Origin of the sequence: Acrocarpospora macrocephala (assembly GCF_009687865.1) — a bacterium.
Lineage (GTDB): Bacteria > Actinomycetota > Actinomycetes > Streptosporangiales > Streptosporangiaceae > Acrocarpospora > Acrocarpospora macrocephala.
Genome location: NZ_BLAE01000023.1, coordinates 97,918 through 155,588 on the forward strand (window position 1 = coordinate 97,918; position 57,671 = coordinate 155,588).

At 69.0% G+C, this 57,671-nt stretch carries 53 protein-coding genes (1 of these 53 running past the window's edge); 16 read left to right on the forward strand and 37 right to left on the reverse strand.

Going from position 1 to position 57,671, the window contains the following annotated elements:
• Window positions 1-51 precede the first annotated feature (51 nt).
• Window positions 52-1,071, reverse strand: a complete 1,020-nt coding sequence (locus tag Amac_RS20990) for a FecCD family ABC transporter permease (protein WP_373869827.1) — start codon at window positions 1,069-1,071, stop codon at window positions 52-54.
• On the reverse strand, window positions 1,072-2,010 hold the full coding sequence (locus Amac_RS20995) for an ABC transporter substrate-binding protein (RefSeq protein ID WP_155356085.1): 939 nt from the start codon (window positions 2,008-2,010) through the stop codon (window positions 1,072-1,074).
• Window positions 2,011-2,286: 276 nt separating this feature from the next.
• Between Amac_RS20995 and Amac_RS21000 the strand changes: the two genes are divergently transcribed.
• The 3 genes from Amac_RS21000 (at window position 2,287) to Amac_RS21010 (ending at window position 5,517) form a co-directional block, all read left to right on the forward strand.
• The gene (locus Amac_RS21000) at window positions 2,287-3,540 is read left to right on the forward strand and encodes a sensor histidine kinase (protein WP_218041203.1); all 1,254 of its coding nucleotides are present in this window, start codon (window positions 2,287-2,289) and stop codon (window positions 3,538-3,540) included.
• Window positions 3,531-4,178, forward strand: coding sequence for a response regulator (locus Amac_RS21005; RefSeq protein WP_155356087.1), 648 nt, complete (start codon window positions 3,531-3,533; stop codon window positions 4,176-4,178). Before Amac_RS21000 ends, Amac_RS21005 begins: the two co-directional genes overlap by 10 nt.
• A gap of 118 nt (window positions 4,179-4,296) precedes the next feature.
• Window positions 4,297-5,517 (forward strand): acyltransferase family protein, encoded by a 1,221-nt coding sequence (locus tag Amac_RS21010; RefSeq protein WP_155356088.1) that lies wholly within the window; start codon window positions 4,297-4,299, stop codon window positions 5,515-5,517.
• Here the strand turns inward: Amac_RS21010 and Amac_RS21015 are convergent.
• Window positions 5,483-6,355 carry a Gfo/Idh/MocA family protein gene (locus Amac_RS21015; RefSeq protein WP_174900200.1) on the reverse strand — a complete coding sequence of 291 codons (873 nt, stop codon included), beginning with the start codon at window positions 6,353-6,355 and terminating at the stop codon, window positions 5,483-5,485. The genes Amac_RS21010 and Amac_RS21015 overlap by 35 nt on opposite strands.
• Before the next feature lie 93 nt (window positions 6,356-6,448).
• Here Amac_RS21015 and Amac_RS21020 point away from each other — a divergent pair, with 93 nt between their 5' ends.
• Window positions 6,449-7,111, forward strand: a complete 663-nt coding sequence (locus Amac_RS21020) for a hypothetical protein (protein WP_155356089.1) — start codon at window positions 6,449-6,451, stop codon at window positions 7,109-7,111.
• Window positions 7,112-7,140: 29 nt separating this feature from the next.
• Complete coding sequence (locus Amac_RS21025) at window positions 7,141-7,746, forward strand: histidine phosphatase family protein (RefSeq protein WP_155356090.1); 606 nt, start codon at window positions 7,141-7,143, stop codon at window positions 7,744-7,746.
• Here Amac_RS21025 and Amac_RS21030 read toward each other — a convergent pair.
• The 3 genes from Amac_RS21030 to Amac_RS21040 form a co-directional block, all read right to left on the reverse strand.
• Window positions 7,739-7,999 carry a hypothetical protein gene (locus Amac_RS21030; protein ID WP_246268530.1) on the reverse strand — a complete coding sequence of 87 codons (261 nt, stop codon included), beginning with the start codon at window positions 7,997-7,999 and terminating at the stop codon, window positions 7,739-7,741. The genes Amac_RS21025 and Amac_RS21030 overlap by 8 nt on opposite strands.
• 110 nt (window positions 8,000-8,109) lie before the next feature.
• The gene (locus Amac_RS21035) at window positions 8,110-8,343 is read right to left on the reverse strand and encodes a DUF397 domain-containing protein (RefSeq protein WP_155347234.1); all 234 of its coding nucleotides are present in this window, start codon (window positions 8,341-8,343) and stop codon (window positions 8,110-8,112) included.
• The gene (locus tag Amac_RS21040; protein WP_218041209.1) at window positions 8,330-9,166 is read right to left on the reverse strand and encodes a Sco1979 family transcriptional regulator; all 837 of its coding nucleotides are present in this window, start codon (window positions 9,164-9,166) and stop codon (window positions 8,330-8,332) included. Before Amac_RS21040 ends, Amac_RS21035 begins: the two co-directional genes overlap by 14 nt.
• A gap of 210 nt (window positions 9,167-9,376) precedes the next feature.
• On the opposite strand from Amac_RS21040, the gene Amac_RS21045 reads away from it, so the two are divergent.
• On the forward strand, window positions 9,377-9,862 hold the full coding sequence (locus Amac_RS21045; RefSeq protein ID WP_155356135.1) for an ATP-binding protein: 486 nt from the start codon (window positions 9,377-9,379) through the stop codon (window positions 9,860-9,862).
• Window positions 9,863-10,154: 292 nt separating this feature from the next.
• Window positions 10,155-12,533, forward strand: a complete 2,379-nt coding sequence (locus Amac_RS21050; protein ID WP_155356093.1) for a helicase-associated domain-containing protein — start codon at window positions 10,155-10,157, stop codon at window positions 12,531-12,533.
• Between the two features lie 250 nt (window positions 12,534-12,783).
• Here Amac_RS21050 and Amac_RS21055 read toward each other — a convergent pair whose 3' ends face one another.
• The 14 genes from Amac_RS21055 to Amac_RS21120 form a co-directional block, all read right to left on the reverse strand.
• Window positions 12,784-15,327: a penicillin acylase family protein gene (locus Amac_RS21055; RefSeq protein WP_155356094.1), complete on the reverse strand. Its 2,544-nt coding sequence runs from the start codon at window positions 15,325-15,327 to the stop codon at window positions 12,784-12,786.
• A gap of 108 nt (window positions 15,328-15,435) precedes the next feature.
• Window positions 15,436-16,038, reverse strand: coding sequence for a TetR/AcrR family transcriptional regulator (locus Amac_RS21060; protein WP_174900201.1), 603 nt, complete (start codon window positions 16,036-16,038; stop codon window positions 15,436-15,438).
• Between the two features lie 18 nt (window positions 16,039-16,056).
• Window positions 16,057-17,307: an ArgE/DapE family deacylase gene (locus Amac_RS21065; protein WP_155356095.1), complete on the reverse strand. Its 1,251-nt coding sequence runs from the start codon at window positions 17,305-17,307 to the stop codon at window positions 16,057-16,059.
• 256 nt (window positions 17,308-17,563) lie between these two features.
• Complete coding sequence (locus Amac_RS21070) at window positions 17,564-18,754, reverse strand: Rv1352/Rv1906c domain-containing protein (RefSeq protein ID WP_155356096.1); 1,191 nt, start codon at window positions 18,752-18,754, stop codon at window positions 17,564-17,566.
• 26 nt (window positions 18,755-18,780) lie between these two features.
• Complete coding sequence (locus Amac_RS21075) at window positions 18,781-19,314, reverse strand: DUF1349 domain-containing protein (RefSeq protein WP_155347240.1); 534 nt, start codon at window positions 19,312-19,314, stop codon at window positions 18,781-18,783.
• 155 nt (window positions 19,315-19,469) lie between these two features.
• Window positions 19,470-20,198, reverse strand: a complete 729-nt coding sequence (locus tag Amac_RS21080; RefSeq protein WP_155356097.1) for an NPCBM/NEW2 domain-containing protein — start codon at window positions 20,196-20,198, stop codon at window positions 19,470-19,472.
• A 198-nt stretch (window positions 20,199-20,396) separates the two neighbouring features.
• Entirely contained in the window at window positions 20,397-21,272 is an 876-nt protein-coding gene (locus Amac_RS21085; protein ID WP_155356098.1) for an LLM class F420-dependent oxidoreductase, read from the reverse strand.
• Between the two features lie 8 nt (window positions 21,273-21,280).
• A complete protein-coding gene (locus Amac_RS21090; protein ID WP_155356099.1) occupies window positions 21,281-21,964 on the reverse strand; it encodes a spherulation-specific family 4 protein in 684 nt (227 codons plus the stop codon).
• Entirely contained in the window at window positions 21,961-22,797 is an 837-nt protein-coding gene (locus tag Amac_RS21095; protein WP_155356100.1) for an NAD-dependent epimerase/dehydratase family protein, read from the reverse strand. Before Amac_RS21095 ends, Amac_RS21090 begins: the two co-directional genes overlap by 4 nt.
• A 1-nt stretch (window position 22,798) precedes the next feature.
• Window positions 22,799-23,512 carry a sugar phosphate nucleotidyltransferase gene (locus tag Amac_RS21100; protein WP_155356101.1) on the reverse strand — a complete coding sequence of 238 codons (714 nt, stop codon included), beginning with the start codon at window positions 23,510-23,512 and terminating at the stop codon, window positions 22,799-22,801.
• 7 nt (window positions 23,513-23,519) lie between these two features.
• On the reverse strand, window positions 23,520-24,491 hold the full coding sequence (locus tag Amac_RS21105) for an SDR family NAD(P)-dependent oxidoreductase (protein WP_281356315.1): 972 nt from the start codon (window positions 24,489-24,491) through the stop codon (window positions 23,520-23,522).
• Window positions 24,492-24,519: 28 nt separating this feature from the next.
• A complete protein-coding gene (locus Amac_RS21110) occupies window positions 24,520-25,791 on the reverse strand; it encodes a hypothetical protein (RefSeq protein WP_155356103.1) in 1,272 nt (423 codons plus the stop codon).
• Window positions 25,788-27,170 (reverse strand): GT4 family glycosyltransferase PelF, encoded by a 1,383-nt coding sequence (pelF, locus tag Amac_RS21115; RefSeq protein ID WP_155356104.1) that lies wholly within the window; start codon window positions 27,168-27,170, stop codon window positions 25,788-25,790. The genes Amac_RS21110 and pelF overlap by 4 nt, the downstream gene beginning before the upstream one ends.
• A gap of 5 nt (window positions 27,171-27,175) precedes the next feature.
• Window positions 27,176-29,173: a hypothetical protein gene (locus Amac_RS21120; protein ID WP_155356105.1), complete on the reverse strand. Its 1,998-nt coding sequence runs from the start codon at window positions 29,171-29,173 to the stop codon at window positions 27,176-27,178.
• Between the two features lie 394 nt (window positions 29,174-29,567).
• Here Amac_RS21120 and Amac_RS21125 point away from each other — a divergent pair, with 394 nt between their 5' ends.
• The gene (locus Amac_RS21125; protein WP_155356106.1) at window positions 29,568-29,888 is read left to right on the forward strand and encodes a GroES family chaperonin; all 321 of its coding nucleotides are present in this window, start codon (window positions 29,568-29,570) and stop codon (window positions 29,886-29,888) included.
• 10 nt (window positions 29,889-29,898) lie between these two features.
• Here the strand turns inward: Amac_RS21125 and Amac_RS21130 are convergent, their stop codons facing one another.
• Window positions 29,899-30,834 carry an acyl-ACP desaturase gene (locus tag Amac_RS21130; protein WP_155356107.1) on the reverse strand — a complete coding sequence of 312 codons (936 nt, stop codon included), beginning with the start codon at window positions 30,832-30,834 and terminating at the stop codon, window positions 29,899-29,901.
• A gap of 181 nt (window positions 30,835-31,015) precedes the next feature.
• Here Amac_RS21130 and Amac_RS21135 point away from each other — a divergent pair, with 181 nt between their 5' ends.
• Entirely contained in the window at window positions 31,016-31,669 is a 654-nt protein-coding gene (locus Amac_RS21135; protein ID WP_155356108.1) for an SHOCT domain-containing protein, read from the forward strand.
• On the opposite strand, the gene kal is transcribed toward Amac_RS21135, so the two are convergent.
• The 4 genes from kal to kdd are packed head-to-tail and all read right to left on the reverse strand — an operon-like array spanning window position 31,656 to window position 35,327.
• On the reverse strand, window positions 31,656-32,030 hold the full coding sequence (gene kal, locus Amac_RS21140; protein WP_155356109.1) for a 3-aminobutyryl-CoA ammonia lyase: 375 nt from the start codon (window positions 32,028-32,030) through the stop codon (window positions 31,656-31,658). The two genes, Amac_RS21135 and kal, sit on opposite strands and share 14 nt — an antisense overlap.
• Window positions 32,027-32,809: a lysine 5,6-aminomutase subunit beta gene (gene kamE, locus Amac_RS21145; RefSeq protein ID WP_246268532.1), complete on the reverse strand. Its 783-nt coding sequence runs from the start codon at window positions 32,807-32,809 to the stop codon at window positions 32,027-32,029. Before kamE ends, kal begins: the two co-directional genes overlap by 4 nt.
• The gene (kamD, locus tag Amac_RS21150) at window positions 32,806-34,335 is read right to left on the reverse strand and encodes a lysine 5,6-aminomutase subunit alpha (RefSeq protein WP_155356110.1); all 1,530 of its coding nucleotides are present in this window, start codon (window positions 34,333-34,335) and stop codon (window positions 32,806-32,808) included. The genes kamE and kamD overlap by 4 nt, the downstream gene beginning before the upstream one ends.
• Window positions 34,332-35,327: an L-erythro-3,5-diaminohexanoate dehydrogenase gene (gene kdd / locus Amac_RS21155; RefSeq protein WP_155356111.1), complete on the reverse strand. Its 996-nt coding sequence runs from the start codon at window positions 35,325-35,327 to the stop codon at window positions 34,332-34,334. The genes kamD and kdd overlap by 4 nt, the downstream gene beginning before the upstream one ends.
• Before the next feature lie 291 nt (window positions 35,328-35,618).
• Here kdd and Amac_RS21160 point away from each other — a divergent pair, with 291 nt between their 5' ends.
• From Amac_RS21160 to Amac_RS21170, 3 genes are all read left to right on the forward strand, one after another.
• Window positions 35,619-36,443: a beta-keto acid cleavage family enzyme gene (locus tag Amac_RS21160; RefSeq protein ID WP_155356112.1), complete on the forward strand. Its 825-nt coding sequence runs from the start codon at window positions 35,619-35,621 to the stop codon at window positions 36,441-36,443.
• A gap of 55 nt (window positions 36,444-36,498) precedes the next feature.
• Window positions 36,499-39,387, forward strand: a complete 2,889-nt coding sequence (locus tag Amac_RS21165) for a hypothetical protein (protein WP_155356113.1) — start codon at window positions 36,499-36,501, stop codon at window positions 39,385-39,387.
• Between the two features lie 68 nt (window positions 39,388-39,455).
• Window positions 39,456-40,949, forward strand: coding sequence for a flavin monoamine oxidase family protein (locus tag Amac_RS21170; RefSeq protein WP_170322581.1), 1,494 nt, complete (start codon window positions 39,456-39,458; stop codon window positions 40,947-40,949).
• On the opposite strand, the gene Amac_RS21175 is transcribed toward Amac_RS21170, so the two are convergent.
• The 10 genes from Amac_RS21175 to Amac_RS21220 all read right to left on the reverse strand — a co-directional run bounded on the left by Amac_RS21175 (window position 40,946) and on the right by Amac_RS21220 (window position 50,558).
• Window positions 40,946-41,224, reverse strand: coding sequence for a hypothetical protein (locus Amac_RS21175; protein ID WP_155356114.1), 279 nt, complete (start codon window positions 41,222-41,224; stop codon window positions 40,946-40,948). The genes Amac_RS21170 and Amac_RS21175 overlap by 4 nt on opposite strands.
• 5 nt (window positions 41,225-41,229) lie before the next feature.
• Window positions 41,230-41,706, reverse strand: a complete 477-nt coding sequence (locus tag Amac_RS21180; RefSeq protein ID WP_246268541.1) for an aromatic-ring-hydroxylating dioxygenase subunit beta — start codon at window positions 41,704-41,706, stop codon at window positions 41,230-41,232.
• 5 nt (window positions 41,707-41,711) lie between these two features.
• Window positions 41,712-43,007 carry an aromatic ring-hydroxylating oxygenase subunit alpha gene (locus Amac_RS21185; RefSeq protein WP_155356116.1) on the reverse strand — a complete coding sequence of 432 codons (1,296 nt, stop codon included), beginning with the start codon at window positions 43,005-43,007 and terminating at the stop codon, window positions 41,712-41,714.
• Between the two features lie 38 nt (window positions 43,008-43,045).
• On the reverse strand, window positions 43,046-44,242 hold the full coding sequence (locus Amac_RS21190) for an NAD(P)/FAD-dependent oxidoreductase (protein ID WP_218041204.1): 1,197 nt from the start codon (window positions 44,240-44,242) through the stop codon (window positions 43,046-43,048).
• Window positions 44,239-44,433, reverse strand: coding sequence for a ferredoxin (locus tag Amac_RS53730; RefSeq protein WP_170322583.1), 195 nt, complete (start codon window positions 44,431-44,433; stop codon window positions 44,239-44,241). The genes Amac_RS21190 and Amac_RS53730 overlap by 4 nt, the downstream gene beginning before the upstream one ends.
• Window positions 44,434-44,446: 13 nt before the next feature.
• Window positions 44,447-46,186: a thiamine pyrophosphate-binding protein gene (locus Amac_RS21200; RefSeq protein ID WP_218041205.1), complete on the reverse strand. Its 1,740-nt coding sequence runs from the start codon at window positions 46,184-46,186 to the stop codon at window positions 44,447-44,449.
• Window positions 46,187-46,213: 27 nt separating this feature from the next.
• Window positions 46,214-47,659, reverse strand: coding sequence for an aldehyde dehydrogenase family protein (locus tag Amac_RS21205; protein ID WP_218041206.1), 1,446 nt, complete (start codon window positions 47,657-47,659; stop codon window positions 46,214-46,216).
• A 135-nt stretch (window positions 47,660-47,794) separates the two neighbouring features.
• Window positions 47,795-48,862, reverse strand: coding sequence for an ABC transporter substrate-binding protein (locus Amac_RS21210; RefSeq protein WP_155356119.1), 1,068 nt, complete (start codon window positions 48,860-48,862; stop codon window positions 47,795-47,797).
• Window positions 48,859-49,713 (reverse strand): ABC transporter permease, encoded by an 855-nt coding sequence (locus Amac_RS21215; RefSeq protein ID WP_155356120.1) that lies wholly within the window; start codon window positions 49,711-49,713, stop codon window positions 48,859-48,861. Before Amac_RS21215 ends, Amac_RS21210 begins: the two co-directional genes overlap by 4 nt.
• A complete protein-coding gene (locus Amac_RS21220; protein WP_170322584.1) occupies window positions 49,710-50,558 on the reverse strand; it encodes an ABC transporter ATP-binding protein in 849 nt (282 codons plus the stop codon). Before Amac_RS21220 ends, Amac_RS21215 begins: the two co-directional genes overlap by 4 nt.
• Before the next feature lie 468 nt (window positions 50,559-51,026).
• Between Amac_RS21220 and Amac_RS21225 the strand changes: the two genes are divergently transcribed.
• Window positions 51,027-52,007 carry a substrate-binding domain-containing protein gene (locus Amac_RS21225; RefSeq protein WP_155356122.1) on the forward strand — a complete coding sequence of 327 codons (981 nt, stop codon included), beginning with the start codon at window positions 51,027-51,029 and terminating at the stop codon, window positions 52,005-52,007.
• Between the two features lie 49 nt (window positions 52,008-52,056).
• Here the strand turns inward: Amac_RS21225 and Amac_RS21230 are convergent, their stop codons facing one another.
• A complete protein-coding gene (locus Amac_RS21230) occupies window positions 52,057-53,010 on the reverse strand; it encodes a VOC family protein (RefSeq protein WP_155356123.1) in 954 nt (317 codons plus the stop codon).
• A 226-nt stretch (window positions 53,011-53,236) separates the two neighbouring features.
• Between Amac_RS21230 and Amac_RS21235 the strand changes: the two genes are divergently transcribed.
• The 3 genes from Amac_RS21235 to Amac_RS21245 all read left to right on the forward strand — a co-directional run bounded on the left by Amac_RS21235 (window position 53,237) and on the right by Amac_RS21245 (window position 56,148).
• On the forward strand, window positions 53,237-54,226 hold the full coding sequence (locus Amac_RS21235; RefSeq protein WP_155356124.1) for an ornithine cyclodeaminase family protein: 990 nt from the start codon (window positions 53,237-53,239) through the stop codon (window positions 54,224-54,226).
• A 55-nt stretch (window positions 54,227-54,281) separates the two neighbouring features.
• Window positions 54,282-55,298 carry a dihydrodipicolinate synthase family protein gene (locus tag Amac_RS21240; protein WP_155356125.1) on the forward strand — a complete coding sequence of 339 codons (1,017 nt, stop codon included), beginning with the start codon at window positions 54,282-54,284 and terminating at the stop codon, window positions 55,296-55,298.
• A 196-nt stretch (window positions 55,299-55,494) separates the two neighbouring features.
• Complete coding sequence (locus Amac_RS21245; protein ID WP_155356126.1) at window positions 55,495-56,148, forward strand: GntR family transcriptional regulator; 654 nt, start codon at window positions 55,495-55,497, stop codon at window positions 56,146-56,148.
• Between the two features lie 26 nt (window positions 56,149-56,174).
• On the opposite strand, the gene Amac_RS21250 is transcribed toward Amac_RS21245, so the two are convergent.
• Window positions 56,175-57,671, reverse strand: part of the annotated coding region (locus Amac_RS21250) for an IS1634 family transposase (RefSeq protein WP_218041207.1) (this coding region is incomplete at its 5' end). 120 nt of the annotated region lie beyond the right edge of the window; 1,497 of its 1,617 annotated nt are in view.

A 57,671-nucleotide genomic window follows, 5' to 3' on the forward strand; every position in this document is an offset into this window, starting at 1 on the left:
CCCCCAGCACCGCCCGCCCCCCGAGCCGCACCCCCAGCCCGCGCACCTCGATCACGTCTCCACCCGCCTGGTCAGCCGCAACACCAGCACGAAGAACGGCGCCCCCACGAAGGCGGTCACCACCCCGATCGGCAACTCGGCCGGCGCCAGCACGGTCCTGGCCACCAGATCCGCGATCACCAGAAATGCCGCCCCGCCCAGCAGCGACAACGGCAGCACGATCCGGTAGGACCACCCGGCCAGCCGCCGCACCACATGCGGCACGACGATCCCCACAAACGCGATCAACCCGCTCACCGCCACCGCGGACGCGGTCGCCAGCGACGCGGCCAGCAGCACGAACAGCCGCACCCGCCGAGCGTGCAGCCCGAGGCTGGTGGCCTCGTCGTCGCCGACCGCCAGCACATCCAGCAGCCGCCCGTGCGCGAGCATGACCACCACCGACACCAGCGCGTACGGCGCGATCATCACCAGTTGCGGCCAGCCGCCCCCGACATCCCCCAGGATCCACGAGTAGACCCGCTGCAACTCCTCGACCTTGAGCTGCTGCACGAACGTCTGGATCGCGGTCAGGAACGAGGTCACGGCCACCCCGGCCAGCACCAGCGTGGCGGTCCCGCCACCCCGCCCGGCGGTGTTCCCCAGCGCGTACGCCAGGAAGACCCCGCCGACCGCCCCGGCGAAGGCGGCGACCGGCACGGCGCCGGAATCCCCCGTCACCACGATCACCAAGGTGACCGTCAGCCCCGCCCCGGCCGCCGCCCCCAGCAGGTACGGATCGGCGAGCGGATTACGGAACACCCCCTGATATCCGGCCCCCGCGATCGCCAGCAGCCCGCCCACCAGCCCTGCGAGCAGCACCCGGGGCACCCGCAGCTCGAACAACACGCCCTGCTCGACCGGCAGCAGCCCCGAGTCGATCGACACGAACGGCAACCGATCGAGCAACGCGTACAGGACGGAACCGGGCGCGAGGCCGGCGGCTCCGACCAGCAGTCCGGCCGCCATGGAGCCCAGCAGCACGACCACGGCCGCGCCGAGGGCCCACAGCCTGAACCTGTGCCGAGTCAATCAGCTCGTGGCCTTCTGCACGGCCTCGCTGATGCTCCTGGCCAGGTCGACGATCCGGGGCCCCCAGCGGGAGGCGATGTCGTCGTCCAGCTCGACGACCTGCTCGTCCTTGATCGCGGACAGCCCCGACCAGCCAGGACGTTTGGCCAGCGTGCCCGCGTTCTGCCCGCAGCACTTGGTGTCCGCCAGGAAGATCAGGTCGGGGTCGGCCTTGGCGACGAACTCGGCGGAGAGTTTGGGGTAACCGCCCGCCGCGTCCGGAGCCGCGTCCGCGATGTTCTCCAGGCCGAACAGCCCGTAGATCTGCCCGATGAAGGTGAGCGAAGTCGTCGAATAGGGCACGACGTCGAGCTCGTGATAGTAGCTGAGCCCCTTGCCCTTCGGCGCGGCCGTGACCAGCTGCTCCAGCTGGTTCTTCATCGAGGACACCAGCTCGGTCGCCTGGCGCGCGTTCCCGGTGGCCAGGCCGAGGTCGTTGATCTCGTCGTAGGCCGCGTCCAGGTTGGCGGCGGCGGGTTCCAGCAGGACGGGCACGCCGACCTTGCCCAGGCCGTCCAGCACGCCTTCCAGGTCGTTGGCCAGGATGACCAGGTCCGGCTTCTCCGCGATGATCGCCTCGACGTTGGGCTTGAACCCGGAAAGTTCCGTCTTGGGCGCCTCCGCCGGGTGGTTGGACTGGTCGTCGACCGCGATCACCTGCGGCCCGGCGCCGATCGCGTACAGCGTCTCGGTGGCCGTCGGCGACAGCGACACAATCCTGCCCGGCCGCTGCGCGATGGTGATCGAGCCGTTCCCGGCGTTCACGGTCACCGGGAAGGCCCCGGCCGCGACGGTAGGGGCAGGGGTTTGGGTCGGGGGGGCGGCGGTGTCGGCAGGCTGACCGCATCCGGCCAGCAGGAGAACACCCAGCAACGCGCCCGCGAGAGCCTTGGGCCTCACGGATTCCTCCAGAGTCGCCGGGAAACGAGAGACCCGCGTCATAAGACGGATCACCCTTTCCACGAGGGTTGATGACGTCAGCGCACGATGCAGGCGACCTGGCTCACCCGCCCAGGGGAGGGCGGGAATGACAGTTGCGGGACAGCGCCGGGCTCAAACCGGACTTCGCTGCACGATACGCGTCGAAGGAACGGTACCAATGTCCGGACAGCGGCCTTCGGCCAGGCCCCGATCGACTCCCGCGAGACCGGGACAGAGCTGGATAGGCTGGCTCGCGTGAGCGGGGTCCGGCGACGTCTGGGGCGAGCGGTCCGGGCGACCGGGCGGCTGCTGCTCGGGCTGCTGCTGGTGCCGGTCTGCGTGTTCGGTTCCGTGGTGTTCGTGCTGGCGTTCCTGTCCAGCGCGACCTTCGTCGGGCTGATCATCCTGCCGTACGTGGTGCGCCTGAACCGCTGGATCGCCGGCCGCGGCCGCAAAGTGGCGGCGGGATGGCTGGGCGAGCCGGTCGTCGCCGAGTACGCGCCCATCCGGGGCGGCATCCTGGCCCGGGCCAGGATCGTGCTCGGCGACCCGATGACCTGGCGGGACGCGGGCTGGATGGCCAGCCACATCGTGATCGGCGTGATCATGGCCGCGCTCGGCCTGAGCGTCTGGGCGGCCCTCGGTTTTGACCTGTCCGTCCCGATCTGGTGGTGGGCGCCGCTCCCCGAGCACAGCATCTACCTGGTCGGCTTCGCCCTGGACAGCTGGCCCCGCGTGCTCGTCACGATCCCGCTCCACTTCCTCGCCGTCGCCACCGCCGGCTCGTACGTGCTGCCCTTGCTGGCCACCGCCGACGCCCGCCTGACCCGCGCCATGCTGGCCACCCCCGAGCGGGTACGGCTGGCCGAACGCGTCGTCGAACTCACCGAGACCCGCACGGCCGCCCTGGACGCGCACGGCGCCGAACTCCGCCGGATCGAGCGCGACCTGCACGACGGCGCCCAGGCCCGTCTGGTCTCGATCGCGATGCGCCTCGGCGTGGCGGAGCGGATCCTGGCCGCGGACCCGGACAAGGCCGCGGAGCTCATCGCCGAAGCCCGGCTGAGCACCGAGGAGACCATGACAGAGCTGCGGGACATCATCCGCGGCATGTACCCGCCGATCCTCGCCGACCGCGGCCTGCCCGGCGCGGTGGCCGCGCTCGCCGCCCGCTGCCCGGTCCCGGTGGCGGCCACCGTGGACGGCGTGGACCGCCTGCCCGCGGCGGTCGAGGCGGCCGCCTATTTCGTGGTCGCGGAGGCGCTCACCAACGTGGCCAGGCACAGCGCCGCCACCAGCGCCACGGTGAACGCGACGGTGCACGTGCACGGCGACGAGGCGTCGCTGACCCTGCGGGTGAGCGACGACGGCCGGGGCGGGGCCGACGAGGCGTCCGGCAGCGGCCTGGCGGGCATCCGCCGCCGGGTCGCCGCCTTCGACGGCAGGACCGAGCTGTCCAGCCCGCCCGGCGGGCCCACCACCCTGACCGTGGAGCTGCCGTGCGGGTAGTCATCGTCGAGGACAACGTGCTGCTGGCCGAGGGCCTGGCGCTGCTGCTGCGCACCGAGGGCCACGAGGTCGCCGCGACCGCCGACACCGCGCCCGCCTTCCTGGCGGCCGTCGAGGAGCACCGCCCGGACATCGCCGTCGTCGACGTGCGGCTCCCGCCGACCTTCCGCGACGAGGGCGTGCGCGCGGCCATCGAGGTGCGCCGCCGCCACCCCAGGCAGCCCATCCTGGTCCTGTCGCAGTATGTCGAGCAGACCTACGCCACCGAACTCCTGGCCGAGGGCGGCGGCGGCATCGGCTACCTGCTCAAGGACCGGGTCAGCCGGGTCTCGGAGTTCGTGGACGCGCTGGCCCGGGTCGCCGCCGGAGGCACCGCGATGGACCCCGAGGTGATCGCCCAGCTGCTCACCCGCCGCCGGGTGGATCACCCGGTGGACACGCTCTCCCCGCGTGAGCACGAGGTCTTGGGCCTGATGGCGGAGGGCCGCTCCAACGGCGACATCGCCGGCCTGCTCACGGTCACCGAACGCGCGGTGCACAAGCACGTCGGCAACATCTTCGTGAAGCTCGGCCTGCCGCCCAGCGACAGCGGCCACCGCCGGGTGCTCGCCGTGCTGAGCTACCTCTCCAAGGTGTAGCCCGCTACACCCTTAGGGGTGCGCGCCGTCGCACGATCAAGAAGGGGGCTGGCCCTGCCGCGCGGAGGGCCGGGACTCGGGAGGCTTGGGGGGTCGATCTCCCCTGAAGGTGAAACCCATGTCGCTGACCCTGCTCCCCCCTGTTCCCGCCGCGGTCTCCCCCAGAGACCGGTTCATCGACATGCTGCGCGTGTTCGGCATCGTGCTCGTCGTGGTGCAGCACTGGAGCATGCCCGTGCTCCTGTACGCCGACGGCAGGCTCACCACCGGCAACGCGCTGGCCGCCATCCCGCTGGTCACCTGGCTGAGCCAGGTCATGCCGCTGGTGTTCTTCGCGGGCGGCGCGGCGAACGCGATCAGCTGGCGGAAGGGCGGCGACGGCTGGGTGGCGCGGCGGGTCGGCCGCCTGGGCTGGCCGGTGCTGCCGCTGGCGGCGGTGTGGCTGCCGCTGCCCTACCTGCTGGGCTGGCTGGGCGTGCCGGAGCAACCGGTAGAGGTGGCTGCGCGAATCGTGGGGCAGTTGCTGTGGTTCCTGGCGGTGTATCTGGTCGCCGTGGTCGCGACGCCGTACCTGATCCGGATGCGGGCCGCCGTGGTGCTGCCGGTGCTGGCCGGGGGCGCGGTGGCCATGGACGTGATCAGGTTCGCGGGGTTCGAACCCGCCGGATACCTGAATGTGGTGTTCGTCTGGCTGGCCGTGCACCAGATCGGCTTCCTGTACGCCGAAGGCCGCCTGGCGTGGCTGTCCGGCCGCCGGGCCGCCGGGCTGGCCGTGGCGGGGTTCGGGATGGTGGCGGCGCTGGTGGCGGCGGGGCCGTACCCGATGAGCATGATCGGGATGCCGGGGGCGATCTCCAACATGGCGCCGCCGAGCGCCTGCCTGCTGGCGCTGTTCGCCGGGCAGCTGGGGCTGGCCATGCTGCTGCGGCCCGCGCTGAACCGGGTGGCCGCCCGGCCGGGGCCCGGCGCGCTGCTGGAGTGGCTGGCGCCCCGGATGATGACGATCTACCTGTGGCACATGCCCGCGCTGGTGGCCGTGGCCGGGGTGGCGGTGGTCGGGTTCGGTCTGGACACTCCGGCGATCGGGTCGGCGGAGTGGTGGGCGCTGACGCCGTGCTGGCTGTTCTGTCTCGGCGTGCTGCTGGCGGCCCTGGTCCGGGTTCTCGGCCGGTTCGAGCAGCCGCCGGCCTGGGTCGGCGGGTCGGCGGTCCTGGTCGGCGGGGGGCTCACCGCGTTGATGATCACCGGCTTCCAGCCTGGCCCGATCCCGATTCTCGCGTCGGGTGTGCTGCTGCTGGGCCTGGTCAGGACGCGAGTTGCCGTTCCGCGTCATCGATGATCTTCTGCAAGCGGAGGCCGTGCTGTGCGTCCAGCGGGTGGCCGCCGCCCGCGCGCACGGTCTCCGCGAACGACGCCATCATCCGGGCGAAGATCTCCTCCCCCAGCTCGTTGCCGAGCAGGGAGGCGCTGCCGTGCTCGCCGTACACGTCGATCCTGGCCGGGGGCAGCTCGCCGGTGGCCGCCATGCAGAGCGAAGCCTCGCTGACCGCGCCGGTCTCGTGCTCCAGCAACAATCCCACCCACCCGAGCGGGTTGCCGTGCGCCCGCACCGACGTGACCGGTCCCAGCGCCGCGTCCAGCAGGTCGATCGTGTGCGGCCCGACGTCCAGCACGGCCCCCCGCTCCAGCCGCCACGGCGTGGCGAAATCGCCCCCGCGCAGCGCGCCGGAGATGTTGGCCGCATGCCCCCCGAACGGCCGCAACGCCCGCGCCTTCGCCAGGAACTCCTCGGTGGCCCGCGAATACCGGAAGGTGTACACCATCTGGCTGGCCACCCCCGCCTCGCCGATCGCCTCGGCCAGCCGCCGCGCGCCGTCCAGATCGGCGGCCAGCGGCTTCTCCAGCAGCAACGCCTTCCCGGCCCGCGCCGCCACGATCCCCAGCTCCGCCTGTACGGCGGGCGGCACGCTGAACGCCACCGCCTCGCAGACCTCCAGCAACTCCTCGATCCGCTCGAACGACGGCACCCCGTGCTTGCCCGCCAGCTCCGCCGACGCCTCCGGACGCCTCGCCCAGACCCCGGCCAGGCGCGTGAACGGCCCCCTGGCCAGTTCGGGCGCGTGCACCATGCCCGCCCACGGCCCCGCCCCGATCAACCCCACCGATACCGGCTCCACCGCCGCCTCCTTCCTGGATCTTCAGGGTGAGACTAGCCGGTTGAGTACGGGGCTACTCATGCCCGCCAAGGGGCTTCGCGTGACGCTGGCCATATGACAAGCCTCGACACCACCTCCCGGTCGGGCACGGACACGTTCGCCCGCTACGCCATGGTCGCGGGGGCCTTTCTGGCGCCCCTGCTCCTCGCCATCTCGCTGCTGCTCTCCCCGATCGCGCCAGGCGTGGAAGGGGACGCGTACGTCCGCGAGTTCGGCGCCAACATCGACAGCTACCCGACGGCCGTCTGGCTGGGCGCGCTGAGCTCGATCCTGCTCATTCCCGGCATGTTCGGCGCGGCCAAAGTGGTCAGGGCCGGCAAGCCGGCGCTCGGCCTGATCGGGCTGATTCTCGCCTTCGTGCTGGCGCTGCCCGTCGGGGGCAACACCGACGACGTGATCTACGCCGCGCTGAAGAGCGGCATCGACCCCGCGAGCACGGTCAAGCTGGTCGACACCTACGAGAACGGCCTGCCGTCCTCGGCGCTGGGATTCAGCTTCTTCCTGGGGCTGCTCGGGCTCGTGCTGCTCGGCGTGGCCGCCCTGACGGGCAGGACCGCCCCCGTCTGGGCGGGCGTGGCCCTGATCGTCGCGCCGATCCTCATCCCGGTGGCCTGGTTCGCCGCGCTGCCGACGATCGCGGCGGCCGTTCCGTGGGCGCTGCTCGCCGTCGGCCTCGGCGGGGTCGCGCTCCCGCTGGCCGGGGCCGACCGGAGGTAGCCCGGGCCGTCGGGCATGATGAGAGCCATATGGAACTCATTCTGCTGCGGCACGGCGAGACCGAGTGGAGCAGGGCGGGGCGGCACACCGGCCGCACCGACCTGCCGCTGACCGAGCACGGCGAGGAGCAGGCCAGGCTGCTCGCCCCGGAAGTCAAGAAGCACCGGTTCGATCTCGTGCTGGTCAGCCCGGCGCGGCGGGCTCGGGATACCGCCGAACTCGCCGGGATCGGGTCGTACGAGATCGAGCCGGACCTGTGGGAATGGGACTACGGCGGCTACGAGGGCATCACCACCGCGCAGATCAGGGAGACCCTCCCCGGCTGGTACATCTGGCGGAACGGCGTGATCCCGGGCGACGAGGCCCATCCCGGGGAGGACATCGCGCATGTCGGGCTGCGGGCGGACCGGGTGATCGCCCGGGCGCTGGCGATGATGCGGACCGACCACGTCGAGCCAGGGCCCACCATCGCGCTCGTCGCGCACGGCCACTACCTGCGGATCCTGGCCGCGCGCTGGCTGGGGCTGCCGCCGGATCACGGCCGGTATCTGCGCCTGGACACGGGGACCTATTCCGCACTCGGCTTCGAACACGGCGAGCATGTGATCCTGCGCTGGAACGCGCCCGTCAGCTGACCACAGGGGCAGGTTGCGGGCCACGGCCGGTGAGCCACTCCAGGACCTTACGATGCCCTCTGCGGGCGTCCTCGAAGTGGCCCCACCGCCAGTATCTGGGCTGGTCCCGCACCCCGGTGACCCAGGTTCGATAGGCCACCGGGCGCGGCTGACCGTCGGTCGGCTCCGTCGCCGACGCGACGCCATACGTTCTGATCACGACGCGTCCGCCAGGCGCGAACAGCACGTCGTCCGCCACCGGGTACAGGGTCATCTGGTCCAGCATCACAAGCCCCCCTATTTGATTGGGTCTTACTCTGCCGGATCCTTGTTACGCTCCCCGCGCCGACGGGTTACGCGCGTGCGCGTCGTGTAAAAACGGCGTTACACGAGGAGGGTGTCGAACTCGCCGTCCTTGACTCCGAGCACCAGTGCGCGGATCTCGTCCCGGGTGTAGATCAGGGCAGGACCTTCGGGGAAACGGGAGTTCCGGACGGCTACCCCGCCGTCGGGAAGCTCGGCCAGCTCCACGCAGTTGCCGGTGGAGTTGCTGTAGAGGCTCTTCCGCCATAGGACGCCGTAAAGGTCGTTCGACGGCATGCCGTTATATGTCTGCATACAAGTTCTCTCTCAGAAGATCTTCGAGCAGATCCCGGGTGCCACCCGGCGTGGTGCTCTCCACGCACAGCTGCTCCATGGCCGTGAGGTACGGATCGATGTCCTCACGTTTGTCCAGGTACAGAGCACCCCAGAGTTGCTCGACGTAGACCACGTCCGACAGGTCGGACTCCGGAAAGCGCAGGATCGTGAACGCCCCGCCTTCGGCAGCGTGCATCCCGAAGCGGAACGGCATCACCTGCAGCGTGATGTTGGGCAGCCTGGCCACCTCGAGCAGATGCTCGATCTGCTCGTGCATGATCTTTGGCCCCCCGATGGGCCGGCGGAGCGCCGCCTCGTCGATGACCGCCCACAGTCTTGGCCCGTCCTTCTGCTTGAGCCGTTCCTGTCGCTGCATGCGCAGATGCACGCGCTGTTCGATCGTGCTCTCCGGGGCGTCCGGAAAGCCGAGCTGGACGACGGCTCGTGTGTACGCGGCGGTCTGCAGCAGGCCGGGCACGAACTGCACCTCGTAGGTGCGGATCACGCTCGCCGCCTCCTCCAGCCCCACGTACGTGACGAACCAGTTCGGCAGGACTTCGCCGAACTTGTGCCACCACCCCGGCGTGTTCGCCTCCCGGACCATCTCCAGGAGGCCACGTCGATCGGCGTCGTCCAGGACGCCGTACAGCGTGAGCAGGTCCTCGACATCACGTGTCTTGAATCCGACCCGCCCGAGCTCCATCCGACTGATCTTGGACTCGGAGGCGCGGATGTGGAATCCGGCCTCTTCTCGGGTGAGATCCCGCTCCTCGCGCAGCCTCCGCAGGCTGGCGCCCAGCATGATGCGCCGAACAGTGGAGCCGGACCCCGGCGGATCGATGGACACGTGATCATTCCTCCGGTATGTGGACTGAACACCAGTCTGTCAAAGATCGCCCCCTTCTTCCCAGGGTCGTTTTGAGGTAACCGTAGCGCTTGCCGCGACCATATGCACGTGCATTCGCTATTGCACATGCACGGGAGATTGCACCATCATGATCTCGTGCACTCCATGCTCCAGTGGTCCACGCTCGACTGGTGGCCTCCGGTGGGCTGGTGGCCGCATCCCGCGCGAGATCTGCTCGCCGGCAGCACCGGATGCACCGCCAGCGCCACCTTCGTACTGCCCCCGCGCGCCGAGTCGATTCATTCGGCCAGGAGCTTCGCGATGGGCACGCTGGCGGGGTGGGATCTGGCCGAGCTGGCCGACGGCATGGAGCTGGTCGTCTCCGAGCTGGCCACCAACGCGCTGCGGCACGGCATGGAGCTCGGCGTGCCCCGCCGCCGCGAGGTCATCCGGCTCTCCCTGATCCGCCGGGGCTCGCTGGTCACCTGCGCGCTGACCGACCCCGGCTCGGCCGAGCCGGTCAAGCGCGACCCCGCGCCGTTCGAAACCGGCGGCCTCGGCCTGCACATCGTCGAATCGATCAGCGTCCGCTGGGGCTGGTGCCCGCTGACCCCCCAAGGCAAAGCAGTTTGGGCCGTTTTAGCCGCATAGTACGGGAACATGGACCGGGGGGTGGGTCCGTGCGGCCCGGACCGCACGGACCCGCCCCCCGGTTTATGTTCTTGGGACTTGTGTGACATATGGGCATTGGGTTCCTGGAATTCCCGGCCGTATATCCGGGAATCACCTCCGATCGCGTTCTGGTGTGCTGAGGTGGAGTCGAGCACGCTGCGGGGAGGGAGCGGGAGAACAGGAGAATGACCTTTTCGGAGCGAACTGCGCAGAATATCTTGATCTCACGTGCGTCACCACCGCGGCTTCCCGATGGCCTGAGAGATCTGTGATGGACGATCACCTAATCGCCTGGCTGACAACTCTCGACGAAGATCGACTCGCCCGCGTCCTGGCCAACCGCCCGGACGCCATCGCCGCGCCCTGGCCCAGGCGGCTGGACGCGCTGGCGCACCGCCTCGGCAACACCTTCGCCGTCATGGAGGTCATGCGCGGCCTCCCGCTGCCCCCGCTCGAGCTCCTGCAGGCCTGCCTGGTGATCGGCGGCCGGCCGACCGAGGACGAGCTGGCCCGCTTCCTCGGGGTGAGCACCTCGGAGGTGATCCCCTGGCTGGATCGCCTGTACGACTGCGCCCTGGCCTGGCCGGGACAGGACGGCCGGATCCACCTGGCCGAGGCGGTCGCCCGCTGGTGGACCGCCCCCTGCGGGCTCGGCGAGCCGCTCGCCACCTACCTCGACTCCTGGATGCTCAACACCGAGGGCCTGCGGCGGATCTGCCGCACGCTCGGATTGGCTCCCCAGGGCGGGAAGCGGCAGATGGTGGCCCGGGCCACCGCCCTGCTCAGCGACCCGGAACGCCTGACCGAACTCGTCACCACCGCGCCGGACGGCACGGTCGGCGTGCTCGACGACTTCGCCTGGGACGGCCCGGTCCGCAGCGTGGACGGCAACCGCTTCCTCAACGCGGGCACGCCGGAGAAGTGGGCGGCGGATCGGGGGCTGCTGTTCCGGACGCAGTGGGATGTGGCGGAGATGCCGCGTGAGGTGGCGCTGGCGTTGCGAGGCCCGGAATATCACGGGCCGTTCACGCCGTACCCACCGGATCTGGCCACCATCCAGGTCGATCGGGACGCGGTCGAGTACGCGATGTGCCTGGCCGCGCCGCACGTGCTGGATCGGGCGACCGCGCTGCTGGAGAACACCGACAAGACGCCGCTGCCGCTGTTGAAGAACGGCGGGGTCGGGGTGCGCGAGGTGCGCCGGGTGGCCAAGGAGACCGGCTGCTCGGAGGAGGAGACCCGGCTGTTCCTCGAGGTCACCGCGGTGGCCCGGCTGATCGCGCTGGACGAGAGCGCGGGCGGTCTGGTGCCCACCGATCGTTTCGACTCCTGGCGGCTCGAGGACGCGCCCGCCCGGCTGCGTACGCTACTGGCGGCCTGGTGGCGGATGGAACGCTCGTCGCTGCGCCGCAGCGACGGCCGCTATCCGGCCGTGCTCGGCGACGACCCCGCCGGGGAGACCATCGCCCGGATCCGCTGGGCGGTGCTCGGCGCGCTCACCGAGGTCCCGGACGGGTACGCCTTCGCCACCCTGCAGGAGCTGGTGCAGTCGGTGCACTGGCGGGCGCCGCTGCTGGATCGGGAGCTGCTCGCCGAGTGCGCGCCCGGGATCCTGGAGGAGGCCCGCCTGCTCGGTCTCGCCGCCCACGACTCGCTCACCGATCTGGGCCGGGCGCTGGCCGCGCTCGGCCAGGTGGCCGGCAACGAGAACGACGACACCGTCCCCGAGGTCGAGTACGACCCGGTGCTGGCCGATCGTTCCGTCCGCGCCCTGGCCAGCGCCCAGCGCACCGCCCTGTTCGGCGCCGACCTGACCGCCGTCGTGACCGGGCCGCCCGCCGCCGAGCTGGCCTCGCTCCTGGATCGGGTCGCCGACCGGGAGTCCAAGGGCGCGGCGTCGGTCTGGCGGTTCACCCCCGCCACCGTACGGCGGGCGCTGGACGCGGGCGCCGGAGCCGACGCCCTGCTGGACCAGCTCGCCCAGGTGGGCACCCTCCCCCAGCCGCTCATCTACCTGATCAGGGACGTGGCCCGCCGCCATGGCGAGGTCACCGTCACCACGGTCGGCTGCATCATCCAGGGCAGCGACCCCGCCCTGCTGGCCGAGATCGCCGGCCACCGCCGCCTGGCCAAGCTCGGCCTGCGCCTGCTCGCCTCCTCGGTCCTGGCCAGCTCCGCCCCCGCCGACCGCACCCTCGCCGCCCTCCGCGAAGCCGGGTACGCCCCCGTCCCCGTCAACGACACCGGCGAGATCGAGATCCGCCGCGAACCCCAGAGCGGCCGCCTGATCCTGCTCCCCGGCGGCCGCGTCGCCGAACTCGACCCCCTACCCTTGCTCACCGAACCACCCCCCGACCCCCACGAACACGCCAAACGCCTGATCACCACCCGCGAAGAGGCCAAACAGAACGGCCAAACCTGGGCCCTGATCGGCCGCATGGCCACCCGCCTCCCCACAGCCGAACAGTCCCTCCTCGGCTTCGTCGTCGACCGCGGCGTCCGCGCCTTAATCACCTTGTCCGACGGCGTCACCGCCACCGTCAGCCACGGCGAACTCCACTCCGGCGTCCTCGACGCCTGGTGCGAGGAAGCCGGCGACTACCTGGAATTCCCTCTGAACGAAATCGCTTCGGTCACCGCTTCCACGTGACAACACTCCCGGCACCGACCGAATTCGTTCGGCGCCGGGGGTGGAGAGGCTGTTTGCCGTGGTTCTCCCACCCACCCGCCCTTTGGGACGCTCGCGCTCGGCCCCATCGGCCTCCGGCCCCGGGAACCCCGTGTCGTGGCCGTCGTTCCGTGCGGGAAACCACGGCGCTGGCGGGGGCGGGCGGAGCCCGAAGAAGACAAAAGGGCCGGGTGGGTGGGAGAACCACCGTTATCAGCACATCAGCGGAGTCTTAGGGGAGGAGAGTGAGGGTGTCCGTCGATGTGGCTTTGATGGCTTGTTCGGTGGATGGCCAGGGGGTTGTTTCGCCGTTCGCCCATAGGTCGGATTGGTTGTTGTAGTTGGGGTGGAAGGCGTGGCCGGAGGAGCCGGTTAGGTTGATCCAGCGGGAGTTGTCGAGGTTGGCGAGGTCGACGATCATGCGCATGGAGGGGACCCAGTCGACTTCGTAGCCGTTGGTGGGGTTCCAGCCGGTGGCGTTGACGGCGTCCTTGCTGCCGGAGGTGCGGATGGGGCCCCGGTTGAAGAGCCACTCGATGGGGGCGATGCCGGAGGTGCCGAAGGTTTCGTTGGTGAGTTGCAGGGTGTGGAGGTCGCCCCAGCGCCAGTCGGCGGGGTCGTCGCCGAGCAGGTCGGCGATCTCGGCGTCGGCGTCGGCGAGGGCGGCGGACAGGATGTCGTCCCGGGTCTCGACCCCGTTCTTGGTACGGACGTCGTCCCACCAGGCCGCGTCCTCGTCCTCCAGCAGCGTGCGCATGACCTCGAACCAGCGGTCGTTGCCGGTCGGGCGGGCGTCCTCCGGGAGTTCGTCGTCGAAGACGCGCGCGAGCAGGTTCTTCCAGACGACGTTGAAGTAGGCGGCCCCGGCGGAGTCGCGGTCCTGCTGGAAGTCCCAGCTTTCGAAGAGTTCGGTGCCCCGGCCGACGGTGCGCATCAGGTGCGGAACGAGAACGGGCGCGAAGCCGTTGGCGGAGTCCATCTGGATCTCGCCCATCGTCTTGGCGGTCATCTTGCCGGAGGCGAGCACGTCCTTGATCCGGTCGACGATGCGCTGCGAGCGATAGCCGTACGACCAGTCGGCGGTGAGGAAAGGACCGTAGCCCGGGCCGACGGCGGCGTTGTTGGCGGTGGCGATGAATCCCTCAGGTGGGTTATAGGAGAACGGCAACTCGGCGAACGGGATGAAACCGGTCCACTCCTGATCACCCGTCCACCCGGCCCGCGGCCACTGCCCATTCCCTCCGGCCCTGATCGGGATCTTCCCCGGCGCTTGATACCCGATATTTCCGTCTATATCCGCATAAATCAGGTTCTGGGAGGGCGCTTCGAACTTGGACGCCGCAGCCCGGAACTGCTCCCAATTCTCGGCCTTGTTCAGCAGGAACACCGAGTTCGCCGTCTGCCCGGGATCAAGCGCGGTCCACCGCAGCGCGACCTCATGCTTCTCACCGGCAGTCGATTCAGCCGGTTCCGACAGACTCCTGGCCGCACCGGGGACCGCCTCGGCCGCACTTTCCAGCACGTCGGAAATGATCGGCCCGTGCTTGGTCGATCGAACCGTGAGTTCCACCGGAGCGCCCCCGGCGACCTTGATCTGCTCGGTCCGCGTTTCGAATGGCGTCCACGTGCCCTCGACCTCGTACGTATCCCCCTTGACCCGCTCGACGTACAGATCGGTGACATCCGGCCCGAGATTGGTGAACCCCCACGCGATGCGGTGATTGTGCCCGATCACCACCCCTGGCAGCCCTGAGAACGTATATCCCGACACGTCATACGGACACGCCGCCGTCCTGGTACGGCAATGCAACCCCGCCTGATACCAGATCGACGGAATCCGCGGCCCCAGATGCGGATCGTTCGCGAGCAACGGCTTCCCTGTGTCCGTGAATCGCCCGCTAACGACCCACGAGTTGGACCCAATGCCCTTCCGGTCGGTGCCCTCCGTACCGATAAGGGAGGGGACCTTCCGGAGCACCTCGGACACCCGGCGGAGCGCCGACGCGGACGTCACGGCCGGGGCGCTGGGGTCGAACGCGCCGTCCTTGACGCCTCCGGTCGCGACGATCGGCTGGTGCCGGTCGTAGGGGTAGGCGGGGAACAGCTCGTTGACCCGCTCGACCGGCAGCACACTCGCGTCCAGGGCACGTTCGAGCTCGTCGTCCATGTTGGAGCGCAGATCCCAGGCCATCGCCTTCAGCCAGGCCATCGAATCGGCGGGCGTCCACGGCTCGGGCGTGTAACCGCCGTTGGTGAGCTTGAGCACCGCGAACTCCAGGCTCCGCGCCGCGAACCCGTCGTTCTCGGTCAGCCACGCGTTCACCCCCGCCGCGTACGCCTCCAGACCACGTTTCGCCTCCGGACTCAGCAAAGCGAGCTCTTGCTCCGCGACCCGCCGCCAGCCGAGCGTCCTGACGACCTTGTCGATGTCGAGCGTGGACGACCCGAACAATTCCGACAACCGCCCGGCGGTCGTCTTCCGCCGGAAGTCCATTTCCCAGAACCGGTCCTGCGCGTGCGTATACCCCTGCGCGCGAAAAAGATCATCCGCATTCTCCGCGAAGATCTGCGGAACCCCGTAAGCGTCCCGATACACGGTCACCGGCGCGCTCAGCCCGGGCAGCCGCAGCTCACCGTCCGTCTGCGGAAACGACTGCCGCACAATCCAGGTGCCGGCCCCCGCCAGTACGACCGCCAGTACCACCAGCACAGTCAAGACCCGGAACAACCAGCGAAGCGGCCAAGCAAATCGTGCATAAGGCGCAAACTTGACCATTCCCTGACCTTTCCTGGGTTGTGCGGATCAAAGTATTCAGGTCGGGGATGTGAGCTTGATTACTCGGCGGTAGCTATTCGGACACGAGCACGTCATGCGGGCAGGTGCCTATTGGGACACGAGCGCCCGCGCCAGCAGCATGCTCTCCGTCCGGGCACGCTCCGGCCCGAGTTCCGTCGCGACCGCCGCCGCGTGCTCCGCCCCGAGCGGCGCGAGCAGCGCGTGCGCGAGCACGGCGGGATCGTCCGCGGGCCGTACCTCGGCGAGAAGCATGCGCAGGTGGGCATGCCAGAACCGGTAGGCCCCCACCCGATACCGCGCTCCCGGGCTCGACGTCTCCGAGACCCGCAGCAGGTCGATGTTGTCGAACAGGTATCCGGCGTAAGCCTCGACGAAGGCGACGATCCGCTCCCGCGCTGGAGCTCCCGGCCCGACCGGCGGCGGCCCCGCCAGCACCGCCTCCTGCAGAACCTTCTCCTTGTTGTCGAGCAACGCGAACACCAGCCCCGACTTGTCACCGAACCGCCGGAACAGCGTCCCCTTCCCGACCCCGGCCTCCGCCGCGACCGCATCCATGGACACGTTGTCGACCCCATGCTCCCGGAACAGCTTGATCGCAGCCGCGAGCACCTTCTCCCGGTTCCGCGCCGCGTCCGCCCGCTCCTTGGGCGGCTCCTCCCGGAAGATCTGCAACAGTCGGGGCTCGTCCATGAGCGGACTATAGTCCAGCTACCGCACCCCGCACCGGCGCAGAACCAGCAGCGCCAGCGCCTGAGTGACCTCGCGCAACTCGCGTAGCTCCACCTGCTCCCGCGGCGCGTGCGCGAAGCGAACATCCCCCGGGCCGTAGTGCAGGGTCGGGATGCCGGCTCCCGCGTAGATCCGCAGATCGCTGCCGTAGGGCGCGGCCGTCGTCCCCGGACGGGTGCCCGTGACGTCCTCGACCGCCCGCTCCGTCTCGGCGAGCAGCGGATGACCGGCGGGCAGCCGCCCACTGGCGAACCGGCCGCCCGGCCAGGTGATCGTGACCGGGTTGGCGCGCAGCCACGGGTCGTCGATCCCGGCCAGCGCCTCCTCCAGCGCCGCCGCCGCGTCATCCGGATCCTCGTCCAGGCGAACCCCGAGGCGGCCTTCGGCCACCAGCAGATCCGGCACGCTACTCGCCCAGTCACCGGCGCGGACGGTCCCCACCTCGATCGGGTACGGCGTCGTGTTCCCCGCGAACAGCCGATCCGGATCGCGGTTACGCTCGGCCTCCAGCTTCCTGATCGCGGTGAACACCGGCCAGAAAGCCTCGATGGCGTTGACGCCCTCATAACGCGTGGCCCCGTGCGCGGCGCGTCCGGCGACTTCCAGGCGGAACGTCAACGACCCCGCGTTGGCGGTGATGATCTTCCCGCTGGTGGGTTCGGTGATCACGGCTGCCTCGCCGGTGTGGCCGCGCAACATGGTCGCGAACGCGCCCAGACCGCCGTCTTCCTCGCTGACCACACAATGGAGGGCAAGCGGGCGCGCCAGCCGTACTCCCGTGACCCGCAGAGCGGTCATGACGGCCAGGTTGGCGGCCAGCCCCGCCTTCATGTCGCAGGCGCCCCGCCCGTGCAGGGTGGTCGCGGTGAGGCGTGCCCCGAAGGGATCGTTCCCCTCCCATTTGGCCAGATCCCCCGTCGGCACCACATCCACATGCCCCTGCAGGATCAGCGCGGGCTCACCCTCCCCTTCGGTCGTCCCGACCACGCCATACCCTTCGGCACGCGGCGCCTCCGCACCCGGATAGTCCGGATGCCCGCGAAGCATCTCCAGGTCAAGCTTCCACATGTCCACATCGAGCCCAAGCTCCCCCAGCCGCCGGGCACACTCCCCCTGCAACTCCGACTCGTTGTCGCCACCGGTCACACTAGGCACCCGTACGAGCTCGGCCAGCAGCCGCACGGTCCCCGCCTCATCGATGGCATCCAAAACCCGCGTTTCCACACTCATGCGGAGACTGTACGACCCGGTCTAAGGACCCCTAGCAGTCCTCCCTGTCCCTTGGGTCACACCACATAGGCCTGAAAATTGGGGGGTCGCCGCCGAAACATCCTCAACCGGCAGTCCAAGCCAGGACTCGCGGCTGCCCGGGGGCGTCAATTTCGCCGCTCTCGGCGCCGGTGCGGCGAGAACCACCGCTAGCGCGAACGGCGCCGGATAACGGCGAGCGACCCGGCTTATTCTGATCCCGACCGAGACCAGCCTGCTAGTTTCGCCCGGGACTGACTTCGAGGGCTGCCTGCCGGGCGGCGATCAGGCTCTCATCCAAAGCCGCACGCAGTTGCTCGATATTGCGGGACAGCCGTTCGATCTCCCCCTTGGCCAGGTCGTCCCGCACGGTGCTCGCCAGGAGATCCTGGTATTCGTCCGCTTGGTCGGCGAGCGCGCGCAGCTGATCATGGGCCTGGAACAGGCGGTCGGCTTCGCGGACCCGGGCGGCGTAGCGCTCCAGGGCCTCGACGCGGCTGGTCACCGAGGCGACCACCGTGTCCAGGGTCTCCCGCATCGGGGCCAGCGCCTCCTCGACCGGAGCGGCCACCCCGCCGGCGAGCAGCTGGGCCTGATCGGCGCGCAGCCGGGCCACCCTGCTCAGCGCCTTGGCGATCTCCCATTCCTCCACGGGCAGGATGACCTCGTGATCGGCCGCGTCCAGCAGGCCCTCCTGGTAGACGGTGGCCTTCCGCACCCGCCGGATCGCCTTCTGCGCGCGCACCACCAGCGCCCGGCCGGCGTCGTCGAAGTCCTGATCCACCAGGAACCAGCCCGGATTGGCGTGCGCGAGCTCGGCCAGCCGCTGCCTCGGCAGGGTATGCCCCCGCCGTAACACCGACAGCATGCCGAGAACCACCGCGATCATCAGCGCGGTCTGGATCACGCCCAGCTGCGGTGAGGCCCAAATGAAGGTCACCATGCACAGGATGAAGCGCATCGGGGCCCGCCAGCCGTCCTTCTTGTCCGATCCGTAGCGGGACCAGGGGCTGCCCGTGCGCACGTGCCGTACCAGCGCCAGGTCGGCCTGGAGCGCCTTCCTGGTATCGGCGGGGATATCCGGATCCAGGATGGTGCGCGCCCGTCTCCCCGTACGCTCCGGTTTCTGCGGCTCCGGAAGGCCGGCTCGCCGGACCACCACCCTGACCCAGTCCGCGGGCATATGGCTGTCGAAGGCGGTGTCATCCGGTTCGATGACGACGGACACCGTACCTTCGCCCTGATGCCTGGTGGTGACCGGTCCGATCATGGACGCCGGATAGCGCACCCAGTAACCGTCACCCGAGCTCTGGCACCGATACTGCCCCGGTGCGACGTCGATCCCGACGACGTACATGCCGTCGCCGGGAATACGGTCCTCATATTTCACCGCCACCCGCAACGCCCCCTTTACCGTGACTTTACCCATCGGCACCCGGGGACGAGCGGATCGCGTCAGCTGATCGACACCTTCGTGAACCGCGCCTCGAACCCCTTCCCGACCGGCGCCGCCGCCATCGCCCCCGCCAGCGCGGGCACCCCCGGCGGAAAGTACGCCAGCCGGATCATGTTCACCGGTTCACCCCCATCCACCCCATACCGCACCGTGACCGCGTCCCCCTCCCGATGCAGATCGATGGTCACCGACGACGGCGACCCCGGCGCGGGCAACACCGACCAATCCGAGAACTCCCGCGTCACCACCACACTGATCTGCAGGGCCCCATCCACGAACTCGGTCCCCGCCTTGATCCAGTTCTTCTCATCGATCCGCAGAATCGCCCCCGCCTGGTCGTACTGCTCGGCGTAGTCCGCATCGAAGGTCACGGTCACCCGCAGATCCCCTTCGACCACCCGCCCGTACATGGGCGCGTTGTCGAACGAGTACCCATAGTGCGTCTGCTGCCACAGGTCCGTCTTGGTCTCGACGTTGACGGTCAGCGTGCCCTCGCCCGCCGACCACGACTTCGGTTCATTGATCCATTCCATAGCCGGAATCCTCTCATGAGAGCGCTCTCACGGGGAGTACGGCGGTGCGGGCGAGACCAGGACAGGAGAATCGGGCCGCGAAGCCGCATGTACTCCCTGGGATCGGCTTTCGCGGAATTTCCGCGTGGCCAGTGGAATAGGTCAATTCACTGGATTCAGCGGATGAGGATGGCGTCGCCGAGGACGGCGCCGCGGTTGTTGCCGTTGGCGTTTTCGCCGCCTACGCGGACGGTGGTGATGCGGAGTTTGACGTTGCCTTCGATGGGGACTGAGATCTTTTCCTGGGAGGCATACTTCATGCGTTTGCGCATGAGTTGGCGGCCGTTGCCGGAGATGGTGAACTCGACGACGGCGTCGGGGCTGAGGGCGTCGTTGAGGCCGATGGTGGCTTCCAGGCGTTTGGCTTTGCCGTCGAGGGTGTATTCGGCGAAGCTGGCGTCGCCGATGTTCCAGACGCCGAGGCCGACGCTTTTGACGAAGATCTGGCCGTTGATGGCGAGGGGGTCCACGCCGTAGTTGCCGCCGCCTCGGTCGATGTCCAGGTCGGCCAGGTATTCGGATTGGCCGACGGGCATGTCGGTGGGGGCGGTTTCCGTGGGGAGGGCCGTGGTCGCGGTCGGGGTGGGGTCTGGTGTCGGGGCGATGACGACGTTCGCGCTGGGGCTCGCGGTGACGGTGGCGGTCACGGATTCGGTGACGGTTGTGGTTGGGGCCGTGGTGGTGGCGCTGGTGAGTTTGGCGGGGGCGACTGGGCCCCAGAAGAACATGACGAGGCCGACGACCACGGCGGTCACCAGGATGGCCACGATGATGGCGATCTTGTGGGGGCCTCCGGGTTTGGGGGCGTTGTACTGTTCGTAGGGAACCGGCAAATTCGCGGTCACCGTTTCACCCCATTCCGCGCGGCGAATAGGGATGAAAACGTAGCCGCAGGAGGCGGAGGTTCGTCACACGATTATCAACCCGTTATCCGGACATAAATCCTGATATCACGAAATTTCGGGACTAATGGTTGGTCACAAGATGGGGACGAGGGGAAAGCCAGGTGCCTGATCTCCATTTTGGTGGTGGCCGGAATTCGGTCAGGGTTTGAGGGAGAGGGCGGTGGCCAGGAGGCGCCAGGACTCGTAGGGAAGGTCGTGTTCGGGGTCCTCGCTCACCACCTGGATGGCGACATGGTCGGCGCCTGCGGCCAGGAAGTCCCGGACCCGGGTGGCGACGCTGTCGGCGTCGCCGATCGCGACCATGGCGTCCACGAGACGGTCGCTTCCGCCGTCGTAGAAGTCGTCGTCGGTGAAACCCATCCGGGCGAGATTGCCGGTGTAGTTGGGCAGTCCCAGATAGAGGGTCAGATACGGCCGGGCGATGGCGCGTGCCTTCTCGACGTCGGTGTCGAGAATGACCATGAGTTCGGGTGCCAGCAGGGCGTCTGGGCCGAGAACCCGCCGGGCCCACCTGGTGTGCTCGGGCGTCACGAGGTACGGATGCGCCCCCGCCGCCCGATCCCTGGCCAGCGCCAGCATCCTCGGCCCGAGAGCGGCCAGCACGCGCTCGTCCACCGGCACGGGCTCGGGAGCTTCGTCCAGCGCGGTCAAATACTCCCGCATCGCGGAGTACGGCCGCTTGTATTGATCGGTGAAGCTCTCATGACTCACCCCGAGCCCCAGAACGAAGCGGCCGGGATACGCGCGCTCCAGTTCGGCCCGCTGGGCGGCGACTTCGGCGGGCGTGTGCTGCCAGATGCTGAGAATGCCGGTGGCCACGGTGATCCGCGGCGTCGCTTCGAGCAGCGGCGCCGCGAATGTCACCGCCGGGGATCCGCCCAGCCAGATCGTGTCGTAACCGAGCAGGTCGACTTCTGACGCGGCGTCGGCGAACTCGGGGCCGAGCTTCCCGTCTTCACGCAGGGCATTGGTCCACGCCGTACTCCAGATACCGAACGTGCCCAACCGACTCATGAAATACCTCACTCTCCTTTGGAACGACGCCCTGGTGCAGCGTTGTCATTCCTGGGGAGAGGGAGGCGTTCGTAATAGGTGGGAAGGTTTTGCCAAGGGTTGGGACAGGCTCCGCTGGTGACGAATATCGTCTGGGCCAGCCGGCTGGCGCCGCGTTGCACGAATCGGCGGGCCCAGCCGGGCACGCCGTACACGAGGTGGCAGAACTGTTCGGGGAGGCGAGCCCAGGCGGGGGCGTTTACCGCGCGGTAGGAGGTCCATGGGCCTTCGAAGGTGACCAGCAGGTCGGTGACGGCGGCGTAACCGGGGTCGGGGTAGACGCCGGGGTTCAGGACCAGGCGGCCCTGGCCGCGCAGGGCTGCCGCGGCGACCCGGTAGTGGGAGAGCCGGTCGGCGCCCGCCGCGACCTGGTCGAGGAAGGCGCCGCCGACGCCGTACCAGGAGCGGTAGCGGCGCGCGTCCACCACCAGCTCCCGGATCGGCCGGTCGCCGTAGGCGGTGTCGAGGTATCCCAGGACTTCGACGCCCGCCGCCAGCAACGGCTCAAGGACGCGGACGAAATCGGGGTCCCTGGTCGTGCCGGGCCCGCTGTCCACGTTCAGCACCACGGTCTTGGGCGGCCGCGCGGCCAGCCGCCGCCAGGCCGCCTCCTGGGCGACCGGATGAAAGTACGCAGGAACCAGCACGCTCACGCAGGAACCTCATTCCAGGCGTCCGCCAGCGAATCCCGCAAGGCGATCCTCGCCTTCCAGCCCAGCACGGCCCCGATCGCCGTGACGTCGGCGCACGACCACGGCAACGCCGAACTCCCCTCCGAAGCGGACACCACCCGCCCCCGCCACGAAGCCACCTCGATCATGAGCTCCACCAGATCCCGTACGGCTACCGCCCGCCCGGTCCCCACATTCAGCACCGGCGGCAACACCCCCGGAGCGAGCGCCGCCGCCACGATCGCCTCGGCCACGTCCCGGACATCCACGAAGTCCCGCACGTCACTGGTCACCCCTAGCCGCAACTCGCCTCCGGCCCGCATCCCCGCCACCAGCCGCCCGGTCAGACTGCCGAGCGGCGCCCCCGGCCCCACCGGATTGAACAGCCGCAACACCACTCCGTTCCGGACCACCCCCGCCACCAGGCGGGTCCCCGCCAGCTTGGTCAGCCCGTACTCTCCGAGCGGCCGGCACTCCGCCCCCTCCCCCACCGGCACGTCATGGGCCCCGTACTCGGCCGCCGACCCCACATGCACGACCCGCGCCTCCGGCACGACTTCCCCTACCGCCCGCGCCAGCCGAGCCACCCCGACCACGTTCCCGGCCACCAACCGCTCCGGAGACCCGTGCACGACGCCGGCACAGTTGACGACAGCCGTCGGCCGCAGGTCCTCCAGGATTCGGCGGATCTGCGCGTGTGGCGTCTCGACCAGGTCGAGGTCCGACCGGCTGGGGGCCGCGACTTCGACGCCCCCCAGCCGCTCTCGCACATGCCGTCCGACGAAACCGGACGCGCCGACGAGCAGCACGCGCATGTCACACGCCTCGCAGCAGTGCCGGACGCAGCAAGTCGAACTCCGCGTTGGCACGGTCGTAATCGTCGGGCCGCCCGATATCCAGCCAGTGCCCGTCGAAGTCGTACTGCGCCGGATGCCTCCCCTTCCGCAGCAGGTCGAGCACGAGTTCGTCGAAGCCCAGGGGCAACCCGGGCGGGTAGCCGTACAGGCATTGTTTGGAAATGGCGTACACCCCCATGCTGACCCGGTAGTCGATGGTGGGTTTCTCGGTGAATTCGACGATGCGGCCGTCGGCGGCGGTGAGGACGCCGAAGTCGATTTTGACCTCGCGGCGGTAGGTGGCGATGGTGAGGGGGGCGCGGCCCTGGCTGTGGCCGTGGAGGAGGTCGCCGAAGTCGAGGTCGGTGAGGATGTCGCCGTTCATGACCAGGAACTGGGCGGGGAGGTCGTCGAGCATGGTGAGCAGGGGGCCCATCGTGCCGAGGGGTGAGGTCTCCAGCGCGTAGTCGACGTGCAGGCCCCACTGGGCGCCGTCGCCCACGTACGCCCGGATGAGATGCCCGAGATGTCCGATGGCCAGTGTCGCGGTGGTGAAGCCGCGTTCGCCGAGCTGGCGCATGATGATCTCCAGGATGGAGTACTGCTCGCCGATCGGCACCAGCGGTTTGGGCAGCGTGGTGGTGTATGGGCGGAGGCGAACCCCTTTGCCACCCGCCAGGATCACTGCGTGCACGAATCCCTCACACGTTGTAGATGGTCGTCTTGTACCGGTCGAGGTTGCCCGGGAACCAGGCCGCGCAGGCTTTGAGCCCGTCGTCGAGCGTCCAGGCCGGAGCCCAGCCGCGGGCCTGGAGCCGGGAGCTGTCACAGACGAGCCGCATGACCTCGGAGTTCTCCGGGCGCAGCCGTTCGGTCTCGCAGCTGAACTCCACCGCGGCGCCCATGATCTCGGCGATCTTCCCGGCCAGGTCGCCGATGGAGATCTCCTCGCCGGTCCCGGCGTTGAACAGCTCGCCCTCGACGCCCTCGGCCGTCCCGAGATGGGCGAAGGCGGCGGCGGTGTCCTTCACGTACAGGAAGTCCCGGGTCGGGCGCATCGCGCCGAGCCGCACCGAACGCGCCCCGGCCGCGATCTGCCCGATGATTGTCGGAATCACGGCCCTGGCCGACTGGCGCGGGCCGAAGGTGTTGAACGGCCGCAGCGTCACGGCGGGCAGCCCGAAGCTGAGGTGGTAGCTCTCGACGAGTTTGTCCGCGCCCAGCTTGGAGGCCGCGTAGGGCGACTGGGCCTGCAGCGGATGCGCCTCCGAGATCGGCACCGAGCGCGCGGTGCCGTAGGTCTCGCTGGTCGAGGTGTGCACCAGCCGCCCGGCGGAGGCGTCCCTGACGGCTTCCAGCACGTTGAGCGTGCCCAGCACGTTGGTCTCCACATACGACCGGGGGGCGGTGTAGGAGTACGGAATCGCGATCAGCGCCGCGAGGTGGTAGACGACGTCGGCCCCGGCCACCAGCTGCCGTACGCTGCCGGGATCGCGCACGTCGCCGGGCACGACCTCGACCGAGGCGAGCACATCGGGGGCGAGGGTGTCCAGCCACCCCCAGCTTCCGAACGAGTTGTACTGGGCCATCGCGCGCACCCGATGGCCGCGCTCGACCAGCAGTTCGACGAGGTGGGAGCCGATGAAGCCGTCGGCTCCTGTGACAGCGTGCATTCGCATCGCAAGCCTGTTCTGTAGGGGGTCATCTGTGCAGGGAGGTGCGCGCGACCGCCGACCAGGCGTGGCAGGTGATCGCGAGCAGCAGCGCGAGATGCGCGGCGAACTGGATCCCGGGCGTCTTCGGCGCGGCCAGTTCGGCGGCCAGGGTGACGGCGAAGAGCCCGAGCACGGGACCGTTGATCCCGCAGGACTGCAGAATGAGCGCGACCAGCACCGCGCCCCCGAGCGCCAGGTTGGCCGCCAGCCGGAGCGTCTCCGGCTGCGCGAGCATCCCCGCAAGGGCGGTGAGGGCGAGTAGCACGGCGAGATACCGGCCGAGCGCGCCGAACAGTTCGGCTCGGACGGCGCGCGCGAACCGCCGCGCGGTGGCGGTCCGGCCGAGCAGCAGGTGCCCGCCGCGCCGGAACCGGAACACCGCCCATTCGGCGGCGCCCATGCTCAGCGACAGCGGCACCATGGCCAGCGCCCCGTTCGTCCCCACGGCGAGCAGCCCGCCGCAGAGCGCCCCGAACAGGGCAGGGGGGATCGCGCCGAGCAGCCTCCCCCGCGTGACGGCCTTGGCCGAGGTGCGGCTGACGACTTCGGCGAGCACGACGGCCTCGGCGACGGAGAGCGCGCCCGCCGCCCAGACCGCCCACGGCGCGGGCCACCCGCTGGCCAGGTGGACCGCGCTCACCACGCACCCGGGAACGAGCACGGCCAGCAGCACCAGCTCCCCGTCGGCGACCAGGATCACCCCGGCCGCCAGCAGGTAGGCCGCCTGCCCGACCGCGAGCACGATCCCGGCCACGCTCGCCGAGGTCAGCACGCCGACCCCGGCGATGACGGGCACCAGCACCGCCAGCCCGAGCCGGAGCGCCCGCCGCGCGACCGCCAGCCCCGCCTCCCCGTGGCCGATCGCCACATAGGCGAGATAGGCGGCCCCCTGCCCGTACGCCCATGCGAGCAGCAGCGAAACCACCAGCACGACCGTGGACCCCGTCACCGCCTGCGCCGCGGTGACGTAACACAACCCGGGCAGCCCGAACAGGATCCCCCGGATGGCATGCCGCCCCGGATTCCCGTCCCACGGCGTGGGAACCTCCACCGTAGGCTCGACCGGCTTGCGCGGCACGCTCCGATACAGCGCCTCCGCGTACGCGAACACGTCCGAATGCCCGTGCCGCGCGGCGGCCTCGTCGGTCAGCCCGCCGAACTCCAATCCGGCCGCGATCTCCAGCGGATCGACCGCGTTGGCGCACAGCTCATGCACCTGATCGTCCACCGGCTCCGGCAGCACGGTGGGCGCGCTCATGCCGCCACCAGCCGCGGATAGAGCGTGCGAAAACTGTCCACGGCCCGATCCACGGTGAACAACCCGAGCGCGCGCTCCCGCGCCTCAGCCCCCAGCCGGTTACGCAGCTCGTGGTCATTGAGCAGGGTCAGGCACGCCTCCGCCATGGCCTCCGGATCGCGCGGCGGCACCACGAGCCCGGTCCCGGCGACGGCCTCCCGCACCCCGCCCACATCGGTGGAGACCGTCGCCCGCCCGGTCGCCATCGCCTCGATCAGCGTGTACGGAAACCCCTCCGAAATACTGGACAACACCACGACATGCCCCGCCGTGTACGCGTCCCGGATGTTGTCCACCCGCCCTTCGAAGGCGACCGGCAGATCCCCGGCCAGCTCCTTGCACCCGGCGAGATAGCCCTCCCGCCCGGCCGGAGTCCCGCCGAACACCCGCAACCGCGCCTCCGGCAGCTTCGCGTGCACCCGCCCGAAGGCCAGGATCAGCGTCTCCAGATCCTTGATCGGGTCAATCCGCCCGGCCCAGCTGAGCGTGGGCGCCTCCGGCTCGGACCCCGCCGGCTCGAACTGCTCCGGGTCCACGCCGTTGTAGACCGTACGCAACCGGGCCGGATCGGCCCCGCACCGCACCTCCCACCGGATGTTGAACTTGTTCCCCGGCGTGATCAGGCTCGCCTCCAGATACGCCGCCGCGCACAGCAGCCGCAGAAAGCTCAGCATCAGCGCCTTCACCGGCCACCGGTACGGCGAGTTCCGGAACCCCAGATACCGCTCCCGCAGGTACACCCCATGCTCGGTCAGCACGAACGGCGTCCCTTCGGTCCACTTCGCCGCGAACGCGGGCAGCACGGCGAGCCCGTTCGCCACCACGTGGGTGACGTCCGCCGCGGGCGCCGGGCGGAGCAGCGGGCGCAGCGAATGCTCGATCAGATCCACCGCCGTGACCGCGTCCCGCACGGTCGGCGTCACCCCGAGCCGCTCGAACTCGGCCCGCCGCGCCTCCCACACGTCCAGCACGCAGCGCACCGAGGTCTCGCCGCAGAGCGGGACGCCGCTCTGGAGCAGCTCGCGCAGCAGCGCGCCGAAGCGGGCCGCCGACCCCTGCCAGGGGTCGAGCATCAGGTCGAGCATCTCGCGGAACAGCTCCTCGAAGCGTCTTCTGGTCCGGCCCCGGGGCGGGCGGCCTGGCGGCCCGCCCCACAGCGGGATGGGCGTGACGGTGGCGTTGCCCGGCAGCTCCCAGGCGAGGCTCTCCCGCCCGGTGCCGGTGATGGCGTGCAGGTCGAAGCGATATTCGGGCATGCCGCGCACCAGCTGGTCGCACCAGACGCTGACGCCGCCGTGGTGGTGGGGGTAGGTGCCCTCGGTGACCATCGCGATGCGCATGGGTGTTACGGCAGCAGCAGCTTGATCGGCATGAGCAGCGCGTTGCGCTGGTAGGCCGACAGCTCGCCCGCGTACGCGGAGCCGAACGGGCTGCTGCCCAGGTTGAGCAGGTTGGGGACCCTGGTCCCGGTGGGGGCGGTCAGCGGGACGTCCAGGTTGTCGGGGGCGGCCACGTAGACGACGCCGTTCTGGATGTAGCCGGTGACCTGGTTCATGTTCTGCTGCCAGAGCCGCATGCGCCGGATCTCGGCGCCGATGGCCGAGGTGCGCAGGTTCACGATGGGGGTGTTGGCCGAGAACAGGGTGCCGTACTGGCTGAACAGGCCGGTGAGCACCTGGTAGAGCAGGTGGTCGCCGGTCAGGTTGGACTGGTGGGCGTAGTGCGGCCAGGGCAGGCCGCTGAGCACGTGCCGCAGCGCGTTGCGCACCTCGATGGGGGCGATGTGCTGGGTCCAGCCGGTGGCCGGGTCCAGCGGCGGGATGCAGGTGGTGGTGGCCGGGTTGTCCTCGCAGATGCCGGATCCGCCGTCGGCGCGGCTGTTGTAGATCCAGTTGTACTCGTCCACCTCGTCGGCGACGGTGGCGACGTTGTAGAAGATGTTCATCGGGTAGCGCGGCACGGTGAACGCGCCGCCGACCGGGCGCTGCGCCGGGTCGCGGGAGGCGTCGCTGCCGATCCACTTCACGCCGGTGCTGTTCAGCGCCGGGGCCAGGTTGGGGTTGTCGACCGGCTGGCGGGGCTGCAGGAACAGGCCCGAGTGCTCGCCGGTGACCAGTTCGGTGGTGTCGACGGGGAGGCCGTGCTGGGTGGCGAACTGCTTGTTGCGGTTGATCTCGTCCTCGATGGTTGCCCGGGAGGTCCAGACGATCTGGCCCTGGGCGTTGGTCGCGCATCGCCACGGCAGGACCGAGTAGTCCTGGGCGCAGCCGAGGAACGGGTGGGTGTAGGTGTGGTTGCTCCACCGGAACCTGGCCTTGTTGGCCTTGAGGCTGGTCAGCAGCGGGTCGGCGCCGCCGTGCTCGGCCGCGTAGAGCGCGCTGCCGCCGCCGTTGTAGTAGAAGTCCAGCGTGAAGCCGCTGGTGTTCTGCCACTGGACGGCGGCGGTGACGTCGGCGGGCGTCATCCGGATGCCGGTCTCCGGCACGCCGGGCGGGCAGTCGCTGGCCGGGGTGCAGTTGTTGACCGGGTCCCATTTGGTGTCGTCGCCGAGCACGTCGTCCACGTGCACGGCGAAGTAGTTGCGGTCGTAGCCGAAGTGCACGCCCTTGGTGAGCCAGCTGATGATCCCGTGGGAGATCATCTGGAACTGCTTCTGGTTCTGGTTGAACGCGGCGGTGACGACCATCTCGCTGCGCCCGTCGTGGGTGTAGACCCCGGCGAGTACGCCCTGGGTGGCGCTGTTCGGGACGGGCGCGGTGAGCAGCGGCTGGAAGCTCCGGCCGCCGGCCGGGTCGTCGGGCAGCGGCGTGGCCAGGTAGCCGTAGCTCTCGCCGACGACGGGCGACTCGTCCTCGAACGGCACCTGCCCGGCCAGGTACGGGAACGGGCCGCCGGGGACGACCGTGGCGGTCATGCCGTCCAGGGTTCCGGCGTATTCGGGATAATTCAGGCCGACGTCCGGGTAGGCGTAGACGTACGCGCTGAGCTGGCGGATGCCGAATTTCTTCTCGAAGTTCACCAGCGCGGTCATTTCCGCCTGATCGGTGAAGGGATTGGCGTTCGGCAGGATCACGCCCTGGAACTTGGCCCGGTCGGACGCGCCGACCGTGTCGGCCAGAAATCCGGGGGTGATGATCGGCCGCCCGGGGCTGGTGAGATCCACTTTCTGGTACGGCACGCCTTCGGAGTCCATCGCGTTGGCGATCGCCTCGGTGGACGGGGTGCCGTCGGACACGAGCAGGATCTTCATATTGATCATTGGCTCGACGGCGTGGGCCGCGGTCCCGGGAATCAGGACGAAGGCCGAGGTCAGGCCGAGGACGGCCGGACCGAATCTGCGCACGAATGCCACCATGCCTCCTATGGGGAAATCCAGACATGTGCCATATCTACGGCCTTTTCCTATTGAAGGCGCGAAATGGCTATCTGGTGAGATCGCAAGGCATAGTTATAGCGGCGGATTCCTTATTGACGGGGAGCCTCAGAGAATTCAACTGCGGTTGACACCGTGACAAAATCACAGAACGTCGAATCGAATTCGGCAATTATGGGCATACCCCTGCGATTCGCGTTGGCACGCCAGGAAGTGGGGGTGCCAATTATTTCAACGCGAAAAATCCGGATATATGGCTGAGGCTCGGGCATGTGGAACGGTCCGCGCACGCGGGCACCGCCCGGATTTAACGGACTTGTGACACGTGGCTACTTGCCGTCGGAAGCCCAGTAAACTGCTAAATGTGGCCGACCCGAAGTTCGAGATCCAGATGCTGCACGACCGAGTCATGGTCAAGGTCGAGCAGGAGACCGAGGAACGACGCAGCACCGCGGGCATCGTCATCCCGGCCACCGTCAAGATGGAAAACCGCCTCCTCTGGGGCGAGGTCACGGGCGTCGGCGCCAACGCCCGCTCAGTCAAAGTCGGCGACAAAGTCCTGTTCAGCCCCGAAGACCAGCCAGAGGTAGAGGTCCACGGCCAGATCTACCTGGTCATGCGCGAACGCGACCTCCACGCGGTCGCCACGCCCCAGACCGACCACGGCACGGGCCTCTACCTCTGACGGGAACTCCCTAGAGCCGGGCGGCTTCGCGGGCGTGGCGGGCGGCGCGGCGTTCTTCGAACTTGGTGGCCATGACGTCGAGTTGGGTCATGAAGGTGTTGAGTTCCTCGCGGGCCTTCTCGCCCTCGGCGTCGAGGCCGGTGATGTCGTTGACCTTCCACTGGCGCAGGACGGGGGCGAGGACCTCGTCGCAGTGGAGGCGGAGGTCATAGATTCCGGCCATCGCGATCGTGACGGACTTGCGGGCGAAGCCCTGCATGCCGGCGCCGGGCATCTGGAAGGATTTGACCACGTCGGTGACGGCGCGCATGGTCTGGGACGGGGCGAGTTCGAAGGCCGCGCCCAGCAGGTTGCGGTAGAAGAGCATGTGCAGGTTCTCGTCGGCGGCGACGCGGGCGAGGATGCGCTCGCAGACGGGGTCGCCGGAGACCCTGCCGGTGTTGCGGTGGGCGATCCGGGTGGCCAGCTCCTGGAAGGAGACGTAGGCCAGCTGCTGGAGCATCGTGCCGTATTCGGTGGCGAAGCCGGTTTCCATGTGCGTCATCCGGGCCCGCTCGAGCGCGGTCGGATCGACGGCGCGGCTGGCCGTCAGGTAGTCGCGGATGACGATCGCGTGGCGGCCCTCCTCGGCCGTCCAGCGGTGCACCCAGGTGCCCCACGCGCCGTCCCGCCCGAAGGTGGTGGCGATCTCGTGGTGGTAGCTGGGCAGGTTGTCCTCGGTCAGCAGGTTCACCACGAGCGAGACGCGGGCCGGCTCCGGGATGGTTGAATCCTCCGGACGCCATGCCTCCCCGCCCAGCACGCCGTCGAACGTCCTGCCGTCACTATACGGAACGTATTCGTGCGGGAACCATTCCTTGGCCACTGCGAGATGCCGGTTCAGGTTCTCCTCGACCACGTGTTCCAGCTCCACCAGGAGCTCAGTCTGAGTCAGCTCACGCGACATTTCTACCCCTAACCTGCGAATTCACAACCTACGCTACCGTAACTTAGTGCGCCACACCCGGAGCGAATTCACAGAGATCCGGGACCGTTCTTGTGGGACCTCGACTACGCCACGCTCAGTGAGCGAGCATATGCCGCACACACATCTACCCCTCCGTAATCGCACCCATTAGTCTTCGCGCATGCCGAAGAAAGCGCGCTTCTGGATCGTCTTCGCCATCCTCATCCAGGCGCTGTGGAGCCTCCCGCTGGGCGCGTTTTTCGCCTACCGCTGGCTGGTGCTCGACGACGAGGCCGCGAGCTTCACCTGCCGGGACGTCGACGGCCGGGTCGCCCACTGCCTGGAGAGCGAGACCGCGAACATGGTCCTCGCGCTCGTCTTCCTGGCCATCGGCTTCGTCATGCTGGGCATCGCCGTCACACTGGCCATCCGCTGGATCGCGCGCGTGAAGCGGGAGGACTACCTGCGGGAGCACGGCATCCCGGCGCAGGCCGTGGTGTCGAAGGCGCAGGCGACGTCGACGCGCGTCAACGGCCAGCCGGTCTACCGGCTCACGATCCAGGTGCCGGACGTGCCCGGGCTGGAGTTCCGCTACCGGACCATGACCCTGATCCCGCAGGGCGCCACGCTCACCGTCGCCTACGACCCGGACAAGCCCGACGACCCGGTCGTCCTGGACGACCTGCGCGCCGTCTCCGAGCGCCTGCGCTACCCGCGCAGCGACGTGGACGCCCGCATCCAGCGGCTCACCCAGCTCGACTCGCTGCGCGCCTCCGGCGCCCTCTCCGAGGAGGAGTTCGAGCGCCTGAAAGCCGAAGCGCTCAACCAGAGCTGACCGGGACGACCACCACCCCGACCGCGGTGGTCGCCACGATCGGCGGCTCCAGCACCTCCGCGGCCGACGCCGACAGGTCCGGCCTGGCCCGGCAGACCACCAGCGCCTCGAAGGCCAGGGTCCTGCTCCGGTTGCCGACCCTGGTCACCTCGGCGCTCACCTCGAGCACGTCCCCGGCCCGTACGGCGGCCAGAAACTGCACGTCCGAATAGGAGGCGAACAGCCCTTCGTCCCCGTCCATCCGGATGCAGACCTCGGTGGCGACATCCCCGAACAGCCCCAGCACGTACGCGCCGTCGACCAGCGACCCGCCATAGTGCGCATGCGAATACGGCACATACCGCCGATGTGTCACCTTCATGCCGGGTTCCACGTGGGAATCAGCGCGGCCACCAGATAGCTGGCCACCTCGCCGGGCGTGGTCCCCTTCCCGAAGATCCGGTCCACCCCCAGGTCGGACGGCGTCACCGTGTCGAACCTCGGCCCGCCCACCACCAGCAGCGGCCGCCCGAGCCCGCCGGTCACCGACGTCGGGTACGCGTCCGCGAACGCCGCCGCCATCTGCTTGGTGTTGTGCAGGTGCGCGCTCTTCTGCGTCACCACCTGGGAGACCAGCACCGCGTCCGCGTTGGCGCCCTTGGCCCGGGCGACGAGCTCGTCCACCTCGACCTGGGCGCCCAGGTTGTGCACCTCGATCTCCCGGTAGTACTCCAGGCCCTTCTCCCCCGCGAAGCCTTTCACGTTGAGGATGGCGTCGATGCCCACTGTGTGCGCGTCCGTCCCGATGCATGCCCCCACGACGACCAGCTTGCGGGCGAGCACAGTCTTGATGGCCAGGTTGACCTGGTTCGGGGTGAGCAGCGGGTATTCGCGCCCTTCGGGGACGACGATGCTCGCGTAGTCGATGAGGTGGGTGGCTTTTCCGTACACGATGAAGAACGTGAAATCTGGGCCCATTGCCTTGGTGTGGACGACGCTGACCGGATCCAGGCCCATTTTTCCAGCCAGTTGAAGAGCGGCGGCGTCGGCGCGGGGGCCCTGGGGGACGGGCAGGGTGAAGGAGACCTGCACCATGGCGTCACCGGTCGTGTCGCCGTACGGGCGGATGATCTGCTTGATCGTGTCGACCGAGATGGTCACGGGCGCTCCTCAAGGATCTCGGTGGCCGGGTTGTAGTAGCCGTCAGCCTGCTCGATCACGCCGTCCAGGCCCTTGCCGCGGTCGGCGGGGCGGCGGGTGACGCCGAAGGTGCCGCCGGCGATGGCGGTGAGCAGGCCGTCGTCGGCGACCCGGCCGAGCAGGTCCACGGTCTCGGCGAGCACCCGCCGGGCGCGTTCGACGATGAAACCGCCGGGCGCGGGATGGAAGTCCTCGGCGAGCGCGCCCGCGGCCCGCCGGACGTAGCGCACGTTCTCCAGGGCCAGGTCGCGGTCGGAGAGCCAGGGCGTGTGGATGCCCTCGGTCATCATGCCGATCAGGATGATCGACTGGCCGGTCAGCACGCCGGCCAGGTTGAAGAACGCGTCCAGCAGGTACCCGGCGAAGATGTTGCCGGTCATGTGCTTGGTGGGCGGCATGTACTTGAGCGGCGCGTCGGGGAACAGCTCGCGGACCAGCTGCGCGTGCGCCAGCTCCAGCCTGAACGAATCCGGCAAATCCGGATTTATCTCGAAAGCGTGGCCGAGGCCGAGCTGGCTGTCGGTCAGTCCGGCCTCGTGGCCGAATCGTTCGTTGAGGAGCTGGGAGGCGATCACCGTGTGCGCGGCGTCGACCGCGTCCGCCGTGGTCAGGTAGTTGTCCTCGCCGGTGTTGATGACGATTCCGGCGCGCGCGTGGATCTGCCGGGAGAAGCGCTGGTCGATGAAGGTGCGTTTGGGGTTGATGTCGCGGAAGATGATGCCGTACATGCAGTCGTTGAGCATCATGTCGAGGCGTTCGAGACCGGCCAGCGTGGCGATCTCCGGCATGCACAGCCCGCTGGCGTAGTTGGTCAGCCGGACATACCGCCCCAGCTCCCCCGACACCTCGTCGAGCGCGGCCCGCATCAGCCGGAAGTTCTCCTGCGTGGCGTACGTCCCGGCGTACCCCTGCCGGGTGGCGCCCTCGGGCACGAAGTCCAGCAGCGACTGCCCGGTCGAGCGGATCACCGCGATCACGTCCGCCCCCTCCCGGGCGGCGGCCTGCGCCTGCGGAATGTCCTCATAGATGTCGCCGGTGGCCACGATCAGATAGACCCACGGCGGCTCCGGATCCCCGTGCTTGCCCAGCAGCCGATCCCGATCGGCCCGGTTCGCGTCGATCCTCGCGATCCCGCGCGCCACCGCCTCCCGTGCCCGCTTCCCGGCCTGTACGGCTTGCGCCCCCTCCGGCACCTCGAACCGCGCGCTCACCAGCTCCCGCGGATCCTGGTGCTCCCGCAACGCGTGGAACACCGGCAACGCGATCCCGTGCTCTAGCCCGACCTGCGCCCGCACGGCGTCCACGATCCGGTTCACCCAAGGTGTGCCGTCCGCGTCGGCCCCGCTCACCCCGGCCAGCCGGAGCACGGCGCGCTCCACCGACACGGTCGTGTGCGTGCGCGCCAGCTCGATGATCGGCTCGGCCGCCCGCGCCGCCAGCCGCCTGGCCTTCGCGACGACCTCGGGATCCAGGCCCAGCTTGCTCACGCGAGTCTCCCCTCGAACAGCCCGCGCACGCCAGGCTCGGATCGCAGCAGGTCCAGGGCCAGGTCGGCGTGGCCGGGGGCGTACCCGTTGCCGACCAGCATGGTCACGTCGGCGGCGAGCCCTTCTGCGCCGAGAGCGGCCGCGCTGAACGAGGTCGCCATCGAGAAGAAGATCACGGTGCCGCCGTCCCGGGTGGCCAGGATGGAGCCGTGCTCGCAGCCGGGCACGTCCACGCAGACCACGGTCACGTCCGCCGGACCTCCCGCCTGGGAGACGGCCGCGGCGAGCGCGACCGGATCGCGGGCGTCGGCGATGACGACCTCGTCGGCGAGCCCGGCGGTGGTTAGCTTTTCTGCTTCCCTGGCGTGCGGCACTATGCCGATCAGCCTCGCGGCCCCGGCACGCCGGGCGGCGGCCAGCGACAGCGATCCGCTCTTCCCGGCAGCGCCGATCACCGCCACCACCGAGCCCGGGGTGACCACCCGCTGGGTGAGGGCGGGCGCACCGCAGACGTCCATGACGGACAAGGCCAGCGGGACCGGCAGATCGTAAGGCAGCACGGCCGCGATCGAGCGGGCGAACAGGATCGCGTGGCCTTCGGCGGGCACCTGCTCGGAGTGCCCGTCCCAGCGGGCGAGCCCGTCGGTGATCCGCAACGGGGTGAGGGTCAGCGACACCAGCGTGGCCACCCGATCGCCGGGCTTCAGCCCGAGCGGCGATTCCGGCGTGACCTCGTCCACGACGCCGACCAGCATGCCGCCGGACCCGGTGACCGGGTTGTGCATCTTGCCGCGCGCCTCGATGATCGCGAGAACCTCCGCGCGCACCGCGTCGCCGTGCTTGTCCGACAGCTGCCGGAAGGAAGCCGCGTCCAGGTTGAGCCGTTCGACCCGGATCCGCACCTCCCCCGGCCACAACTCGGGCGAGGCGTCCAGTCGCTCGGCCGCCTGCGGCAACACCCCGACGGGAGCCACCACCCGATGCAGGCCCACCGGTGAGCCAGGCGGGCGCGCGCTCGCGTCCGCTGATGAGCCGGTCGAGCTCAAGCCCCCCGCGCGCCCTTGATGCGAGTCCAGCGGTGACGCGGTCCAACCGCCGTCTTCGCGGGGAACAGCCGCCGGGGAAACGCCGGGCTCTCGCATCACTCACCGTCCTCACTTCGAACACGCACGGAACCGATCACTCAAGAACCGATTCACTTCGATCACGGGGAAACGATTCCTGAGTCATGACTCAGGGAAACATCTTGTCCCACCCCATCGCTAGCAGGCAATATCTGGCACATGACTGCCGCGACCCTCATCACCGTCGCTCCCACCGGAGCGGAGGCGGACAAAACCAGAACTCCCGCCCTCCCGGTCACCCTGGACGAGCTGGTGGCCACCGCGATCGCCTGCCAGGCGGCGGGCGCGGCCGTCATCCACGTGCACATCCGCGATGACAAGGCCCGACCGACCCTGGACCTCCCCCGCCTCAAGGACACGGTCGCCGCGCTGCGCGCCCACACCTCGCTGATCGTGCAACTCTCCACCGGCGGCGCGGTCACCGACCCCTACGAGGACCGCCTGAACGTCCTCCAAGCAGCCCCCGACGCCTGCTCCCTGACCTGCGGCACCGTCAACTTCGGCGACGACGTCTTCATGAACCCGTGGGGCTTCATCACCGACCTCTACCAGGCCACCCAGGAAAAGGGCATCGTCCCCGAATTCGAACTCTTCGACCTCGGCCACGTGGTCACTTTGCACCGCCTCCTATCGGCGTACGGCCCACCTCACGGCGGCCACATCCACTGCGACCTGGTCATGGGCGTGCCTGGCGGCTTCGACGGCGACCTCCGTACGATGGCCGCCGCCATCCAGGCCCTCCCGGACGGCGCGACCTGGTCCGCGACCGGAATCGGCCGGACCTCGGTCCCGGTCCTGCTGGCGGCCCTGTCCGCGGGCGGCCATCTCCGCGTCGGCATGGAGGACACCCTCACCTTCGCCAAGGGCAGACCCGTACGCGACAACGCCGAACTCGTCACCCGAGCCGCCTCAGCCGCCACCCTCGCCCAGCGCCCCCCGATGACCACCGCCGCCGCTCGCACATTCCTGGGTATTGACGACTGATATCCAGTGGATCAGCGGTCTGGACGTGACGACCGAGTGAGATGAAGATCGACGGGTGCGGTACACACGGGTCCGGCTTCTGATCATCGCCGCAGCCGTCGCGGTAATCGCGACCGCCGAGGCGGTGGCGGTGTTCCAGCTTCCGGCACCCCCATCGGTCACGGAAATCCACGAGCCGGAGGAGGTGGCGCCCGAAGACGAACCCACCCCGCCGGCTCCGGACGTTGTCGTGAGCCCCGCCAAGGTCCCGCCGGACTTCGAGGTGGCGGTGACCGCGCGATGCCGCGGAGAATCGGCGATGGCGGTGTCGGAGATGTTCCAGTACTCGTACAGCCTGTCTGATGTGACCAGCGCCGGGTTGGCGACCGGAACGGTGTATGTGGGGGGCAACGTCCCGCCAGGCACGTACGAGGTGAAGGTCAAGTGCGCGACCGGTCCCTTGTACGGCAGCGCGCAGCTCCAGGTGGTCCCACCTCCGGGCGGGGTCACCCGCGGGGAGGGTCTCACCGCCATGACCCGGGTCACCGTGACCACGGCGCCGAGGGACGAGATCGAAGAGGCGCTGCGGCCCCGATTCGAGGAGCCCGCCGATGCGATTTACGTCAAGATCGGTGTCGCCCATGAATGGCGTTTGCGAGCCGACGACCCTGATCTCGCCCGGCTGCGCTCCGGAGCGGCTCTGACGGCACCCGGCTTCGTGGAGGAAAGGCTCGGGGAGGTGGCGGCGTTCACCGAAGGCGCGGATCTGTCGGTGCAGTTCGGTGTACCCCGGCTCCGGATCGACCCGAAGTCCGGTCAGGTTGTCGTCACGGTGACCGGTGCCGGCTACGCCACCTGCGGTCAGATCGGCGCCCGGAGCTGCCGTCTCTCGTTCTGGCCTCCCATGCCCGGGGAAGGAATCACCCGCCCCGCCTCCCACGAGATCATCGTGACCGCGCCAGGGTTGATGGTCATGGGTGTGACGGGGGCCACGCCTGGGGCGCAGGAGCATGACAGCATTCGGTTCGACGGGACCCGGATCACTCGTGTCGTCTTCGGTGAGGACACGCCGGATTCGGTGGCGGGAGTGGCCGCATATCTCGCGGGAGATTCATACGGCGACGTCGTCCTGGATCCGGGGGAGACTGACATGCCCCCCGGCGAGCAGATGTCGTGGCAGTTCGCATCCGCGCTCTACGCGGTCGTGTTCCTGGTGATCTTCGCGGTGATGTGGACGTTCGTGCGATCGCTCGGGGTGGTTTGGTGGCGGCGCCGGGACAACTGGCTGCTGGTGCTCTGGGTTGTGATCTTCTATGCCGCCGGTGCCGCCGCACCGGACCTGACGACGGGGTTGACGGCGCTCATATACGGACTGCTGCTCGGCGGCCTGCCCGTTCTCGTGCTCGTGCTGGCCGGCCGGAGGATGGGCCCGCCACCGTGGCCGGGTTCGGTGCTCACCCTCACGTCGATCGCGGGCGCGCTGGCGGGAGCCTTACTGGCAGGATCAGGCCTGGCGGTCTTGACGGAGACTTCTTGGTGGCTGGTCATCCTGCTCCCGATTGCCGCCTTACTGGCGACGACCCTCCGGCGAACGCGGCGGCACGCGCCCATGATCGCCGTCCTCCTCCTGGGCACGGGCGTTCTGGTCACCGTCCGCATCGGGCAGCTCGGGTGGGCGCCCGGGTACGCGACCTGGTCGTCGCTCCTGGCCCTGGACGTGATCCTGCTGCTGGGCGCGGGCTGGGCGGTGGCCGCCGGACGCTGGCCGGCGCGGGGGTTCCTGTGGTTGGGAGCGACCCTGATCCTGGCCATCACGGTCGCCATGTGGCAGACCCAAGCCGAATCGATACCGCTCATCATGAGCTGGGATGAGTTCGCCCTGCTGATCCCCGGCGTGTCCGTCACCGCTCCCCTCCTCCTCGCCCTGCTGTCGGTGATGTTGGTGGTGCGGCTGCGGCGACTGGGTCACTCCCCCGCCGCCGTCTTCGCGGGCGAGGCGTCCAGCACGATGACGCTGGGGCTCTTCCTGACCCAGCTCGTTCTTGCCCTGGCCTACGTCTCCCTGACCCTCGCGGCGCTGGTCACCATCGTCATCATGTGGGCCACCGTGGAGTGGTTGTTGTCCGGCCCGGCCGCCCTGCGGGCGAAAAGCGGCCCGGACGTGACGGGCGAGCAGCATCGTGCGCTGGTCCGGGCGATGGTGGGCCGGCGTTTCGCCCGTGCCGCCCTCACCGACCTCCTGCGGCAGGGCCGCGGCCGGGTGGCCGCCGGGGAGATGCCGGTGGCGGTCTTCGAGAAGCAGCGGCGCACCCTGCTGAGGGCGAGCGACGACGCCACCGGACCGATCGACTCCGACCTCGCGCTCTCCACGGCCGCGGGGCGCACGCCGTGGCAGGGGGCCGTCGCCGCCTTCGGGGTCGGGCTGGTGCTGTCGATTCCGTTCACCACCGTCAGGCTGATCCAGACGACCTCGCCGGACGGCTGGGTCCCGGTCCTGGCGACCGCGTCGATCGCGCCACTGCTGTGCGCGATCTTCGGCTTCTTCTATCCTCGGGTCCGCGGCGACCAGCCGCTCAGCAAGTCGCTGTCCCTGCTGCTGGCCGCGGTGGTCATCGCCCTTCCTTCGCACGTGTCCTCGCTTGTCGTCACGCTGACCGCCGACCCTGCCGCGTTCGTCACGCCGCTGCCCACGCCGGCCGAAGTGCTGATCGGAGCCGTGCTCGCGATGGGCAATCTGACCGTGGTCTGTCTCGGGCTCGGGCTCTTCTGGGAGTGGCGGCTGCTGCGGCTGGCCACCGAACCCTGGGTCCGGATCCGCAGCCTGCGCAGCGCCCGCGCGGTCGCCGCCCCGCTCACCGCCGTGGTGATCGCCGCCGGGACCGCGGTGGCGACGGCGCTGGTCAACAACGCTGTCGCCCCGCTGCCGACCGTCAGCGTGACAAGGCCGCCCGCCGAAAATCCCTGATTACACAACGTGAGCGTCCGCGTACACTGGATTATCGTCAGGCCCCCCTGAGGAAGGACTCTGCACGCATGAGGGATCTCCCCGCTCCCGCCTCCGCCGAGCTGGTCGCGGCGGGGGCTGCCCAACCCGACCCGGGGGTGCGGGTCCCCGCCGAGCTGGTCGCCATGGCGTCGAACGGGCTGGCCGGGGTGTCCACGCCGAAGCGGGTGCTGGTGATCGGGGCCGGGATGGCCGGGCTGGTGGCCGCGTACGAGCTGATCGGGCGGGGGCATGAGGTGACCGTGCTGGAGGCGCAAGATCGGGTGGGCGGCCGGGTCCACACCCTGCGCGGCTTCGCGCCCGGCCTGTACGCGGAGGCGGGTGCCATGCGCATCCCCCGGGTGCACGACCTGACCCTGGAATACTGCCATCGGTTCGGCCTGGACCTGCGCCCGTTCGTGATGGACAACCCCCGCACGCTCGCCTACATCCAGGGCAAACGCCTCACCATGGGCCAGCTCGACGCCGAACCCGACCTGCTCGATTTCGACCTGGCGCCCCACGAGCAGGGCCGTACGTACACGGATCTATGGCGAGAAGCCACCGCCGAGATCCACGACCTGTACGCCCAGGAGGGCGAGAACGCCCTGGACCGGCTCTGCGCCGAATACGACCGCTACTCGATCCGGGCGTTCCTCCTCGAACGCGGCTTCTCCCCCGGCGCCATCGAGCTCTACGGGATCATGAGCTTCCGCGAGGCCAACCTGAACGCCGCCATCATCGAGCAGTTCCGCGAGATCATCGGCCGCGCCTTCGAGGACATGCAGGAGATCGTGGGCGGCTCCGACCGGCTGCCGACCGCGTTGTACCAGCAGATCAAGGACCAGGTCAGGTTCGGCCACGAGGTGCACGCGATCGAGCAGGACGCCGACGGCGTGCGCCTGCACGTGCGCACCACCACCGGCCACACCACCCTCACCGCCGACTACGCGATCTGCACGATCCCCTTCTCGGTCCTCCGCGACGTCGAGATCACCCCGCCCTTCTCCCGGGGCAAACAACGCGCGATCCGCGAACTCCACTACAACGCCTCCACCAAGATCCTCTTCCAGGTCCGCCGCCGCTTCTGGGAACGAACCGACGGGATCGTCGGCGGCACCACCGTCACCGACCTCCCGATCCGCCGCATCTGCTACCCCTCCTTCTCCGACCCCCACGAGGACCGCGCCGTCCTGCTCGCCAGCTACACCTGGGGCCAGGACGCCCTGCGCTGGGGCGCCATGTCCCGAGAACGCCGCATCCAGCAGGCCCTCGAAGACGTCGCCAAAGTCCACCCCGAAATCAACGACACCTTCGAATTCGGCGTCAGCCACTGCTGGTACGACGACCCGTGGGCGGCCGGGGCGTTCGCGCTGTTCGAGCCGCAGCAGCAGTCCGGCCTGCACGAGGACATCCTCAAGCCGGAAGGCCGGATCCATTTCGCCGGTGAGCACTGCTCGCTCTGGCACGCCTGGATCGAGGGGGCATTGGAATCGGGACTACGCGCGGCCACCGCCGTACATGAATCGATGGATCAACGCTAGTCCGACACGATCAGGTTCGGGTCCGCCAGGGACTGCATCGCCTCGTCGGACATGTAGACCAGCGCCTCCAGCACGAGCGGATCGATGTAGCGGGCCTGGCCGGACGTGACGTCTCTCAGGACGGCCCTGGGCACGCGCCCTGACGTGTCGACCGATATCTCGATGGAGGCGAACTCGTTGCCGACCACTACTCCTTTGGCGAAAGCATCGAGCGACTCCCGCTTCGAGCCGTTGAGGCCGGCCATGGCATACCTCGAATCCGGTGTCTCGGTCACGTCGATCAGATGAGGAACGTCATGTTGCCCAGCGGTTCGTCGGCGTCAAGCAACACTACTTTCTTACTGCGCAGCTTGAAGCCCGACAGCGTGCGCCGCAGCGTGTAGTGGCAGCGGGCGGCGTAGACCGACTTGCGGCCCAGGCGCAGCTCGACCATGATCGCCCGAGCGGTGGCCTCGACGGTCCCCTCCTCGCCCTCGGGGTTCACGACGCGGATGTTTCCGACCACCCGGCACACCTTCGACCGGGGCTCCTGCGAGTGAGCCCCTCCGGTCGTCAGCCGAAAGCAGCGTTCTTCCAGGCGGGCGCGATCGTCGTAGATGATCGAGACGTGCTTCGCCGGGTCGTAGTCGTCAAGATTGCAGGGCACCCAGTAGGTGCACGGATCGTCCCACAGCGCGAGCCACTCCTCGTACGCGCCGGCGTCGGCCAGCTCGGCCTCCAGGAGCAGGAACTCGGTCACGTCGCCGAGCAGGGCCATGTCGGTCACTGTGCCTCGCCTTCGATCCGAGCGGGACCGTCGCTCATGGCGCGCAGCCATGCCTTCATCTGGGCGCGCTGCGGCACCTCGTCGGTGACGTTGCCGACCACCGAGCCGTCCTCCTGCGGCGCGACGGTCAGCCCGCGCGCCAGGACCAGCCAGGGGATGTAGTCGGCCTGAAGCCCGATCTGGTTGCGCTCGAAGACCTCGGTGTCGTCGGGGGTGCCGAAGCTGGCGACGCCGCTGAACCACTCGAAGGAGCGGATCCTCTCCGTGTTGACGGAATCCGGCACGCCGTCCAGCATCGCCGGATAGCTCATCACCTCGGTACGCCCCGCGGCGAGCGGGCGGACGACGCGCACCTGGGATCCGATCAGCTGCAGGTTCGGCCAGACGTGGATGTGCACGTCACGGGATCTCCGGATGACCTCGGGCGCGTCGTCTCCGTAGGCCTCGGTCATCAGGCGCATGTACTCGCGGCCGTCGGCGGTGTCGGGGATACCGGCGGCGATCGAGGTGTTGGACACGGCCCCGACGGCGACCTTGTCCTTCCCGGTCAGGTCCAGCCGGCAGTGACCGTTGCCCAGGTCCCAGCTCTCGTTCGACGACTTGTCGGAGTTGCCGGCGCCCCGGTTGTACGAGGCGCCTTGCTTGCGCTGGCGCAGGTCGAGGACCGTCTTGTGGGTGAAGTTGGTGTGGTAGCCGTCCATGCCCACGAACTTCCAGTTGCCCCAGAACATCGACTTGGACGTTCCGGCCGACAGGCGCACGGTGCTCAGCGGCGACGCCTTGACGAAGTCCCGCAGGTAGCCGGCCGCCTTGCCCAGGTGTTCGTCCAGCGTGGGGCCCTCCTCGGCCATCGACGCGAAGATGAACCCCGCGACGGACGCGACGCGGGGGACCCGGCCGAGACCCAGCGTGCTCTTGTCGAAGCCGTCGCCGTACCGGGACGGGTACGGAACACCGACCAGGTCACCCGAGGAGTTGTACGTCCAGCCGTGGTAGGGGCAGCGGAAGAAGGACGCGTTGCCGTACTCGTCCATGCAGACGGCGGCGCCGCGGTGCCGGCAGCGGTTGAAGAAGATGCCGATCTCGCCGGAGGCGGCTCGCGAGACGATGAGTTGCTTCTGGCCGATCCACTTCGTGCAGTAGTCGCCCGGTTGGGGAATCTCCGACTCGTGCGCCACGAACACCCAGTAGCGGTAGAAGATGTTCTCGAGCTCGGCCTCGTAGATGTCCTCCCTGGTGAAGACCGCGGAGTGCACGCGGTCCGGCTGAATCAGTTCAGCGACGTGAGCCATAGCCCGACCTTTCTCAGAACAGCAAGTGTATCCACTCTTCAGTATTCAACTCCAATGGTAGCCATGATCTCGTCCAGCGGAGCTCGCGCGGCCAGTGCGCGACGCAACTGGAGCGTCTGCGACGGCGCGTTCAGAGCGAAGGCGCCGGCGAGGCGCCGATCGCGGACGTACAGCGCGACCAGGCTGCCGTCGGCTGGATCGTCGAGCACGATCCGCACCTCGTCATCGGCACGGGGTCGGCCGACGATCTGGAGCCGGCTCCCGTACTGATCCGACCAGACATACGGAACCGGCGCGTAGGCGCGCGGTTTGTCCGGATGCACGATATTCCACGCCACGACCCCCGCTTGCTCGACGGCGTTCGTCCAGTGCTCGATGCGCATCACCTCGGCGAACAGCGCGTTCGGCCAGCGTGCGACGTCACCGGCGGCGAAGACGTGCGGCGCGCTCGCGTGGCAGAACTCGTCGCAGCCGACGCCGTCGGCCACGTCGAGTCCCGACCCGGCCAGCCAGCCCGTGCGGGGAGTCGCGCCGATGCCGACGACCACCACGTCGCAGTCCAGCGTGGTGCCGTCGTCGAGCACCACTCGCCGCCCGCCCGCGCCGTCAGCGCCGACCTCGCGCACGGAGCGGCCCAGGATGAGCTGGACCCCCTTGCTCTCGTGCAGTCGCGCGAGCCGCTTGCCGACGAGGTCGCCGAGCACCCGGCCGAGCGGAAACGCGTACGGCTCGACCACGGTGACGCTCGCCGATCGCGCGGTTGCCGCGGCGGCCACCTCGGAACCGATGAAACCGGCTCCCACGACCACGACCCGGACCGGACCTTCGATGGCGTCGCGAAGATCCAGGGCGTCCCGCAACGTACGCAGATAGTGGACGCCGTGGGCTGCGGGCAGTTTCCGGGGCGCGGAGCCCGTGGCGATGACCAGGTCGGAGTAGTCGATCAGCGCGCCATCGGCCAGGCGCACCGTGCGCGCCTCGACGTCGAGGCCGACAGCGCGGCAGCCCCGGCGCAGCTCGATCCCGGCCTTGTCCAGATCCGCCTGCGAGCGCAACATGACCGACTCGGCGCTCTCCCCCGCCGCGAGGAGCTGCTTCGACAGCGCGGGCCGGTCGTACGGCAGGTCCGGACCCGCTTCGAGGATGGTGATACCGCCCTCGTACGAGAGCCGGCGCAGCCCCTCGGCGGTCCGCACACCGGCGATGGAACCACCGACGATCAGAACGCCCGTCATTCCTCGACCCCGATGGCCTCCGCCGGGCAGGCGAAGGCCGCGGTGCGCGCACGCTCCTCGTCGGCTTGGTCCACCGTCCCGGCACCGATCAGCCGGGCCCGGTTGTCCTCCCCCATACGGAACAAATCAGGCGCGAGGGCGATGCACTCGCCGAACCCGCAACACTTCTCGACCTCGATGAACAGTTTCACCAGAACTCCCTGATCAGGCCCGACCGTAGCCGTGCGGATTGACCCGGACGTCCACGACGACCGTCCCGCCCGCGCTGACCTCGTCGAACGCTTTGGCAAGCGCCGGTCGCAGCTCACTCGGGTCCAGGATCGGGCCGTACGCCGACAGCCCGTGGCCACGAGCGATCGTCGGCAGGTCCGGGTCGGGGTCGCGCAGGTGCTGTCCCACGCTCCGGTTCTCGACCGGACGCGAGCGCCGCTCCGCGACCTGCCGCTGGTGCCCCTCGTCGTTGAAGTACGACCGGTTGTTCGCGACGATCACCAGCAGCGGCAGCCGGTAGTGCGCGGCGGTCCACAGTGCCGAGCTGCCCATCAGGTAGTCACCGTCGCCCAGCACGGCGACCGGCACGCGGCCCGTCCCGTCCAGAGCCAGCGCGGCCCCGACCGCGATGCCGGGCCCGGAACCGACACCGCCGCCGCCGTCGCGGCCGAGGTAGTCCAGCGGGTCGGCGAACAGCGCGTCCTCTCCGGACCAGCCCAGCGGCAGCGTGGTGTAGGTGATCTTCCTGGTGTCGGCGGCCTCGCGGATCGCGGTGGCGAGGTCGGACATCAGGATGGGGTCGCCGTCGACCTCCGGACGGCCGCTCGGCCGGGTGGCCGGGAGCGCCGGCGGCCAGCCGGGCCGCTGGATCGGCTCGCCCACCCGGGCCAGCAGGGCCGAGACCATCTGGTCCGCGCCGGCCGTGACCTCCAGGTCTGCGGAGACCAGCGCGAAATGGTCCTTGGTCCACCCGTTGAGCAGGGCTCCCAGGTTCTTGCAGTGGACCACCGGGGGCCGCGGTCCGGTCCCGAACGCCGCGGCGAGGGTTCCCGACAGCTCCGTCCAGTTCAGGCTGAGGATCAGGTCGCTCTGCCGTACCAGCTCGGCACCGGTCCTGCTCAGGCGGCCCGCACCAGGCGTGGCGGGGTGGCGCGGATGCTGGGTGGGGAAGGCCGCCGGCATGCGCAGGTCGGTCAGGCAGCAGGCGCCCAGCGCCTCGACCAGAGCCACCCGCCGGTGCCACTCCTCCTCGGTGCGACCACCCCGGCCGAGCAGGATCAGCGGCCGCTCGGCCGAGGCGAGCATCGCGAGGATCTCGTCGACCGTGCCCGCGTCCGGCGCGGGGTCGGTGGGAACCGGGTACCGCTCAGGCCCGGGAACCTGGACGGCGGCGTCGACCTCGCACTCCTGGATCTCCGAGTCGAGGCAGATGTAGACCGGGGCGGACGGCTCTGCCCGGGTGAGGACATATCCGCGCATCAGCGACTCCAGCGCCGCCTCCACCGAGCCGGGCTGGTCGTCCCACTTCACGTAGTGGCGGATGATCGCGCCCTGATCGGCGGAGGTGTGCACCCAGTCGATCCACGGCCGGCGCTTCGCGGCGTCCAGCGGCCCGGTCGCTCCGATCATGACCATGGGGGCGCGGTCGCAGTAGGCGTTGTAGATCGCCATCGCGGCGTGCATCAGGCCCACGTTGCTGTGGAGTCCGACGAGCATCGGCCGGCCGGTCACCTTGGCGTACCCCTGCGCGATGGCGACGGAGTGCTCCTCGTGCAGGCACACGATCAGCTGCGGCCCGGTGTTGCCGAGGTAGTTCACCAGGCTGTCGTGCAGTCCCCGGTAGCTCGAACCGGGAACCATGGCGATGTACGGCAGGTCGAGACGGCTGAGCAGTTCCGCGATGGCGTCGCTGCCCCATGCCAAGGGGGGCCGTTCGGTGATCGGAACGTTCAACGGTTCAGGCTTCAAGGGAGACTCCATTCACACACGGACGTGCACCGTCTTCGTCTCGGTGTAGCTGAGCATCTCGTCGAAGCACTCCTCGCGCCCGATGCCGGAGTTCTTGAAGCCGCCGAACCCGGTGCCGAGGAAGTGCCGCGACACGCCGTTCACCCAGACGTAGCCGGCGCGGACGTCGCGCGAGGCACGCATGGCCAGGTTCAGGTCGTTGGTCCAGATGGACGCGGTCAGGCCGTACTCGACGTCGTTGGCCAGCTCGATCGCCTCGTCGACGTCCTGGTAGCGGACCAGGGACATGACCGGGCCGAAGATCTCTTCCCGGAAGATGCGCATCTGCCGGGTGACGTCGGCGAAAACCGTCGGGCGGAGCCAGTAGCCGCGCTCGAACTCGGGACCTTCCGGGCGGGTGCCTCCGGCGACCAGGCGCGCGCCGTCCTCGATCCCCGCCTGGATGTAGACGAGGGCCTTCTCGTACTGCGCCCGCGAGTTCATCGGGCCCGCGCCGGTCTCCTCGCGGGCGGGGTCGCCCTGGACGATCGCCTCGGCCTTCTCGACCACGCGCTCCAGGACGGCGTCGTAGAGGGAGTCCGGGAGCAGGATCCGGCTCATCGAACCGCAGGACTGCCCCATCCAGCCGAAGTTCATCCCGGCGACGGCGTTCGAGGCGACCTCGTCGGGATCGGCGTCGGGGAACACGATCATCGGGTTCTTGCCGCCCAGTTCGAGGCTGACGTGCTTGACGGCCACCTCGGCGGCCGCGCGCTGGATCGCCATTCCCGTCGGCACGGAGCCGATGAAGGAGATCCGCTTCACCAGCGGGTGCCGCACCAGGGGGGCACCGGCGCCGATCCCGTCGCCGGTCACGATGTTGACCACGCCGGGCGGGAGCGTCTCCCGTACGATCTCGGCGAGAACGGTGGCCGACAGGGGCGACTGCTCCGACGGCTTGATCACCACACAGTTGCCCGCCATGAGCGGGGCTCCGAACTTCGCGGCGAACAGGATCGGGTGGTTGAACGGCACGATCCGCCCCACCACCCCGTACGGCTGGCGAACGGAGTAGTGCAGCGCGTCGGCGCTGGCGGGAATCGTCTCCCCCTTGAGCTCGGTCCCAAGGCCGGCGAAGTACTCGATGCCCCGCACCGCGCTGGTGATGTCGTGGCGAAGCTTGGCGATGGTGTTGCCGGTGTCGCGGACCTCGATGTCGAGAATCCGCTTCCCCTCCTCCCGCAGGCGCTGCGCGTAGCCGCGCAGGGCCTGGGCTCGTTCGATCATCGACAGTCCGGCCCATGCGTCGAAGGCGCCCAGCGCGGCCCGCACCGCCGCGTCCACGTCCTGCGGCCCAGCGGCGGGCACCCGGCCGATGACCTCCTCGCTGGCCGGGTTCACCGACTCCAGCCAGTTCGCGGTCCGGCTCTCCACGAGCTCGCCGCCGATGAGCATCCGCCCATCAATGAATTCCGACACCTGTACTCCTTCTTTCCGCGTAGCCGCCGTGTGCCGGTGTGGGTCGCGTTCTCAGTTCGATGTCCGGAGGGGATCCGGCCACGGTCGTGGGTGCGGGCCGGGCCCGCATCCACGATCGTTCACGCCGGCGTCGGCTCAGCCGGCCAGGTCCACGAAGATCTTGCGCCAGTCGTCCGGCACGGGCTGGCCCGTCGCCTTCATGAAGGCGACCAGCCTCTCGGCGGACTCCGCGCTGACCTCAGGCTGCTTCGCGATGGCGGCGCCGTCGCGCTGGTCCTTGACGCCCGCGAGCACGGCCTCCTTGGGGCTGCCGTCGAAGTGGTTCTTGTAGATCCACTCGTCGACCTCCGCGGACTTCTCGTAGACCAGCTTCTGCGCCTCCCCGAGAGCCTTCCTGAAGTCCGCCACGAGCTCCTTGTTGTTCTTGTAGAAGTCCGGAGTGACCGCGACGACCGACGTCAGGGTGTTGGTCAGCTCGGGCACCTCACCGCCGCTGACGTTGATGAAGAGCTTCGCGTAGCCCTCGGCCTCCGCCACCTGCGGGTAGGGCGAACCCATGCTGCCCGCGACGACCTTCTCGCTCTTGAGGCCGGCCAGGGTCCCCGAGGCGGAGCCCATCGAGTTCATCTTGAAGTCGTCGCCGGACAGGCCGGCCAGCTGGAACATGTACCTGGCCATGTAGCTGCTCGACCCCTGAGGGCTGGAGACGCCCCACGCCTTGCCGGCGAGGAACTTCATCTTGTCCTTCAGCGGCGAGTCGTCCTTCAGGCCGCTCTCCTTCCAGGCGGCGGCGGTGATGAGGACCGACTCCGGGAATCCGTTCCCGATCTGCGCGATGATCGGGAACTCCTGGCCCTGCTCCAGGGCGGCCACCGGGTTCACCGACGAGGTGATCGCCATGTCGGTGCTGCCGCCGAGGGTCGCCTGCAGGCCGGCGGCACCGTGGACCTCGACGAACTCCGTCTCGATGTTGTGCTTCGCGAAGATGCCGTTGCCCTGCGCGTACAGGACGGCCGAGTTCATGGTCGAGATGAACGGAGCCGCGATGCGGATCTTCCGGTTGCCGGTCTTCGCGTCTGCCGCGATCGTCTCGCCGCCGCTGCCGCAGGCGGTCAGCGCCCCGGCCCCCAGCATCAGGCTTAAGGCGATGCCCGCCAGCCGTCGCATTCCCCTGGTCCGGGCCTTGCTGTCGGACTTGGTCATCCTCGTGCTCCTTCACCTTGCCACAGCGCCACCTTGCGCTGAATTGCCGCCAAAACCGAGTCGATGGTCATCGCCGAGAGGGTGATCGTCAGCACCGCGACGATCACTCCTGCGGAGTCGTAGCGCTGGCCGGAGTCGAGAGCCAGGTGACCCAAGCCCTGCGATGACGCCACGAACTCGCCGACCACCGCACCGATCAGCGCGACCGGGAACGCCACCCGCAGGCTGGTGAGCAGCCAGGTCGTCGCCGATGGCAGATAGAGGCCGACGATGATCTGGCGCTGGTTCGCGCCCATCAGGCGAAACTGGTCGAGCAGGTTGTGATCGATCCGCCGGGTGGCGTTCCACACGTTGTAGAAGATCACCCACATGCACGAGAAGGCCGCGACGAACACCTTCATGGTGAGATCGACACCGACCCAGACCACGATGAGCGGTGACAGCATGATCTTCGGCATCGAGTAGAGCATGGCGGCGAACGGTGCGATGACCCTCGAGATGGACTCGTAGATGCCGAAGAGCAGGCCCAGCGTGCTGCCGATCAGCGCGCCGATCGCGAAGCCGAGGCCGCAGGCTTGCATGGTGTAGGCGAGGTGCGAGAGCAGCTCGCCGCCTTCCATGAACTCGCCGAAGCGTTCCACGACCGTCGTCGGGCTCGAGACGATGAACACCGGGAAGATCCGGCCGCTGGCGAACTGCCACGCCGAGCAGAAGGCCACCACGACGGCGATCCGGATCGCCCAGATCCTGAGCAGGTCGAGCCATCGCTCCCGCTGGTTCCGCTCCCGCAGCGCCGCGGTATCGAACGCCGCGCTGGACGCGGATTTGGGGGCCACTGTCCCTGTCGTCATGAGGTTCCCCTCCTACCGTGGGCCGCGGCAGTCATGGCGTGGTCGCCCTCGTGTTCCACCTCGGGGTTGCTCAGCGCGACGCCGTCCTCCGACAGGTTGCCGGCGATCGTCTTCCACAACCTGGCCTCGTGCACCGCGTACGCGGGCGACTGCCGGAGCTCGACGGGCGAGACCCCGCGCGGGAGATCCTCGAGCTTGTCGATCTGGTCGATGCTTCCCGGCGCTCCCGCCATGGCGACGACCTCGTCTCCGAGAGTCAGCGCTTCGGACAGGTCGTGGGTCACGAAGATCGTGGTGAGGTCGGTTCCCTCGATCCGGGACTTCAGGAACTCCTGCATCCGCACCCGGAGCACCGCGTCCAGGGCGCCGAACGGCTCGTCCATGAGCAGCAGCGTCGGGTCGGTGACCAGGGTGCGCCCGAGCTGGACGCGCTGCCGCATGCCCCCGGAGAGTTCCCGCGGGTAGTGGTTGAGCCAGTCCCCGAGACCGACGCTCGCGGCCATGTCGGCCGCGCGCTCGTGGCGCTCCGTTCGGGGCATACCCGTGATCTTCAGCGGCAGCGCGATGTTGCCGAGGACCGTCTTCCAGGGCAGCAGCGTCTCGCGCTGGGTGACATACCCGATGCCCGGATGGAGCTTGCGCCACTCCTTGCCGAGGTACCGGAACTCACCGCCCGAGACCTTCAGCAGGCCCGAACACACGTGCAGCAGCGTGGACTTGCCACACCCACTGGGCCCGACCACGCAGACGAAGCGTCCCTTGGGCACGGTGAGGTTGACATCCACCACAGCGGGACGGATCGCACCCTTGCCGGGGTAACGCACCGTCACATCCTTGAACTCCACTACGGGCACCTCAGTGCCGGCGTCTAGAGGCGAAATGTCGCCCAATTCTCAGTCCTCCTCAACCTGCCGCGTCTGCTTGAGCAGTCCGGAACGTCTTCTCCGATACGGGTTCTCGCCATCCACGCACGGTTGCTGTCCTCATGCTGTGCGGTCTCAGCGGCCGGAATCTGCGACCGTGCCATCGCTCGAATCCGTAACGTTCCGTTACGAGGCCAGGTGTATACAGATTACTGACGCCGGAACGCGTGTCAAGAGTTACATCGGGATTGCCGCTGCGTCACAAGCGGCAACCTCACGGTGAACTCGCGATTTGCGTGGGGGGCGAACACCAGGGCGGGGAACAGTCCCTGAGTGCGAGGTTTGTCCATGTCACAGCAAAAATACGCGGACTGTCCAACTCACTCGCCAGCCGTCTGGCAACTGTATACTCTTACCGCACACGTCAGTCCCCAAGATCGGAGGCCGGGAATGGCACTGCGTCTGCGCGGCACCTTCTCACCCAATCCGCGCGTGGCACCGCTCGTCGACGGCACCGTCCAGCCCAAGGGCATCGAGATCACGTGGGAGAGCGGCAAGGCGGGCGACCTGCACTCGATGCATCTGCGCGACAGCGCGCACGACGTGTTCGAGTTCTCCATCTCGAACTACCTCGTCACTCGCGAACGGCCGGCGGACCGGTGGGACTGGGTGATGATCCCCGTCTACGCCAGCAAGGCCACGCTCGGGCTGAACACGTGGGTGAACACCGGCGCGGGCATCGAGAGCGGCGCCGACCTGAAGGGCAAGAAGTTCGGCATCCCCGACTACACCATGACGGCGGGCCTCTGGTTCCGCGCCCAGCTCGAAGTGCTCTGGGGCATCCTGCCCCAGGACATCGAGTGGTACGTCGGGCGGCAGGGCGAGGAGAGCCACGGCCGGCAGATGGGCTTCGAATCGAACCCGCCCAGCGGCGTCACGCTGCATTGGACCGGCGCCGGCGATGTGAATCGTTTGCTCCAGGCCGGGGAGCTGGACGCCTCGTTCCCCGCGGGCGGGACCGTGATCGACACATCGACCGGCAAGGTGGCGCGGCTCTTTCCGGATGGGGGACGCCGGTTCATGGCGGACTTCAAGCGGAAGGCCGGTTTCCTGCCGGTCAACCACGCCGTGCTCGTCCAGCGGCGCCTCGTCGAGAAGGAGCCATGGGTGCCCGAGGCGCTCTTCGAGGCGTTCGAAGCCGCCAAGCGGGAGGCGTACCGGCGCGACCGCGACGCCGCCGGCGTCTTCCTCGACGGGAACGACGACATGGACTGGCAGGCTTCGGTCTTCGGAGAGGATCCGTTTCCGTACGGGCTGGCCGCCAACAAGGCGATGCTCGACATGGCCGCGCGGCAGTCGAACCTGGACGGGCTGACGGTCAACCGCTGGGACCTCGGACAGTTCGTCGCGGAGAGCCTCCGCGACACGTGAGGGCCGCCGCTGTCCCACCGCGGGGTGCGGTGGGACAGCTCGGACGACCTCAGGCGATGGAGTTCGCCAGATCGGCGACGCGGCTCTCCTCGGGCGTCTTCGGGAGGGGCGTGTCCGAGGTGGCCCCCAGCGGCGCGTTCCTGGCCAGACCCGGGCTGCCCGCCTGCCACACGTCGCGCGTGATCGGCGAGCCCTCCAGCAGGCGGGGCCGGTGGTCCGGGCCGACGATGTCGTGCTCGGTGCAGAACTCGAAGGAGATGCCGGTCATCGGGTCGGCGATGTAGACGCTGATCGAGCCGGACGCGGCGTGCCGGAGCACGTCCTTCTGGAGCTGCGCGCCCTGACGCAGCGCGATGTTCCTGGCCCGCATCACGTCGTCGATGTTCTCCACGAGGATGCAGAAGTGGTCCATGGACGCGGCGCGCTGGGGACTCGACCGGAAGATGCCGAGCGAGTGGTGGTAGTTGTTCGCCGACCGCATGAACACCGCGTTGCGCTTGATCCAGTCCGACGCCCGGAACCCGAGGACGTCGGCGTAGAACCGGTGCGCCGCGACGGGGTCCGATGAGAACCACACCGCGTGCAGCATCTCCGTCATGCGGACGGCGTCCTGGGCCGGCTTCACGGCACGGGAGAGCATGTCGGTGTAGACGTCGACCTCGACCCCGTCGGGGTCGGTGAACCGGAGGCCGCGGTCGATCCCGTCGCCCTCCAGGTCGCCGATCTCCTCGAACCGGATGCCACGCTCGTCCAATCGGCCCGCGACGGTGGACAAGGCGTCGTCCCCCGTGAGTTGGAAGCCCACACGCATCAGCCCGCGCCGATGCTGGTTCTCCACCAACCGCAGCCAGTGGTGGTCGTAGCCACCGCCGAGAAAGCTGGTGCTGTTCGCGGAGTCGTGCACGGTGAGATGGCCGACATTGGCGTAGAACTTCGTCGACTCGGCCAGGTCCGGGACACCCATCACGACGTATCCGAGACGCTCTACTGACTGCTGCTCCATGGTTCCTCCGGTTTCGGGCTGTTCGCAACTGGCAGGGGTCCGCCCGTCGCACAACGCGAAGAGCAGGCACGATGCCGAGGGCTCGTCCTGGTGTGGCCTACCTTACGACCACTTGACGCGTACAAAGTTGCCATTAGAGTGTATACAGTTGTCGAGTTCGTCAAGGATGAGGGCCGATCGGCCGCCTCCGTTCAGACGACCCCTGCGCCCTTTCTGAGGAACCGCCATGACTCTTCTGCTTGATGACCGCTCGGTGAGCAGCGTGCTCGACCCGGCCTCGCTCGTCGAGGCGATCGACCGCGCCATTCGGCTGGACGCGGAGGCCCCTGCCGATATTCCCGGGCGGGTGAACCTCTCGGGTGGTGGCAGGTTCTTCCGCATCATGCCCGCGGTGGTGCCCCAATCAGGCGTGATGGGCCTCAAGACGTTCTTCGGTGGCGGCGGCGTGGGCGTCCGCTACCTGATCATGCTCGCCTCCATCGAGACCGGCGAGGTGCTGGCGACGATGGACGCCTGCTACCTGACCGCGGCGCGGACCGCCGCCACGAGCGCGGTCGCCGCACGGGCCCTGGGGGTGAAGGCGACGCGCCTCGGCATTCTCGGGTCAGGCCTCGAGGCCGAGACACACCTGCGCACCTTCGCCGCGGTGAGCGAGATCGACGAGATCAAGGTGTTCAGCCCGAACCCGGCCAGCCGGGATCGGCTCGCCGGCCGCCTGCGCGAGGAGCTCGAACTGCCGGTGGTGCCGGTCGCCACGGCCGCGGCGGCGTGCGCCGACGTCGACCACGTGATCACGGCGACGAACACCGGCTACGGAGGCCCGATCGCGTGTGAGTCCGCGTGGCTGCGCCCCGGCCTGCACCTCAGCGCGATCGGCTCCACCCACCGCGACCTGCGCGAGCTCGACACGGCCGTCTTCAGGCGTGCGGGCACCCTGGTTTTCGACGCCGATCCCGAGCAGATCGCGGACGAGTCCGGCGACATCCGGGAGTTCGTGGGCGAGGGCGGCAGTCTCAGCGCCGTACTGCGCCTCAGCGACCTGCTCCAAGGCCAGGCCGCGCTTCCCGAGGACCCGCAGGGGGACCTCACCATCTTCAAGTCCGTCGGAACCGCTCTGCAGGACATGGTCGCCGCCGAGCTGGTGTACCGACGCTCGGTCGAGGCCGGTCTCGGGGCCACCTGGGACGACCTGGCCATACCCAAGAGCCGCCGCTGACCGGCAGCTCGCTCTCATCCACACACCGGCCCGCACAAGGAGACTGAACCAAATCATGACGACCGTTATCGGCAAGAACGAGGTGCGTGACTGGGCCCATGAGCACTTCCACGGGGTCAACAACGTAGTCATCCCGAGCTTCTCGGCCGATCTGACCCGCCTGAACGAGCGCGGCATCCGCCATGACGTCCGGCGGGTGATCGAGCTCGGATTCACGGGGACGCTGCTCGTCAGCGAGGTCAACATCACCCTCGACGAGTACGTGCGCTTCACCGAGATCGCACACGACGAGGCAGGCGACCGGCTCAACCTGATCTTCCACGCGTCGTTCAACACCCTGGAGGAGAACATCGTCGCCGCGCGGCGTGCCGCGGCGGCGGGAGCCCGCCTCGCGCTGCTGTCGTACCCGCCGTGCTTCTACCCGAGGTCCCTGCGGGAGCTCTACGACTACACCAAGGCGTTCTGCGACGCGACCGACCTGGCCGTCATTCTCTTCCCGATGACGCACTGGGGCTTCGAACGTCTCCACTCCGCCTCGTTGCCGCTCGAAATGCTCGCCGACCTGGTCGACGCGGCGCCGAACGTAGTCTCGGTGAAGGCCGAAGGCGGGTTCCCGTCGGTCGCCGGCTTCGCCCACGCCTGGCACCGGCTCTCAGAGAAGGTGCTGATCACGATGCCGATCATCCAGGAGGCCATCGCGCTGGCCGCGCTCGTCCCCCTGCGGGTGATCGCGACCTCTAATACCGAGTACTACGGCGATACCGCGCCGCGGATGCTGGCCCTGTCCCAGGAAGGCAAGATCGACCAGGCCATGGACCTGCTCTGGAAGATCGCCCCCGCGTGGCGGGCCAACGGCAACGTCGCGCCGGTCCCGCACGCCCACTCCGTGAACCGGGCCGCGTGGAAGTACCAGGCGTGGCTCGCGGGCTTCAACGGCGGGCCGCTGCGTGTCCCGGCGAATCGCCTGCACAGCGGCGAGATGGCGTCGTTCCGGCGAGCGCTGGTGGACTCGGGGCTGTGGGTGACGCAGGACCCGGACGAGGAGTACTTCGTCGGGCGCAACCCGGAGTGAGCGCGTGGCGGAGCGTAACGCGACCCGCGTGCGCTCCGCCAACAGGTTCCAATGGTTTCTGACAACTGTATACGCTCTATGGATATATCATCGGGGGGTGCCGAAGAATAATCAGGGAGCGCCGAAGAAGTTGACAGCCTCTCCACTGAGCGACAGTTCGCTCGGTAGCCTCGACCGCTCGTCCGCGGTCGGAGGGATGGATGCCGTCTCGCGCACGACGCTCGGGGATCGCGTCTACGAGCGTGTCCGGGGCGCCATCATCCGAGGGGAGATCCCGGCCGGGACCGAACTCAACCAGGTCGAACTCGCCAACACCCTTGGCGTGAGCCGGGTGCCGGTGCGCGAGGCCCTTCGACGGCTCCAGGCGGAACGCCTGCTCGACGCCAACCCCTTCCAGCGTTTCGTCGTCACGAAGCTCTCTCAGGAGCAGGTGCTCGAACTCTTCGACCTGCGCCAGACGCTGGAGACCTTCGCCGCGCTCCGGGCCGCATCGCGTCCCGGGTTCCGCGAAGCGGAGCTTCCCGCGGCCCGGGCCCTCGCGAATTCCTTGGATCTGGACATGTCAGGCGAGGAGTGGGTCCAGGCGGACATGGAGTTCCATCGCTCGCTCTACGGTCGCGGCTCCGCCGTGGCCAGCATCATCGACGAGGTCCGGTTCCGGATCTATCGCTACGTCCACCTGGCCGCTCCGGATCTCCCGCGCCGCAAGGAGGTGCTCGCCGAGCACCAGGCCCTTCTCGACGCCGTCGAGCGGGGCGACGAGGACGAGATCCGCGCCCTGATCGAGGCCCACGTCGGGCACACGCGTGACCGGCTCGTCCACATGGGCGGGATCGAAGACGCGGGCTAGACCCGTTTTCCGCGCATCGGTGATCTTCAGCGAAGTTGCCGAGGGTCGGTATCGAGGAGGTCGAGCAAGCGGAGTTGAAGGACCGTCGGTTGCGGGATGATCGGCGGGTCCTGGCCGTTTCCAGGGATGATCTTCATGGTGGCCAGCGCGTCGAGGATGAGCCTGCCGGTGGGGATGGCCGGTCGTCCGGCATACAAACCCTCGACTCTGATCTGGCCTTGTTCGGCCAGCGCGTGTCTGACCTGGCGTTCGATGAGGGAGAAGATGAGCAGGGCCAGGCAGATGACGGTGACCAGGGCGGCGATGCGCCGGTTGTTCTTCAGGTAGAGGGCTGCGACGGCCAGGGGGCCTTTGAAGGCGGAGTAGCGGCGTTCGACCGCTTCCTGTCCTTTGTAGAGGGTCAGGACGGTGGCGGTGTCGGCCTGATCGGGGGGCAGGTTGGTGAGCAGGGCGTACCAGCCGTCGGTGGCGGCGTCGGCGTCGATCGCGTCCTGGTCGAAGCTCCAGGCCAGGGTGGGTTTGCCGGTGCCGGGATCCATGCCGGTTCCGGCTCGTAGGTAGGCGCCGACCCTGCGGGTCTTGACGATGGCCGCGATGCGGGCTTCGACCGTGGCGGGGGTCGGGTAGTGCCGGGAGCCCAGGCCGCGTTCCAGCCGTTGCAGGTCGTCGGTGGCCTTGCCGAGTTTCAAGGCCCGGGCGGTGGCGGCGGCGCCCGCCCGGGCCGAGGAGTGCACGAACACCCGGCGTAACCGCAGCACCGGGTCGCGTCGGCGCGGGCCGGCAAGGGTCATGGCGTCTTCCCGGACGTGCCAGGTCCCGCGTCGGTCGGCGGGTTTGGCCTGGTCACGGTGGGCGGTGTAGTCGACTGTGGTCGCGTCGTCCACCGACAGGCCCGCAAGCTCGCTCGCCGCCACGTAGGTTTTGGACGCCGGCGCGATGAAGCTCACCCCGTCGCCGTCCATCGCGGCCAGGTTGGCGTAGGAGATCAGCTTGGAATCCCCGATGAGCAGCATGCGGCGCTGGCCTGCCAGTTCCTGCAGTGCTCTCATCACGGGGATGACCTGGCCGACCTCGCCCGCTCCGCCGTCGAAGGCCCGGTGGAAGACCGGGATCCCGCCGTCCGCGCTGACCGCGATCCCGGCCTGGATCTGCTTCAGGTCGGGGCGTCGATCCTTGGGATGGCCGAACTTCACCGCCGGGAACCCCTCCTGGCTGGAGGGGTAGGCGCCGTGCATCGAGATCGAGGTCATGTCCCAATGGAGCCGGCTCACCTCGATCCCGAACTTCTCGATCGCGGTGAGGCCGACCGAACCGGCGATCCGGTCCAGGTGCGGGGCGATCGCGTCCAGAGCCCGCCCGATCCGGTCGTCGTTGAGCAGGTCGGCCTCCACTCCGAGCGTTTCGGCCACCGCCCATTCCCGCGCCCATTCCCGCACGTGCACCAGCGGAGCCGGAGAGGTCAACCGGTTGGCCACCAGCGTCTCGATCACCTGTCCGTGGGTGAGTCCGGCCAGGTCACGCAC

Coding starts and splice junctions, on each gene's coding strand:
- Amac_RS21235 (WP_155356124.1), top strand. CDS start 53,237: ATGACTCTTCTGCTTGATGACCGCTCGGTGAGCAGCGTGCTCGACCCG.
- Amac_RS21010 (WP_155356088.1), top strand. CDS start 4,297: ATGTCGCTGACCCTGCTCCCCCCTGTTCCCGCCGCGGTCTCCCCCAGA.
- Amac_RS21180 (WP_246268541.1), bottom strand. CDS start 41,706: ATGGCCCTGCTCGGCGACGTGACCGAGTTCCTGCTCCTGGAGGCCGAG.
- Amac_RS21225 (WP_155356122.1), top strand. CDS start 51,027: ATGGCACTGCGTCTGCGCGGCACCTTCTCACCCAATCCGCGCGTGGCA.
- Amac_RS21055 (WP_155356094.1), bottom strand. CDS start 15,327: ATGGTCAAGTTTGCGCCTTATGCACGATTTGCTTGGCCGCTTCGCTGG.
- Amac_RS21020 (WP_155356089.1), top strand. CDS start 6,449: ATGACAAGCCTCGACACCACCTCCCGGTCGGGCACGGACACGTTCGCC.
- kal (WP_155356109.1), bottom strand. CDS start 32,030: ATGAAGGTGACACATCGGCGGTATGTGCCGTATTCGCATGCGCACTAT.
- Amac_RS21215 (WP_155356120.1), bottom strand. CDS start 49,713: ATGACGACAGGGACAGTGGCCCCCAAATCCGCGTCCAGCGCGGCGTTC.
- pelF (WP_155356104.1), bottom strand. CDS start 27,170: ATGCGCATCGCGATGGTCACCGAGGGCACCTACCCCCACCACCACGGC.
- Amac_RS21060 (WP_174900201.1), bottom strand. CDS start 16,038: ATGGACGAGCCCCGACTGTTGCAGATCTTCCGGGAGGAGCCGCCCAAG.
- Amac_RS21030 (WP_246268530.1), bottom strand. CDS start 7,999: ATGACCCTGTACCCGGTGGCGGACGACGTGCTGTTCGCGCCTGGCGGA.
- Amac_RS21230 (WP_155356123.1), bottom strand. CDS start 53,010: ATGGAGCAGCAGTCAGTAGAGCGTCTCGGATACGTCGTGATGGGTGTC.
- Amac_RS21170 (WP_170322581.1), top strand. CDS start 39,456: ATGAGGGATCTCCCCGCTCCCGCCTCCGCCGAGCTGGTCGCGGCGGGG.
- Amac_RS21245 (WP_155356126.1), top strand. CDS start 55,495: ATGGATGCCGTCTCGCGCACGACGCTCGGGGATCGCGTCTACGAGCGT.
- Amac_RS21240 (WP_155356125.1), top strand. CDS start 54,282: ATGACGACCGTTATCGGCAAGAACGAGGTGCGTGACTGGGCCCATGAG.
- Amac_RS21050 (WP_155356093.1), top strand. CDS start 10,155: ATGGACGATCACCTAATCGCCTGGCTGACAACTCTCGACGAAGATCGA.
- Amac_RS21025 (WP_155356090.1), top strand. CDS start 7,141: ATGGAACTCATTCTGCTGCGGCACGGCGAGACCGAGTGGAGCAGGGCG.
- Amac_RS21045 (WP_155356135.1), top strand. CDS start 9,377: ATGCTCCAGTGGTCCACGCTCGACTGGTGGCCTCCGGTGGGCTGGTGG.
- Amac_RS21185 (WP_155356116.1), bottom strand. CDS start 43,007: ATGGCTCACGTCGCTGAACTGATTCAGCCGGACCGCGTGCACTCCGCG.
- Amac_RS21190 (WP_218041204.1), bottom strand. CDS start 44,242: ATGACGGGCGTTCTGATCGTCGGTGGTTCCATCGCCGGTGTGCGGACC.
- Amac_RS21065 (WP_155356095.1), bottom strand. CDS start 17,307: ATGAGTGTGGAAACGCGGGTTTTGGATGCCATCGATGAGGCGGGGACC.
- Amac_RS21105 (WP_281356315.1), bottom strand. CDS start 24,491: ATGCACGCTGTCACAGGAGCCGACGGCTTCATCGGCTCCCACCTCGTC.
- Amac_RS21160 (WP_155356112.1), top strand. CDS start 35,619: ATGACTGCCGCGACCCTCATCACCGTCGCTCCCACCGGAGCGGAGGCG.
- Amac_RS21095 (WP_155356100.1), bottom strand. CDS start 22,797: ATGCGCGTGCTGCTCGTCGGCGCGTCCGGTTTCGTCGGACGGCATGTG.
- Amac_RS21040 (WP_218041209.1), bottom strand. CDS start 9,166: ATGCTGGGCGCCAGCCTGCGGAGGCTGCGCGAGGAGCGGGATCTCACC.
- Amac_RS21110 (WP_155356103.1), bottom strand. CDS start 25,791: ATGAGCGCGCCCACCGTGCTGCCGGAGCCGGTGGACGATCAGGTGCAT.
- Amac_RS21085 (WP_155356098.1), bottom strand. CDS start 21,272: ATGAGTCGGTTGGGCACGTTCGGTATCTGGAGTACGGCGTGGACCAAT.
- Amac_RS21210 (WP_155356119.1), bottom strand. CDS start 48,862: ATGACCAAGTCCGACAGCAAGGCCCGGACCAGGGGAATGCGACGGCTG.
- Amac_RS21135 (WP_155356108.1), top strand. CDS start 31,016: ATGCCGAAGAAAGCGCGCTTCTGGATCGTCTTCGCCATCCTCATCCAG.
- Amac_RS21075 (WP_155347240.1), bottom strand. CDS start 19,314: ATGGAATGGATCAATGAACCGAAGTCGTGGTCGGCGGGCGAGGGCACG.
- Amac_RS21130 (WP_155356107.1), bottom strand. CDS start 30,834: ATGTCGCGTGAGCTGACTCAGACTGAGCTCCTGGTGGAGCTGGAACAC.
- Amac_RS21070 (WP_155356096.1), bottom strand. CDS start 18,754: ATGGGTAAAGTCACGGTAAAGGGGGCGTTGCGGGTGGCGGTGAAATAT.
- Amac_RS21035 (WP_155347234.1), bottom strand. CDS start 8,343: ATGCAGACATATAACGGCATGCCGTCGAACGACCTTTACGGCGTCCTA.